Genomic DNA, 56,828 nt, shown 5'->3' on the forward strand with positions numbered 1-56,828 from the left:
CTGCCCCTCGGGCTCGTCCTGCTCGCCGGGCTCGTCTACGCCGTGGGGTGCTCAAGACCGGTTTCCTGGCGTGGGCGACACCCACCGACATCTGCGCGACCGCGGAGCGGTGGACATCCGGTACCCCGGTGGAGCGGATCGAACGGAGCGCGGTCCCGTTGCGCGGGACCTGCCACTGGGTGGACGGGACCACCACGGAACTGGTGCCCGTGCTGGTCAACCCCCTCGTCTGCGTGCTGCTGCTCGCCGCCGCGGCCTGTGCCGGCGCTCTGGTCCGGTCCGCCCGCCGGACGTGCCCGCCCGCTCGTCAGTTGGGGTGGGTGGGGGACCAGGTGAGTTCGCCGGCCGGGATGGACGGCAGGTGTTTGATCAGGGACGATTCCGTGCGCAGGATGCGGAGTTCCTCCGCGAGGCGGGTCGCCGTGTCCGGGGCCTGGAGGAGGCGCTGGCGCGTGGGCACGTCGAGCATCGCCGCCGCCGCGACCAGGTACGAGAGCACCGAGGGTTCCTCCGGCAGCTCCACCGCGCTGGTGACCGTGCGCTCACGGGCCCCCGCCAGCCGCTGCTGGTAGGTGCGGAACGCCCGCAGCACGCCCTCGGCCAGCGCGCCCGCCTCGTCGCCGTCCGCGTCCTGGAGCTCCTCCAGCTCCGCCGTCAGGTACGGGCCCGAGGAGTCCACGGAGACCAGGCGGGCCCGGGTGGTGCCGGTCGCCAGGATCTCGAAGCTGCCGTCCGCCCGCTCCCGCACGCTGGTGGCGTCCGCGACGCAGGCCACCGCGTGGAAGCTCTTGATCGGGTCCGCGCCGAAGCCCGCCGCCGGACCCTTCTCGGGCAGCGAGGTCGGGTCGGGCAGCCCCGGCATCGTCAGCGCCACCTCCCGGCCGTCGCGGATCGCGACGACCGCGAAGCGGCGCGGCTCGTCGTCGGCCGCCTTCAGCAGCTCGCGCATCATGGCGCGGTAGCGCTCCTCGAACACGTTCAACGGGAGCAGCAGCCCCGGGAACAGCACCGTGTTCAGGGGGAAGAGGGGTAGACGAAGGGTGGTCACCGGCACAGACTAGTGCGCCGGCAGCCCGGACCGGCCCGGCTTTCACCGGCGGCGTATTTCGGCCCGGACACGCACCGGCGCCACCCCCGTCACGTGCGTCTCAGCAGCCGGGTCGCGCCGGCCGCGACCGTCGTCGCCAGGATCCAGCCGAGCAGCACCAGCGCGACCGTCGCCCACTGCCACGCCCCCGTCATCAACCAGCGCCCCTCCTGCCCCAGGTCGATCACCGGCAGCAGCAGGTCCAGGGCGTAGAGGAAGGGGTTCCACTCCGGGGCCTCGTCCGCCTTCAGGGGCGGCGGGACGTGCCGCGAGAAGGCCAGGGCGCCGACCGCCCACAGCACCGCCATCCACAGCGCCGCCCGGCCCGGCCGGTACCCGTACGCCACCGTCCCGTCCTGCACCCAGCCCCAGGTGCGGGCCGCGAGCGGCAGGCCCGTGCGCCGGCGCCGCTGCTTGGCCAGCAGCACCTCCCGCGCGTCCCGGTCCTCGCCGTCGGCCCGCAGCACCGCCGCGAGCCGTTCGTACGGCTCCGGCGAGTACTCCGGCGTCGCGTTCGCCAGCCACTCCAGCCGCGCCGCCAGCCCGAACGGGCCGCGCGGGGCCAGCGCCGCGTACGAGAACCCGCCGAGCGCCACCCGCCCCGGGCCCGGCCAGCTCCACGCCCGGTCCACGAGCTTGCCGACGGTCGCCCCCGACAGCACCACCCGCCCCTTGTCCGGCCGCTCCCCGACGAACCGCAGCTCCGCCGTCTGGATCCGGCGCAGCGAGATCTCCTGGTCCGGGCCGAGGGCGAACCGGGCGCCGAAGAAGTCCAGCGCGTCCCCGAACCGCCCGTCGTCCAGCCGCAGCCCGCCCCGGCACTCGAACCGCCGCACCCGACGGTCCGGGCCGCCGCTCGCCGAGCCCGGATCGGTGACGGCGGGGGAGCGGGTCGTGCCGTACGGCGGGGTGATCGTGTCCTCCGGACCCGGACCGTACGAGACGGAGGTCAGGGAGAGGGTGCGGCCCACGGTCAGCGACGGCGCGTTCAGGGCCCGTCGGCCGCGCGGGTGCGAGATCAGCGCGCCGCGCACGCTCATCGACCCGCCGATCGTCGCCCCGCGCAGGCTGACCTCCCCGTAGGCGCGCAGCAGGTCCGCCTGGAGGTCCTGGGCCACGGTCAGACCGTCCGCCGTCAGGGCCCGGCCGCGGGCGTCGCGGCGCAGCCGGGCGTCGGTGAGGAGCAGGTCGGTCCCGATGTGCGCGTCCGTGAGCCGCACGCCCCGCGCCACCCGGCAGCCGGGCAGGTGCAGGTCCCCGCCGGCCTGGAGCCGGGAGGCGTCGAGGCGCACGAGCGCGCAGTGCACCAGCCGCAGGGTGCCGCAGCGGGTCTCGGACAGTTGCAGCTCGCTGTCGAACCGGCACGCCCGCAACTCCACGAACGGTGCCACCGTGCCGCCCGACAGGTCCAGCCGGTTCGTGATCAGTGCCCCGCGCAGCTTGAGCGCGGCGACCCGGCCGGGCACGGGCGGCGGGCCGTGCAGCAGGAGCAGGGCCAACACCTCGGCGCGCACGGTGCGTTCGGGGCCCCAGGCCGCCGGGCCGTGCGGATCGTCGCGGTCCTCGAAGCCGTTGCCGCCGTTGCCGCCGGGGGAGGACGGGGACGGGCGCGGGTCGGCCGAGAGCCCGGATCCGCCGCCGGGACCTTGGCCGTAGTCGCCGACGGCGAGGCGGGCGCGCCGGGCCGTCGCGGCGGTCAGGTCGCAGAGGGACCCGGTCCGGAACGCGTGCCACAGGCGCTGCTCGGGGGCGGTCCAGTGGGCGGGCGGCCGGGTGGGGTCGGAGGGCTCGGCCGGGAGCGCGGGATCGGCGGAGCCCATGGCGCGACCGGACCGCGCACCGGGCGGCCGCCCGGTGGGACGGTCGCCCGCGCGGCCGCGTCCGTCCCGGGCCTCACGGGTGTCCGGCGAGTCCTCCCGGTCGCGGTCCGAGCCGACGCCCCCGTCCGGGCGGGGGCGCGGGGTGGGCACGGGCTCGGTGGAGCCGGTGGGACGGTCGCCCGCGTGGCCGCGTCCGTCCCGGGCCTCACGGGTGTCCGGCGAGTCCTCCCGGTCGCGGTTCGAGCCGACGCCCCACCGCTCCCCGCCCCCGTCCGGGCGGGGGCGCGGGGTGGGCACGGACTCGGCGGAGCCGGTGGGACGGTCGCCCGCGCGGCCGCGTCCGTCTTGGGTGTCGGAGGCGTCCGCGCCGTCGCGGTCCCGGTCCGAGCCGGAGTCCCACCAGCCCCCGCTTTCGTCCGGGCGGGGGCGCGGGGCGGGTACGGGGCCGGGGGCCGTGCGGGGGTCGGGGCGGTCGGCCCGGGCTCGGGGGCGTGGGGTGGACGCGTCGTCGGCGGGTGCGCCTCCGCCGGACCTGCCGACCCGCACGCCCGGCGGCGTGCCGGCCCGACGGTCGGGGCGGGGCAGGGGGCGCGGATCCACGCGTGGATCCGGTCGCTCGCCCCGCGCGCTCCCGCGTCGGTCCACCGGCCCGTCCGCCCGCCCGTGCCCCCGCCCCTGCTCGTCCCCGAACCCGACACCGGCCCCGAAGGCGGTCCCGCCGCCAGGCCCGCGAACGGGCTCGGGTCCACGCGCGGGCACCGCCCGGGTTCCGGGTTCGCCGGGGATGCCGGAGCCGTCACCGGCCCCGGTCCCACCACGGGTTCCGGCGCTGCCGCCGGCGTCGACCGTGCCATCGGGGGCGACCCCGCGACGGGTCCCGGCGCCGCCCGCCGCGGGCCCGCCCTCGGCGTCGGCTCCCGGGTGGGCCCGGGGACCGCCACGGGCTCGGGTCGCCTCGGAGGGTGGCCCGCCGCCGACCCCGGCGCTGCCGCCGGAGCGGGTCCCGGGCCCGCCGGTCGCCGGGCCTGTTCGAGGACCGGTGAGGGGCCCGGCCTCGCCGGGTGAGGCCGCGTCACGGCTGTCACGGCTGTCGCGGCGTCACGGCCGTGACCGGGTCCCGGCCCGTGCCCGGGCGTGCCGGGGGGCCCGGAGCGGGTGGTGGGTTCGGGTACGGCGTCCGTCGTCGGGCGGCCGCGCTCGGTTCCGCCGCCGGCGGGGTCGGCGGCGGATTCCTCCCGAGGGCGGGTCCGGCCGGCGGGCCAGGTTCCCCCGCCGCGCGCCTCCCGGCCCCCGCCGCGCGCCTCCCGGCTCGCGCTGCTGCCCGCGTCCCGGCTCGCGCTGCTGCCCGCGTCCCGGCTCGCGCTGCTGCCCGCGTCCCGGCTCGCGCTGCTGCCCGCGTCCCGGCTCGCGCTGCTGCCCGCGTCCCCGCTCGCGCTGCTGCCCGCGCCCCGGTTCGCGCTGCTGCCCGCCTCCCGGTCGCCGTCGCCGTGTGCGGCGCGCGCCGGAGGTGTGGCGGTCGGGGTCGGGTGGGGTTGGTTCTCGGGTGGTTCCGTGGCGTGTGTGTCGCCGTCGCCCGTGGTCATGCGTGCCCCTCTCCGGCCCCCTGTCCCGACCCCTGTCCGGGACACCGACACCCGAGCATGGGCCATCGCGGACCGTTCAACGGCCTTTCACACGGCCGAAGTCCGAAGTGCGCGCCCGGTCGCGCCGGCGTGCGCGGGGTCGTGGGGGTGGGAGCGCAGGTCGGGCCCGGGGGAGGGGCGCCGGGACCGGGACCGGGGTGCGGGCGGGCGGCCGGCCTGATCGCTCCCGTCCCCACGCCGCCCTCCGCCCCACCCGACGGCCCGGCACGCCCTACCACCGCGACCACGTGAGGGCCGGACAGGGGGCGGGGCCTTGACCGCGCCGTCCGGGGCCCTTGGCCCCCGGCCGGGTTCCGGCCCCTGGCCTCGGCCCCGAGCCGGGCCCCCGGCCTTGGCCCCAAGCCGGGCCCCGGCCTTGGCCCCGAGACGGGGCCTCGGCCTCCGGCTTCCGGGCCGGGCCCCGGCCTCCGGACCCTCGGCTCCCGGCTCCCGGCTCCCGGCACCGGCTCCCGGCCCCGGTGCCGGGAGCCGGTGCCGGGCCCCGCCTTCGCCGCCGCTCAAGGCCCGGCAGGGGCATGTCAGTGTGGGGTGGGTGCTTCCGGGGGTGGGGGGCGTGTGGCGGGTGGGGTGCGTATCAATCGGTGATACGGGCGAACGGTGCTCCGGGCCGGTCTGAGAGAATTGGAGGGTGATCTCTCGTATCGACCTGCGTGGCGCCGCCCTCCCCCAGGGTGCCGCTCTGCGCGATCTGCTGCCCCGTGCCGAGTTCGACGTCGCCGCCGCCCTGGACAAGGTGCGGCCGATCTGTGAGGACGTCCATCATCGGGGCACGGCGGCGTTGATCGAGTACGCGCAGCGGTTCGACGGCGTCACCCTGGAGCGCATCCGCGTTCCCGCCGAGGCCCTGACCAAGGCCCTCGCGGACCTCGACCCCGAGGTCCGCGCCGCGCTGGAGGAGTCGATCCGGCGGGCCCGGCTCGTGCACTCCGCGCAGCGCCGCGCCACCCACACCACCCAGGTCGTGGCCGGTGGCACCGTCACCGAGAAGTGGGTGCCGGTGGAGCGCGTCGGGCTGTACGCGCCCGGCGGGCTGTCCGTCTACCCCTCCTCCGTGATCATGAACGTGGTCCCGGCGCAGGAGGCCGGCGTCGAGTCCATCGCGCTCGCCTCCCCGCCGCAGCTCGCCTTCGACGGCCTGCCGCACCCCACGATCCTGGCCGCGTGCGCCCTGCTCGGCGTGGACGAGGTGTACGCCGCCGGTGGCGCCCAGGCCGTCGCGATGTTCGCGCACGGCACCGAGGAGTGCGCCCCCGCCAACATGGTGACCGGCCCCGGCAACATCTGGGTCGCCGCCGCCAAGCGCTACTTCACCGGCAAGATCGGCATCGACACCGAGGCCGGCCCGACCGAGATCGCGGTCCTCGCGGACTCCACGGCCGACCCGGTGCACGTGGCCGCCGACCTGATCAGCCAGGCCGAGCACGACCCGCTGGCCGCCGCCGTCCTGGTCACCGACTCGGAGGAGCTGGCCGCCGCCGTGGAGCGCGAACTGGTCACCCAGGTCGCCGCGTCCAAGCACGTCGAGGACCGGATCAAGCCCGCCCTCGCCGGCCGGCAGTCCGCGATCGTGCTCGTCGCCGACCTGGAGGACGGCCTGAAGGTGGTCGACGCGTACGGCGCCGAACACCTGGAGATCCAGACCGTCGACGCCTCCGCGTGGGCCGACCGCGTCCGCAACGCCGGCGCGATCTTCGTCGGGCCCTGGGCCCCGGTCTCGCTGGGCGACTACTGCGCCGGCTCGAACCACGTGCTGCCCACCGGCGGCTGCGCCTGCCACTCCTCCGGCCTGTCCGTCCAGTCCTTCCTGCGCGGCATCCACATCGTGGACTACACCCGCGAAGCCCTCGCCGACGTGACCCACCACGTCGTCACCCTCGCCGAGGCCGAGGACCTGCCGGCGCACGGCGCCGCCCTCAAGGCCCGATTCGGATGGAAGGTCCCCGGCAAGTGAGCACCGACCACCGCACCACCGGTCCCGAGCGCGAGATCGGGATCGACGACCTGCCGATCCGCGAGGAACTGCGGGGCAAGTCCCCCTACGGCGCGCCCCAGCTCGACGTGGCCGTCCGCCTGAACACCAACGAGAACCCGCACCCGCTGCCCGAGGCCCTCGTGGCCCGGATCGCCGAACGCGTCGCCGAGGCCGCCCGCGACCTCAACCGCTACCCCGACCGCGACGCCGTCGAACTGCGCACCCGGCTCGCCGAGTACCTCACCCGCACCGGCCGGCACCCCGTCGCGACCGCCAACGTGTGGGCCGCCAACGGGTCCAACGAGGTGCTCCAGCAGCTCCTCCAGACCTTCGGCGGGCCCGGCCGCACCGCGATCGGCTTCGAGCCCTCCTACTCGATGCACGCCCTGATCGCCCGGGGCACCGGCACCGACTGGATCTCCGGGCCCCGCCGCGCCGACTTCACCATCGACGTGGACGCCGCCCGCGCGGCCATCGCCGAACACGCCCCCGACGTCGTGTTCATCACCTCCCCCAACAACCCCACCGGCACCGCCGTCGAGGCCGAGACCGTCCTCGCCCTGTACGAGGCCGCGCAGGCCGCGAAGCCCTCGCTGGTGGTCCTGGACGAGGCATACGTCGAGTTCAGCCACCGGGACTCCCTCCTGCCGCTCCTGGCGGGCCGCCCCCACCTCGTGGTCTCCCGGACCATGTCCAAGGCGTTCGGCGCCGCCGGACTGCGCCTCGGCTACCTCGCGGCCCACCCGGCCGTCGTGGACGCCGTGCAGCTCGTGCGCCTGCCGTACCACCTGTCGGCCGTCACCCAGGCCACCGCGCTCGCGGCCCTGGAGCACACCGACACCCTGCTCGGCTACGTCGAGCAGCTCAAGGCCGAACGCGACCGGCTCGTCACCGAGCTGCGCGCCCTGGGCTGCGAGGTCACCGACTCCGACGCGAACTTCGTGCAGTTCGGCCGGTTCGAGGACTCGCACACGGCCTGGCAGGCCATCCTCGACCGGGGCGTCCTGGTCCGGGACAACGGAGTACCGGGATGGCTGCGGGTCACCGCGGGCACCCCGGCGGAGAACGACGCGTTCCTGGAAGCGGTTCGCGCGATGATCAAGGAGCAGCAGGCATGAGCCGCATCGGACGGGTCGAGCGCACCACCAAGGAGACCTCCGTCGTCGTCGAGATAAACCTCGACGGCACGGGCAAGGTCGACGTCTCCACCGGCGTCGGCTTCTACGACCACATGCTCGACCAGCTCGGCCGCCACGGCCTCTTCGACCTCACCGTCAAGACCGAGGGCGACCTGCACATCGACACCCACCACACCATCGAGGACACCGCCCTCGCCCTCGGCGCCGCCTTCAAGCAGGCCCTCGGCGACAAGGTCGGCATCTACCGGTTCGGGAACTGCACCGTGCCGCTGGACGAGTCCCTCGCCCAGGTCACCGTCGATCTCTCCGGCCGCCCCTACCTCGTGCACACCGAGCCCGAGAACATGGCGCCGATGATCGGCTCCTACGACACCACGATGACCCGGCACATCTTCGAGTCCTTCGTGGCCCAGGCCCAGATCGCCCTGCACATCCACGTCCCCTACGGCCGCAACGCGCACCACATCGTCGAGTGCCAGTTCAAGGCCCTCGCCCGCGCCCTGCGCTACGCCGCCGAACACGACCCGCGCGCCGCCGGCATCCTGCCCTCCACGAAGGGCGCCCTGTAGCCGTGACCGGCCTCTCCACCATCCTCATCGTCGTCGGCCTGTTCCTCCTCGGCGGCGTCTGGTCGTTCAAGAAGCAGGGGATGCCGAAGTCCGTCATCATCCTGCTCGCGGGCAGCTCCGCCCTGTGCCTGGCGGCCGGTGTCCTGCGTCTTCAGGGAGTCTGGGAATGAGCGCGGTGAGCCCCACCAAGAAGGTCGTCGTCTTCGACTACGGCTTCGGCAACGTCCGCTCCGCCGAACGCGCCCTCGCCCGCGTCGGCGCCGACGTCGAGATCACCCGCGACTACGACAAGGCCATGGACGCCGACGGACTCCTCGTCCCCGGCGTCGGCGCCTTCGAAGCCTGCATGAAGGGCCTCAAGGACGCGCGCGGCGACTGGATCGTCGGCCGCCGCCTCTCCGGCGGACGCCCCGTCATGGGCATCTGCGTCGGCATGCAGATCCTCTTCGCGAGCGGCGTCGAACACGGCGTGGAGACCGAGGGCCTCGACGAATGGCCCGGGGTCGTCGAACCCCTCAAGGCACCCGTCGTGCCCCACATGGGCTGGAACACCGTCGATGCCCCCGCCGACAGCCAGGCCTTCGCCGGGCTCGACGCCGACGCCCGCTTCTACTTCGTGCACTCCTACGCGGTGCGGCGCTGGGACCTGGAGGTCACCAACCCCGTCATCCGCGCCCCGAAGGTCACCTGGGCCACGCACGGCGAACCCTTCGTCGCGGCGGTGGAGAACGCGGCCCTGTGGGCCACCCAGTTCCACCCCGAGAAGTCCGGTGACGCCGGCGCCCAGCTCCTCACCAACTGGATCGAGACCCTCTGATGGCGACCCCGACCCCGAACCTCCTCGAACTGCTGCCCGCCGTCGACGTCCGCGACGGCCAGGCCGTCCGGCTCCTGCACGGCGAGTCCGGCAGCGAGACCTCCTACGGCTCCCCCCTCGAAGCGGCCCTGTCCTGGCAGGCCGCGGGCGCCGAATGGCTCCACCTCGTGGACCTCGACGCGGCCTTCGGCACCGGCGACAACCGGGGCGTCATCGGCGAGATCACCGCCGCCATGGACATCAAGGTCGAGCTCTCCGGCGGCATCCGCGACGACGCGACCCTCGCCGCCGCGCTCGCCACCGGCTGCACCCGCGTCAACCTCGGCACCGCGGCCCTGGAGACCCCCGAGTGGGCCGCCAAGGCCATCGCCGAACACGGCGACAAGATCGCCATCGGCCTCGACGTGCGCGGCACCACCCTGCGCGGCCGCGGCTGGACCAGCGAGGGCGGCGACCTGTACGAGACCCTCGCCCGCCTCGACTCCGAGGGCTGCGCCCGCTACGTCGTCACCGACATCGGCAAGGACGGCACCCTCACCGGCCCCAACCTGGAGCTGCTGCGCAACGTCTGCGCCGCCACCGACCGGCCCGTCGTGGCCTCCGGCGGCGTCTCCTCCCTCGACGACCTGCGCGCCCTGGCCGGCCTCGTGCCGCTGGGCGTCGAGGGCGCCATCGTCGGCAAGGCCCTGTACGCGAAGAACTTCACCCTCGGAGAGGCCCTGAAGGCGGTGGCCGGCGCATGAGCGAGGCATCCGACAGTGTGCGGCGGATCTCCTCCGGGGGGCCCTGGGAGGACGTGATCGGGTACTCCCGCGCCGTCGAACTCCCCGGCGGCCTCGTCCTGGTCTCCGGCTGCACCTCCGTCGTCGACGGGGCCATCGCCGCCGGCAGCCCCTACGAGCAGGCCGGCAACGCCTTCGGCGTGGCCCTCAAGGCACTGGCCCAGGTCGGCCTCGGCGCCGACGACGTGGTCCGCACCCGCATGTACCTCACCCACGCCCGCGACGTGGACGAGGTGGGCCGCGCCCACAAGGAACTCTTCGACACCGCCCGCCCCGCCGCCACCATGGTGATCGTGGCCGGGCTCATCGACCCCAGCCTCGTCGTCGAGGTCGAGGTCGAGGCCTACCGCCGCCCCGGCACCGCCGGCGGGACGGAGGCCGCGCGATGACCCTCGCCGTACGCGTGATCCCCTGCCTCGACGTGGACAACGGCCGCGTCGTCAAGGGCGTCAACTTCCGGAACCTGCGCGACGCGGGCGACCCCGTCGAGATGGCCAAGCTGTACGACGCCGAAGGCGCCGACGAGCTGACCTTCCTCGACATCACCGCCTCCAGCGGCAACCGCGAGACCACCTACGACGTGGTGCGCCGCACCGCCGAGCAGGTGTTCATCCCGCTCACCGTCGGCGGCGGCGTGCGCACCGCCGACGACGTGGACAAGCTGCTGCGGGCCGGCGCGGACAAGGTCGGCGTCAACACCGCCGCCATCACCCGCCCCGACCTGATCCGCGAGATCGCCGAACGCTTCGGCCGGCAGGTCCTCGTGCTCTCCGTGGACGCCCGCCGCACCGAGACCGGCACCTTCGAGGTCACCACCCACGGCGGTCGCCAGGGCACCGGGATCGACGCCGTGGAATGGGCCCACCGGGCCGCCGAACTCGGCGCCGGCGAAATCCTGTTGAACTCCATGGACGCCGACGGTACGAAGGACGGCTACGACGTGGAGATGATCGCGGCCGTGCGCGCGCACGTCACGGTCCCGGTCATCGCCTCCGGCGGCGCCGGCCGGCTCGCGGACTTCGCACCGGCCGTCGACGCGGGAGCGGACGCGGTCCTCGCCGCCTCCGTCTTCCACTTCGGGGACCTGCGGATCGGTCAGGTCAAGGACACACTGCGGGCGTCGGGCCACCCGGTCCGGTAGGACACCACCGGGGGTCCCGCCCGGGACGGGGGCGGCGGCATGGCGACCACGACGGACAACGCCGACGAGGACGCGGCCGGCGCGGTCGGTGCCCCCGTCCCACACCCGGCGGCCGGGCCGGCGCCGATTCCGGGGCCGGGGCCGGTTCCGGGGCCGGCCCTCGAACCGGCGCCGGTCGCTCCCGCCGTCGCTCCCGCCGTCGCGGTGTGGCGGGACGGGAACGTGCTGCGCTGGCTCGCCGCGTACGCCGCCTCCCTCGTCGGCGACGCCGTCTGGTTCCTCGCCCTCGGCTGGGCCGCCGCCCAGGTCGCCCGCCCCGCCGAGGTCGGCCTCGTGATGGCCGTCGGCGCCGTGCCCCGCGCCGTGCTCATGCTGGTCGGGGGAGTGGTCGCCGACCGGTACGGGCCGCGCCGCGTGGTCATCGGCTCCGACGCCGCCCGCGCCGTGCTCGTCCTGGCCCTGGCCGGGACCCTGGTCACCGCGCACCCCGGGCTGTGGATCCTCGTCGTCACGGCCCTGCTCTTCGGGGTGGTCGACGCCCTGTTCATGCCGGCCGTCGGCGCCCTCCCGCCCCGGATCGCCCCGCCCGGCGGGCTCGTGCGGGTCCAGGGCATGAGGTCCCTCGTGGACCGGGTCGGGCACACCCTCGGGCCGCCGCTCGCCGGCCTCGCCGTGGGCCTGGGCGGGGTCGGGGCCGCGTTCGGGGTCGCCGGGCTCCTCTTCGCCGGCTCCCTCGCCCTGCTGCTCGCCGTCCGCGTCGCCCCCCTGCCCGCTCCCCTGCCCGCAGACCCGCACCCCTCCCCGCGAAGCCCCCACGAGGCCCCCGCACGGCCCGCCGAGGGCCCCTGGGCGCAGCTCCGCTCCGGCCTGGCCCACCTGCGCCGACACCCCGTGATCGGGCCCCTGACGGTCTCCGGGGCCCTCAGCCAGCTCGGCTGCTCCGCGCCCCTGAGCGTGGGCATGATCCTGCTCGCCGACGAACGCGGCTGGGGCGCCTCCGGGGTCGGCTGGGTCACCGGCGGCTTCGGGATCGGCGCCGCCGCCAGCGCCCTGCTGCTCACCCTCGTGCCCCGGGTGCCGCGCGCCGGCGCCGTGCAGAACCTCACCCTCGTGGTCGGCTCGGCCGCCATCGGCGCCATCGCCCTGGCCCCCGGCCTGCCCGCCGCCGTGGCCCTGGCCTTCCTCGCCGGCCTGGTCTGCGGGATCTGCGGCGGCGTGGCCGTGGCCCTGATCCAGACCAACACCGACCCGGCCTACCTGGGCCGGGTCAGCTCCGTGATGGCCCTCACCGCCGTCGGCGTGGCCCCGCTGAGCTACCCGCTGTACGGGCTGGGCGCGGACGCCTGGGGCAGCACCGTCATGTTCCTGATCGGCGGCGGCCTCAGCATGACGGGCGCCCTCGTCGGCACGGCGGCCCCGGCCGTCCGCCGCGCCGAACTCCGCTTCACCTGACGCCCCACGACGGCCTAGAACCCCAGCGCCGCCGTGGTCAGCTTCGCGATGGCCTCCTTCTCGCCCTCCAGGTCCACCCGGGCGTGGGCCTGCCGGCCGAAGGAGAACAGGGTCAGCTCGCCCGGCTCGCCCGTGACCGTCACCACCGGCGCCCCGCGCCGCGCCACCACCGTCTGGCCGTTCGGTCGCCGCAACACCAGCCCCACCGGGGCCTTGCGGCCGGTCAGCCGCGCCATCCGGTCCAGCCGGCGCCACAGCGCGTCCGCGAACACCGGGTCCGGCTCGCGCGGGGCCCAGTCCGCCTGGGCCCGGCGCACGTCCTCGGCGTGCACGTAGAACTCCACCGCGTTCGCCGCCTCGTCCACCTGCTTCAACGCGTACGGCGACAGCTTCGGCGGACCGGTCCGGATCAGACCGATCAGCTCCTCGTACGGCTTCGCCGCGTACTCCGTCATCGCCTGCTCCAGGCGCCCCTTGAGTACCGGCAGCACCAGCCCCGCCGCCGCGTCCGGCCGGCGCTCGCGGACCACCACGTGCGCGGCCAGGTCCCGGGTCGCCCAGCCCGCGCACAGGGTCGGCGCCTCGGGACCGGCGGCCTCCAACAGATCGGCCAACAGAAGACGTTCGCGTTTCGCATGGGTCGACATGTCCGCCACCCTACGACCCGGTTCGTCTCCCCGCCCCCGTTCGGCAGGCGGACGGCCTTCCCGCGCACGGCCCCGCGCGCGGCACAATGGCCCGCATGAGCAGCGCCGCCCGACGCCCCAATGACCTCGACCCGACCATCGCCGCCCGCCTCAAGCGGTCCGCCGACGGTCTCGTCCCCGCCATCGCCCAGCAGTACGACACCGGTGAGGTGCTCATGCTCGGCTGGATGGACGACGAGGCCCTGCACCGCACCCTCACCACCGGTCGCTGCACCTACTGGTCCCGCAGTCGGAACGAGTACTGGGTCAAGGGCGACACCTCCGGCCACGTCCAGCACGTGAAGTCCGTGGCCCTCGACTGCGACGCCGACACCCTCCTCGTCAAGGTCGACCAGGTCGGCGCCGCCTGCCACACCGGTGCCCGCACCTGCTTCGACGCCGACGTCCTGCCGCTCACGAACGGATAAGGTTCCCCGCCCATGGATCTCGACACCTTCCGCAAGCTCGCGGAGGACCGCCGCGTCATCCCCGTCAGCCGCAAGCTGCTCGCCGACGGCGACACCCCCGTCGCCCTGTACCGCAAGCTGGCCGGCGAGCGCCCCGGCACCTTCCTGCTGGAGTCCGCCGAGAACGGGCGCTCCTGGTCGCGCTACTCCTTCGTCGGCGTCCGCAGTGCCGCCACCCTCACCGCCGAGGACGGGCAGGCCAAGTGGCTGGGCACCCCGCCCGTCGGCGTGCCCGCGGACGGGGATCCGCTGGCGGTGCTCCGGGCCACCGTCGAGGCCCTGCACACCCCCCGCGACCTGGCCGGCGACCTGCCCCCGTTCACCGGCGGCATGGTCGGCTACCTCGGCTACGACATCGTCCGCCGGCTGGAGCGGATCGGCGAGCACGGGCGCGACGACCTGCGGCTGCCCGAGCTGACCATGCTCCTCACCTCGGACCTGGCCGTCCTCGACCACCACGACAACACCGTCCTGCTGATCGCCAACGCCATCAACCACAACGACCTCGACACCGGGGTCGAGGAGTCGTACGCCGACGCCGTGGCCCGGCTGGACGCGATGGAGGCCGACCTGGCCCGCCCCGCGCCCTACGTCCCGGCCCCGCTGCCGCCCTCCGAACTGCCCGAGTACACCGCCCTGTGGGGCGGCGCGCAGTACCAGGCGGCGGTGGAGGACATCAAGGAGCGGATCCGCGCCGGCGAGGCATTCCAGGTGGTGCCCTCGCAGCGGTTCGAGACCCCGTGCGAGGCGAGCGCCCTGGACGTGTACCGGGTGCTGCGGGCCACCAACCCCTCCCCGTACATGTACCTGTTCCGCTTCGGCAACGGCTTCGACGTGGTCGGCTCCAGCCCGGAGGCCCTGGTCAAGGTCGAGGACGGGCGGGCCATGGTCCACCCCATCGCCGGCACCCGGCACCGGGGCGAGACCCCGCAGCGCGACCACGAACTCGCCGAGGAACTGCTCGCCGACCCCAAGGAGCGGGCCGAGCACCTGATGCTCGTGGACCTCGGGCGCAACGACCTCGGACGGGTCTGCGAACCCGGCTCGGTGGAGGTCGTGGACTTCATGTCCATCGAGCGCTACTCGCACGTCATGCACATCGTGTCCACCGTCACCGGGCGGGTCGCGGCCGGCCGCACCGCCTTCGACGTGCTCACCGCCTGCTTCCCCGCCGGCACCCTCTCCGGGGCGCCCAAGCCGCGCGCCATGCAGATCATCGAGGAACTGGAGCCCTCGCGGCGCGGCCTGTACGGCGGCTGCGTCGGCTATCTCGACTTCGCCGGGGACGCCGACACCGCGATCGCGATCCGCACCGCGCTGCTGCGCGACGGCACCGCGTACGTGCAGGCCGGGGCCGGGGTCGTCGCCGACTCGGTGCCCGAGCTGGAGGACGCCGAATGCCGCAACAAGGCCGCCGCGGTGCTCCGCGCGGTCGGAGCGGCGAACCGCCTCCGACGCGGCTGAGGCCATGGGGGACACTGGGGGCGTGAGCGCTTCCATCCCCCGTGCCGAGGACCAGCGGCCGCCCGAGCCGGCCGCGACCACCGAGACCGCCGCCCGCGCGGCCGACGCCCCCGCCACCGACGGGCCCGGGGGCACGGCCGCCGGCCCGGTCCCCACCGACCCGACGGCCCCGGACACCCCTGGCGCCGAGCCGAGCGACCCGGGCGCCGTGGCCGAGCCGGGTGACCCGGCCGACCGGGGCGCCCCGGGCGAGCCCGGCGCCGTGGCGGACCCGGTTACCCCGAGCGCCCCGGCCGACCCGGTCACCCCGGCCGAGCCCGGTACCCCGGGCGACCTCGGCACCGTGGCCGAGCCGGGCGGTCGGGTCGCCGTCGCGCAGCGGGCCGGGCGTCGGTCCGCCGGGCTCGCCCTGCTGCTCGGCGCCCTCGGCGCCACCGTGGTCCTCCTCGCCTCCGGGCGGGTCTGGACCAAGGGCACCGCCGCCGTCGCCGACAGCACCCTCACCGTCACCGCCGACGGCCGCGCCGTCACCGGGGTGCCCGCCGCCCTCGCGATCGTCGCGCTGGCCGCCCTCGTGGCCCTGTTCGCCGTCCGCGGCAAGGCCCGCCCCCTGGTGGCCGCGCTGCTCACCATGTGCGGCCTGGGCGGGGCGAGCGCCGCCGCGTTCGGCGCCGGCGACCGCGAGGCCCTCGACGAGGCCGCCGTCCGCACCACCGCCGAGTCCGGCGCGCAGGCCGCCTCCCTCACCCACACCCCGTGGCCCTGGGTCACCGCCGTCGGCGCCGTGCTGATCCTCCTCGCCGGCGTGATCGCCCTGCGCTCCGGCGCGAACTGGCCCGGCATGGGCGGCCGGTACGAACGCGGCGGCGCCGCCCCGCACCCGCGCGGACGCCGCGCCCCCGACGCCGAGGAACGCCCCGAGGACCTGTGGAAGGCCCTCGACCGGGGCGAGGACCCCACCCGCTGACCGGACGGACCCGGTCGTGCGGGACAATGACCGGCGAACGCACGAGTTTCGTGCTGCGACAGAGCAACGAGGAGCAATCATGGCGGGCAGCAGCCACGGACACACCCCGGCCGCCTGGACCGGTGTCATCATCGCCTTCATCGGTTTCTGCGTCTCCGGCGCCTTCATGGTGCTGGCCAACCCGATCGGCTTCTGGGCGGGCCTCGTGGTCGTCGCGCTCGGCGGCGTCGTCGGCCTGGCCATGCGCGCGGCCGGCATGGGCGGCAAGAAGAACCGGATCAAGGACCTCAGCGAGCTCCTTCCCGCACGCGCCTGACCTCTCGGCGCGAGCCCCCCGACACGCCCGGGACGCGCGGACCCGCCGGTCCGCGCCCCGGCCGCCGGGAGAGCGAGCCCCACAGCACGCGCGAAGGGCGCGGTCCGGGTCGGACCGCGCCCTTGCGCGCACCGGCGGGGGAGAATCGGCCCGTGGACCCCTCCCGCACCCCGCCGACCCCGCCCGCCGGCCCCTGGCACCCGCGCCCGGCCGCCGTCGCCCCCGCCCCGCGCGGGCCCGCGCGCCGGCTGCTGCCGCCCGCGGCCCTGCTCACCGGGATCGTCGCCGCCTTCGGCTACGTGGCCGCCGTCGACCCCAACGAACCCGGCCACTACCCGGCCTGCCCGCTGCTCCGCTACACCGGCCTGTACTGCCCCGGCTGCGGCGGCCTGCGCAGCGCCCACGCCTTCGCCCACGGCGACCTGCCCACGGCTCTCGGAGCCAACGCCCCCGCCGTCCTCGGCTACCTCTTCGTCGCCGGTTTCCTCGCCCTGTGGTTCGCGCGCGCCGCCCGCGGCCGGCCCGTGCCCCGGGTCGTGCTGAGCACCCGCGGGGCCTGGATCCTCGGCGGCTCCCTCGTGCTCTTCTCGATCGTCCGCAACCTCCCCATCGGCGGCTTTCTGGCCCCCTGAGGCCCCGCGCGGGGCGTCCGCCCACTGGGACGGAGCGCACCGGGTGCGAGCGGGCCGGGCCGCTGCGGATACCATTTGAAGGCCGAACGTGAACCAGCCGTGACCGACCCGGAAGGGGGCAGCTCGCGTGAGTGTGCTCGACGAGATCATCGAAGGGGTCCGCGAAGACCTTGCCGAACGGCAGGCCCGCGTGAGCCTCGACGAGCTCAAGGAGCGCGCCGCCAAGGCGCCCGCGGCCCGCGACGGCGTCGCCGCCCTCCGCGGCGACGGCGTGAACGTCATCTGCGAGGTGAAGCGCTCCAGCCCGTCCAAGGGAGCGCTCGCCGCCATCGCCGACCCCGCCGGCCTCGCCGCCGACTACGAGGCCGGTGGCGCCGCCGTCATCTCCGTGCTCACCGAACAGCGCAGGTTCGGCGGTTCCCTCGCCGACCTGGAGGCCGTCCGCGCCCGCGTGGACATCCCCATCCTGCGCAAGGACTTCATCGTCACCGCGTACCAGCTGTGGGAGGCCCGCGCCTACGGCGCCGACCTCGCGCTGCTGATCGTGGCGGCCCTGGAGCAGGAGGCCCTCGTCTCCCTCGTGGAGCGGGCCGAGTCCATCGGGCTCACCCCGCTGGTCGAGGTCCACGACGAGGAGGAGGTGGAACGGGCCGTCGCCGCCGGCGCCCGGATCATCGGCGTCAACGCCCGCAACCTCAAGGACCTCAAGGTCGACCGCGGCACCTTCGAGCGCGTCGCCCCCGAGATCCCGGCGCACATCGTCAAGGTCGCCGAATCCGGCGTCCGCGGACCGCACGACCTGATCGCCTACGCCAACGAGGGCGCCGACGCCGTGCTCGTGGGCGAGTCCCTCGTGACCGGCCGCGACCCGAAGACGGCCGTGGCCGACCTCGTCGCCGCCGGCGCCCACCCGGCCCTGCGCCACGGCCGGGGCTGAACCCCTTGGGTCGCACCCGCCCGCGCGTGCGATGATCCTGCCCTGACCGCCCTCCACGACCGAAACGAACGGACCCGCCCTCAGGCCATGACCGCCGCCCCCGCCACCCGGCGCACCGACGCCGCCGCCCCGCACCGCGCCCACCGCGCGGCGCGGGCGGCGCTGCCGGTCGTGCCCGCCGGCGTCGGGGGCACCGCCCGCGACCCGCACGCCCCGCTCGCGCGGGGCTGCAAGCCGCGCGGCTGCCGGGCCCCGGCCCGGCGGGTCCTGGGCCGGCGGGTCCGCTACGTCATCGGCTCGGAGCCCGGCCAGGTCAACGGCATGCGATGGCGTCGCCCGTCGCACGCCGTCCGACGAGCCCCGCACGCCTGAGCCCGACCCCTCCCCGCACAGGGGACGGGCGGGGCCGCGTGCCACGCTCCTCGGGGGCCGGCACCGGGCCACACCCCCCGGACCGGCCCGCGCGTGCCGACCCCGATCCGCCGCGAGGCGCACCGGGGCCGACGCGACGGCGCAATACGGTGAAACCACCCGTATGCCGTTCCCAGGAGTTTGCGCATGACCAGCGAGTTCTTCATTCCGGACCCCCAGGGCCAGGTCCCCGACGTCGAGGGCTACTTCGGCGAGTTCGGCGGCAAGTTCATCCCCGAGGCCCTCGTGGCCGCCGTGGACGAGGTCGCCGTCGAGTACGAGAAGGCCAAGGCCGACCCGGCGTTCGCCGCCGAACTCGACGAGCTGATGGTCAACTACACCGGCCGCCCCAGCTCCCTGACCGAGGTCCCCCGGTTCGCCGAGCACGCGGGCGGGGCCCGGATCTTCCTCAAGCGCGAGGACCTCAACCACACCGGCTCGCACAAGATCAACAACGTGCTGGGCCAGGCCCTCCTCACCAAGCGGATGGGCAAGACCCGCGTCATCGCCGAGACCGGCGCCGGCCAGCACGGCGTGGCCACCGCCACCGCCTGCGCCCTCTTCGGCCTCGACTGCACCATCTACATGGGCGAGATCGACACCCAGCGCCAGGCCCTCAACGTGGCCCGGATGCGGATGCTGGGCGCCGAGGTCATCGCCGTGAAGTCCGGCTCCCGCACCCTCAAGGACGCCATCAACGAGGCGTTCCGCGACTGGGTCGCCAACGTGGACGACACCCACTACCTCTTCGGCACCGTCGCCGGCCCGCACCCCTTCCCCGCCATGGTCCGCGACTTCCACCGCGTGATCGGCGTCGAGGCCCGCCGGCAGATCCTGGAGCGCACCGGCCGACTGCCCGACGCCGTCGCCGCGTGCGTCGGCGGCGGCTCCAACGCCATCGGCCTCTTCCACGCCTTCATCCCCGACGCCGAGGTCCGCCTCGTCGGCTTCGAACCGGCCGGCCACGGCGTCGAGACCGGCGAGCACGCCGCCACCCTCACCGCCGGCGAACCGGGCATCCTGCACGGCTCCCGCTCCTACGTCCTCCAGGACGAGGAGGGCCAGATCACCGAGCCCTACTCCATCTCCGCCGGCCTCGACTACCCCGGCATCGGCCCCGAGCACTCCTACCTCAAGGACGTGGGCCGCGGCGAGTACCGCGCCGTCACCGACGACGCCGCCATGCAGGCCCTGCGCCTGCTCTCGCGCACCGAGGGCATCATCCCGGCCATCGAATCCGCGCACGCCCTGGCCGGCGCCCTGGAACTGGGCCGCGAACTCGGCCCCGAGGGCCTGATCGTCGTCAACCTCTCCGGTCGCGGCGACAAGGACATGGACACCGCCGCCCGCTACTTCGGGCTGTACGACGCCGCCGAGGCGACCGAGAACGAGGGGGAGAGCAAGTGAGCACCGGCACCCAGACCCACCAGGGCAACCTGAACCTGCTCGGCGAGACCCTCGCCGCCGCCAAGGCCGAGGACCGGGCCGCGCTCATCGCCTACCTCCCGGCCGGGTTCCCCACCGTCGACGGCGGCATCGCGGCCGTCAAGGCGGCCGTCGAGGGCGGCGCCGACGTCATCGAGGTCGGGCTCCCGCACAGCGACCCCGTCCTGGACGGCCCCGTCATCCAGACCGCCGACGACATCGCCCTGCGCGGCGGCGTCAAGATCGCCGACGTGATGCGCACGGTCCGCGAGGCATACGAGGCCACCGGCGCCCCGATCCTCGTCATGACCTACTGGAACCCCATCGACCGCTACGGCGTCGAGCGGTTCACCGCCGAGCTCGCGGCGGCCGGCGGCGCCGGCTGCATCCTGCCCGACCTGCCGGTGCAGGAGTCCGCGCTGTGGCGCGAGCACGCCGCCAAGCACGGCCTCGCGACCGTGTTCGTGGTGGCCCCCTCCAGTCGCGACGAGCGCCTGGCGACCATCACGGCGGCCGGCTCCGGCTTCGTCTACGCCGCCTCCCTGATGGGCGTCACCGGCACCCGCGAATCGGTCGGCACCCAGGCCAAGGGCCTGGTGGAACGCACCCGCGCCACCACCGACCTGCCGGTCTGCGTGGGCCTGGGCGTCTCCAACGAGGAGCAGGCCCGCGAGGTCGCCGGCTTCGCCGACGGCGTCATCGTCGGCACCGCCTTCGTGCGCCGCATCCTCGACGCCCCCGACCTGGAGTCCGGCCTCGCCGGCGTCCGCACCCTGGCCGGGGAACTCGCCCGGGGCGTCCGCCGGGGCTGAGCGCCGGCCGGCGGACACCCGGACACCCGGACACCCGGGGGCCGAACCGGTGAATCGGTTCGGCGACCGGACGGGAGAACGGGCCCGAACGGGGGTTGTGTAGCCCGATCGGGTGGAAAGCGGGGCGGGGAGGCACGCGAGTGCCTCCCCGCTTCGTTTGGCGGAACGTGAGCGACAACGACAGCGACAAGACCGCCGGCGCCCCCCAGGGGCCGAAGGGTGGGGCGACCCGGTCCGCCCGCGAACGGCTCCTCGTGGAGCGCGAGAAGGACAAGGCCCGCGACAAGCGTCGGCGCACCCTGGTGATCGCGGGGGCCGTCGTGGGCGTCCTCGGCCTCGCCGCCGTCGTCGGCGTCGTCGCGGCCAAGGCCGGCAAGAGCGGCGACAGCGCCAAGGCCGGCCCGCTGATCGCCCCCTCCGGCGCCGCCGGCAAGGACGCCCTCGCCATCCGCATCGGCCCCGAGAACGCCAAGTCCACCCTCACCGTGTGGGAGGACTTCCGCTGCCCCGCCTGCAAGGCGTTCGAGGACCAGTACCGCGACACCATCCACGAGCTCACCGCCAAGGGCGCCCTCAAGGTCGAGTACCACCTCGTCACCCTCATCGACGGCAACATGGGCGGCAGCGGCTCCCTGAAGTCCGCGAACGCGGCGGCCTGCGCCCAGGACGCCGGCAAGTTCGCCGCCTACCACGACACCCTCTTCGTGAACCAGCCGCAGGAGATCGACGACGCCTACGGCAAGAACCCCAAGCTGATCGAACTCGCCGGGAAGGTCGACGGGCTCGACGGGGAGACCTTCCGGGCCTGCGTGGACAAGGGCACGCACAACGCGTGGGTGGGCAAGTCCTACGACGCGTTCAAGGCCGGCAAGTTCCGGGGCACGCCCACCGTGCAACTCGACGGCAAGGACATCTTCGCCGACCAGGCCAACCCGCTCACCCCCGACAAGCTCAAGGCGAAGGTCGAGGCCGCCGCGAAGGGCTGAGGCCGCCCCGCGAGATGTGGATTTGGTTTCGGCTTGCCGGGTGGGTTGCCTCCCGACCCGCCCGGCAAGGTAGCGTCGTACCCGCCATGGAACTCGCTTACATTCCCAGTCCGTCGACCGGAGTGGTCGAACTCGGACCGATCCCGCTGCGCGGCTACGCGTTCTGCATCATCATCGGCGTGTTCGTCGCCGTCTGGCTCGGCAACAAGCGCTGGATCGCGCGTGGTGGCAAGCCGGGCACCGTCGCGGACATCGCCGTCTGGGCCGTGCCCTTCGGCCTCGTCGGCGGGCGCCTCTACCACGTCGTCACCGACTACCAGCTCTACTTCGGCGAGGGCCGGAACTGGGTCGACGCCTTCAAGATCTGGGAGGGCGGCCTCGGCATCTGGGGCGCGATCGCCCTCGGCGCCGTCGGCGCGTGGATCGGCTGCCGGCGCCGGGGCATCCCGCTGCCGGCCTGGGCCGACGCCCTCGCCCCCGGCATCGCCCTGGCCCAGGCATGCGGCCGCTGGGGCAACTGGTTCAACCAGGAGCTCTACGGCCGGCCCACCGACCTGCCGTGGGCCCTGAAGATCTCCGAGGGCCCGGGCCGCGTCGCCGGCACCTACCACCCGACGTTCCTGTACGAGTCGCTGTGGTGCGTCGGCGTCGCCCTGCTCGTGATCTGGGCCGACCGCCGCTTCCGCCTCGGGCACGGACGGGCCTTCGCCCTGTACGTGGCCGCGTACTGCGCGGGCCGCGGCTGGATCGAGTACATGCGCGTGGACGAGGCGCACCACATCCTGGGCCTGCGCCTGAACGTGTGGACCGCGATCATCGTGTTCGTGCTCGCGGTGGTCTACCTCGTGCTCTCGGCGAAGCTGCGGCCGGGCCGCGAGGAGGTCGTGGAGCCCGAACGCCCGGGCACCGGCGGGGCCGCCGCGACGGACCCGAAGAAGACCGCCGACGCGAAGGCGACCGGCGCCGGCGCCGTGAAGCCGGCCGAGGCCGGGAAGACCGACAAGACCGACAAGGTCGACACGGCCAAGGGCGGCGGCGCGACCGCGACCCTCGTGAAGCCCAAGACGGAGCCGAAGGCCGAGGCCGAGCCGAAGACGGCGCCCAAGGCCGACCTGACGAAGAGCGGCCCCGCCGACGCGAAGCCGGCGGAGAAGGACACGTCCGAGGCGAAGGACGAGAACAAGGACTGACCACACCCGGCCCACCGGCCGGCACGACACGCGAGGGGCCCCACCACCGGCGGGGCCCCTCGCGCCATGTGATCACCGGCGTGTCCGGCGAGCGCCGCGAGCGCCGGCTCGGCCGGGAGTCCTCGGCCGGGCCACTGCCGCTCCTCACCGGGCGGGAACAGAATGTCTCCGTGAACGACGGATCGGACTGGCCGACGGACAAGCTGACCGCGCTCCGACTGGGGAGGAGGCTGGTCGTGGAAGTCCCGGCATCGCGACCGGATCGCCGCGCGTTCGTGGACATCCGTCCCGCACGGAGCGAGCCGGACGGCCGGGCCCGTGACGAGGGATGGGTTCGCGGCGACGCGGAACGGAGCTTTCGGCTGGAGCATTGGGAGTACGACCCCGAGCACATCGACGGCTTCGACTACGACATCGGCGCGGCTCTCATCAGGTCCGCCGACGCCCCGGACGAGTCCGAGCTGAGCACCGTGCTCCGCGCATGGGGCATCCGGCCCGGCCTCTTCGTCCACCCCTGGGAAAGCGACGATCCCCGGTAGGCGGAGATCGACGTCCATCGCACTCCTTCGGCCGGGGTGTCGCGACGACCACTGGAACCTGAGACCGGTGGGGTCCCTCGGGTGTTTCGGCCGGTGTTCGGGTCAGTCCGTCGTGAGCAGGGCGTTCACCTCCGACGCGTTCGGCATCGAGGGTTGTGCGCCCGGGCGGGTCACGGCCAGTGCCGCCGCCGTCGCGGCCCGGGTCAGTGCCGCCGGGGTCGGGGTTCCGGCCGCCAGGCCCGCCGCCAGGGTCCCGACGAAGGTGTCGCCGGCGGCCGTGGTGTCCACGGCGCGCACGCGCGGCGCGGGTACCCGCACCGGCTCCAGGCCCCGCCGTCGCCACAGCGATCCGGCCGCGCCCAGGGTCACCACCACCTCCGGCACCAGCTCCAGCAGGGCGGCGGCCGCCTCGTACGGGTCCGTGCGCCCGGTCAGCGCGGCGGCCTCGTGCTCGTTCGGGACCAGCAGGTCGGTGACGGCGAACAGCTCGGCGGGCGGCGTGCCCGGCACCGGGGCGGGGGTGAGGACGGTGCGCACCCCGGCCGCGCGGGCGGCGCGGGCGGCCGCCAGGACGAGCGGGAGCGGCACCTCCAGCTGGAGCAGCAGGGTGTCGGCGGCGGTGATCCGGGCGGTGTCGGCGGGGGTGAGGGCGGTCAGCTCGGCCTGTACGCCGGGTACGACGACGATCGCGTTGTGGCCGGCGTCGTCGACGGTGACGTGGGCGGTGCCGGTGGTGCCCGGCAGGGTGCGCAGCCCGGTCAGGTCGATGCCGTCGGCGAGCAGGGCGGCGCGCAGGAACGCGCCGTGCGGATCGTCGCCGACGGCGCCGGTGAAGGAGACCCGGGCGCCGGCGCGGGCGGCGGCCACGGCCTGGTTCGCGCCCTTGCCGCCGGGGGCCGTCGTGAAGGAGGCGCCGGTGACGGTCTCGCCGAGGGCGGGGGCTCGGGCGGTGCGGACGACGAGGTCGACGTTGGCGCTGCCGAGCACCGCGACGTGGGGGAGGGGCATCGGTCCATGGTGCCTCCCGAGGGGCAAAACCGCAGGTAAGTACGGCCTTCCTTGCCGGCGGAGCCGGGATTTCACGCGTACGTTCGACACGTGCCGCAGGGGTTCGCAGTCCTGGGGCGGGGTCTGGAGAAGACCCCTTTTTCGGCGTGCCCGCGTGCGGGCGGAGGTCTTTCTTCAGGGGAGGAAAACATGTCGGTCATCAACATCGAGGCGCCGCTTCACGAGGCCCACCGGGACAACCACACCCACCGCGACGTGAACGGCGGCTGGCTGCGGCCGGCGGTGTTCGGGGCGATGGACGGGCTGGTGTCCAACCTGGCGCTGATGACCGGTGTGGCCGGCGGCGCGGTCGCGCCGCAGACGATCGTGATCACGGGCCTGGCCGGCCTGGCGGCGGGCGCGTTCTCGATGGCGGCCGGCGAGTACACCTCGGTGGCCTCGCAGCGCGAGCTGGTCCAGGCCGAGCTGGACGTGGAGCGGCAGCAGCTGCGCAAGCACCCCGTGGACGAGATGGAGGAGCTCGCCGAGCTGTACGTCTCGCGCGGGGTGGAGCCGGCGCTGGCGCGCGAGGTCGCGATGCAGCTGTCGAAGGACCCGGAGCAGGCGCTGGAGATCCACGCGCGGGAGGAGCTGGGCATCGACCCGGACGACCTGCCGTCGCCGATGGTGGCCGCCGTGTCCTCGTTCGGTTCGTTCGCGCTGGGCGCCGTGCTGCCGCTGCTGCCGTACCTGCTGGGGGCGAGCGCGCTGTGGCCGGCGGTGCTGGTGGCGTTGGTCGGACTGTTCCTGTGCGGGGCGGTCGTGGCCCGGGTCACGGCCCGGTCGTGGTGGTACAGCGGGCTGCGCCAGCTCCTCCTGGGTGGCGCGGCGGCGGGTGTGACGTACATCCTGGGTACCTGGATCGGCACCGCCGTCGGTTGAGCGCCCAAGGAATGAGACACTATGCGGAGCACCACATAATCAGTTCGTTACTCATCGGTTTCGCTCGCGTGTCCGCCGGGCAAGAGTCGGCGGGAGCCGGCACGTGCGTCGGGCAAGGAAGCCCGCCCGAACCGGGATCGAGTCGGGACCAAAGGTCTCTCGATCCGCCGCGAACGTCCCTGTTCCCGCAGGTGTGGTGTCCGCATGATGGAACGACCTATCCGGTTCCCGGGGCCGCCGTCATCATGTAACCTGCACGAAATTTCGCAGAGGGCCAACGTCGTCCCTCGGCACTTCACATGCCACGACGACGACGGGAGAGCCGATGCGTTCCGCATCCACGCACTCCGCGACCTCCACCGCTTGGTCGCCCCTGGACGGACGCCCCTCTCCTCAGGGGCTCTACGACCCGCGCAACGAGAAGGACGCCTGTGGCGTCGGTTTCGTCGCGAACCTCACCGGCGAGGTCACGCACACGCTGGTCGAGCAGGCCCTCACGGTGCTGCGGAACATGGAGCACCGCGGTGCCACCGGCTCCGAGCCCGACTCCGGCGACGGCGCCGGCATCCTTTGTCAGGTCCCCGACGCATTCCTGCGCGAGGTCGCCGGCTTCGAGCTGCCGGCCGCCGGCCGCTACGCCGTCGGCATCGCCTTCCTCTCCGCGGACGAGACCGAGCGCGCCGACGCCGTCACCCGCATCGAGACCATCGCCGCCGAAGAGGGCCTGACCGTCCTCGGCTGGCGCGGCGTCCCCGTCACCCCGGACCTCCTCGGCAACGGCGCCCGCGCCACCATGCCCGAGTTCCGCCAGGTGTTCGTGGCCGACGCCCCCGCCGCCGGCGCCGAACCGGCCGAGGGCATCGCCCTGGACCGCAAGGCGTTCGCGCTGCGCAAGCGCGCCGAACGCGAGGCCGCGACCTACTTCCCGTCGCTCTCCGCCCGCACCATCGTCTACAAGGGCATGCTGACCACCGGCCAGCTGGAGCCCTTCTTCCCCGACCTCTCCGACCGCCGCTTCGCCTCGGCGCTCGCCCTGGTCCACTCCCGGTTCTCCACCAACACCTTCCCGAGCTGGCCGCTGGCGCACCCCTACCGGTTCGTCGCCCACAACGGCGAGATCAACACGGTCAAGGGAAACCGGAACTGGATGAAGGCCCGCGAGGCGCAGCTCGCCACCGAGGTCTTCGGCCCCGAGAACCTGGACCGGATCTTCCCGATCTGCACCCCGGACGCCTCCGACTCGGCCTCCTTCGACGAGGTCCTGGAGCTGCTCCACCTCGGCGGCCGGTCGTTGCCGCACAGCGTGCTGATGATGATCCCGGAGGCGTGGGAGAACCACACCTCCATGGACCCGGCCCGCCGCGCGTTCTACCAGTACCACGCCACGATGATGGAGCCCTGGGACGGCCCCGCCTGCGTGACCTTCACCGACGGCGTCCAGGTCGGCGCGGTCCTCGACCGCAACGGCCTGCGCCCCGGCCGCTACTGGGTCACCGACGAGGGCCTCGTCGTGCTCTCCTCCGAGGTCGGCGTCCTCGACATCGAGCCCTCCCGGATCGTCCGCAAGGGCCGGCTCCAGCCGGGCCGCATGTTCCTCGTGGACACCGCCGAGCACCGCATCGTCGAGGACGACGAGATCAAGGCCGGCCTCGCCGCCCAGGCCCCCTATGCGGAATGGCTGGAGGCCGGCGAGATCGAGCTGGAGGACCTCCCCGAGCGCGAGCACATCGTGCACACCCACGCCTCGGTCACCCGCCGCCAGCAGACCTTCGGCTACACCGAGGAAGAGCTCCGCGTCCTCGTCGCCCCGATGGCCCGCACCGCCGGCGAGCCCATCGGCTCCATGGGCACCGACTCGCCCATCGCCGCGCTCTCCGAGCGGCCCCGGCTGCTCTTCGACTACTTCACGCAGCTCTTCGCGCAGGTCACCAACCCGCCGCTGGACGCGATCCGCGAGGAGCTCGTCACCTCGCTGCGCTCCTCCCTGGGCCCGCAGGCCAACCTGCTCGACCCGACCGCCGCGTCCTGCCGCAGCGTCACCCTGCCCTTCCCGGTGATCGACAACGACGAGCTCGCCAAGCTCATCCACATCAACGCCGACGGCGACATGCCCGGCATGAAGGCCGCCACCCTCTCGGGCCTGTACCGGGTCTCGGGCGGCGCCGACGCGCTGGCCGCCCGCATCGACGAGATCTGCGCCGAGGCCGACGCCGCCATCGACAACGGGGCCCGCCTCGTCGTCCTGTCGGACCGGCACTCCGACGCCGAGCACGCGCCGATCCCCTCGCTGCTGCTCACCTCCGCCGTGCACCACCACCTGATCCGCACCCAGCAGCGCACCCAGGTCGGCCTGCTCATCGAGGCCGGCGACGTGCGCGAGGTCCACCACGTGGCCCTCCTGGTCGGCTACGGCGCCGCCGCCGTCAACCCCTACCTGGCGATGGAATCCGTCGAGGACCTGGTCCGCGCCGGCACCTTCATCGAGGGCATCGAGCCCGAGCAGGCCATCCGCAACCTCATCTACGCCCTCGGCAAGGGCGTCCTGAAGGTCATGTCCAAGATGGGCATCTCCACCGTCGCCTCCTACCGCGGCGCGCAGGTCTTCGAGGCCGTCGGCCTGAACGACGAGTTCGTCGGCCGCTACTTCAACGGCACCGCCACCAAGATCGGCGGCGCCGGCCTGGACGTCGTCGCCAAGGAGGTCGCCGCCCGACACGCCAAGGCGTACCCGGCCTCCGGCATCGCCCCCGCGCACCGCGCGCTGGAGATCGGCGGCGAGTACCAGTGGCGCCGCGAAGGCGAACCGCACCTGTTCGACCCGGACACGGTCTTCCGCCTCCAGCACGCCACCCGCAACCGCCGGTACGACATCTTCAAGAAGTACACGGAGCGGGTGAACGAGCAGTCCGAGCGCCTGATGACGCTGCGCGGCCTGTTCGGCTTCACCTCCGACCGCCCCTCGATCCCGCTGGACGAGGTCGAGCCGATCTCCGAGATCGTCAAGCGGTTCTCCACCGGCGCCATGTCCTACGGCTCCATCTCCCGCGAGGCCCACGAGACCCTCGCCATCGCCATGAACCAGCTGGGCGGCAAGTCCAACACCGGTGAGGGCGGCGAGGACCCGGACCGCCTGTACGACCCGGCGCGCCGCTCCAGCATCAAGCAGGTCGCCTCCGGCCGCTTCGGCGTCACCAGCGAGTACCTCGTCAACGCCGACGACATCCAGATCAAGATGGCCCAGGGCGCCAAGCCCGGCGAGGGCGGCCAGCTGCCCGGCCACAAGGTCTACCCGTGGGTCGCCAAGACCCGGCACTCCACCCCCGGCGTCGGCCTGATCTCCCCGCCGCCGCACCACGACATCTACTCGATCGAGGACCTCGCCCAGCTCATCCACGACCTGAAGAACGCCAACCCGGCCGCCCGCATCCACGTGAAGCTGGTCTCCGAGGTCGGCGTGGGCACCGTCGCGGCGGGCGTCTCCAAGGCGCACGCGGACGTGGTCCTCATCTCCGGTCACGACGGCGGCACCGGCGCCTCCCCGCTCACCTCGCTCAAGCACGCGGGCGGCCCCTGGGAACTCGGCCTCGCCGAGACCCAGCAGACCCTGCTCCTCAACGGCCTGCGCGACCGCATCGTCGTCCAGACCGACGGCCAGCTCAAGACCGGCCGCGACGTGGTCATCGCCGCCCTCCTCGGCGCCGAGGAATTCGGCTTCGCGACCGCCCCGCTCGTGGTCTCCGGCTGCGTCATGATGCGCGTCTGCCACCTCGACACCTGCCCCGTCGGCATCGCCACCCAGAACCCGGTCCTGCGCGACCGCTTCTCCGGCAAGCCCGAATTCGTCGTCAACTTCTTCGAGTTCATCGCCGAAGAGGTCCGCGAGATCCTCGCCGAACTCGGCTTCCGCACCATCGAGGAGGCCGTGGGCCACGCGGAGCTGCTGGACACCAGCCGCGCCGTCACCCACTGGAAGGCGCAGGGCCTGGACCTGGAACCCCTGTTCCACGTGCCCGAGCTGCCCGAGGGCGCCGTCCGCCACGCCCTGATCGAGCAGGACCACGGCCTGGAGAAGGCGCTCGACAACGAGCTGATCAAGCTCGCCGCCGACGCCCTGAACGCCGAGTCCGCCGAGGCCGCCCACCCGGTGCGCGCCCAGGTCGCGATCCGCAACATCAACCGCACCGTCGGCACCATGCTCGGCCACGAGGTCACCAAGCGTTTCGGCGGCGCGGGCCTGCCCGACAACACCGTCGACCTGACCTTCACCGGTTCCGCCGGCCAGTCCTTCGGCGCCTTCCTCCCCAAGGGCATCACGCTCCGCCTGGAGGGCGACGCCAACGACTACGTCGGCAAGGGCCTCTCCGGCGGCCGCATCGTGGTCCGCCCCGACCGGGGCGCCGACCACCTCGCCGAGTACTCCACCATCGCCGGCAACACCATCGGCTACGGCGCCACGGGCGGCGAACTGTTCCTGCGCGGCCGCACCGGCGAACGCTTCTGCGTCCGCAACTCCGGCGCCCTGGTCGTCTCGGAGGGTGTGGGCGACCACGGCTGCGAGTACATGACCGGCGGCACGGCCGTCGTCCTCGGCGAGACCGGACGCAACTTCGCGGCCGGCATGTCGGGCGGCGTCGCCTACGTCGTGGACCTGGCCCGCGACAACGTCAACGTCGGCAACCTGGGGGCGGTCGAGACCCCGAGCGCCGAGGACCTGCTGTGGCTGCACGACGTGGTGCGCCGCCACGAGGAGGAGACCGGATCCACCGTCGCCGCGAAGCTGCTGGCCGACTGGGACACCGCCTCCACCCGCTTCAGCAAGATCATCCCGACCACGTACAAGGCAGTGCTCGCCGCCAAGGACGCCGCTGAGCTGGCCGGACTCTCCGAGTCCGAGACCACCGAGAAGATGATGGAGGCGGCGACCCATGGCTGACCCGAAGGGCTTCCTCACCACCCCCCGGCAGACGGCCTGCTCCCGCCCCGTGGCGGAGCGGCTCAAGGACTGGAACGAGGTCTACGTTCCCGGCTCCCTGCTGCCGATCGTCTCCGAGCAGGCCGGCCGCTGCATGGACTGCGGCATCCCGTTCTGCCACAACGGCTGCCCGCTGGGGAACCTCATCCCCGAGTGGAACGACTTCGCGTACCGCGAGGACTGGTCGGCGGCCTCGGAGCGGCTGCACGCCACGAACAACTTCCCGGAGTTCACCGGGCGGCTGTGCCCGGCCCCGTGCGAGTCGGCGTGCGTGCTCGGCATCAACCAGCCGGCCGTCACCATCAAGAACGTCGAGGTCTCGATCATCGACAAGGCGTGGGACAACGGGGACGTCACCCCGCAGCCCCCGGACCGCCTGTCGGGCAAGACCGTCGCCGTCATCGGCTCCGGCCCCGCCGGCCTCGCCGCCGCCCAGCAGCTCACCCGGGCCGGCCACACGGTCGCCGTGTTCGAGCGCGCCGACCGCGTCGGCGGCCTGCTCCGCTACGGCATCCCCGAGTTCAAGATGGAGAAGGTGCACATCAACCGCCGCATCGAGCAGATGCGCGCGGAGGGCACCAAGTTCCGCACCGGCGTCGAGATCGGCCGCGACATCCCCGCCGACGGCCTGCGCCGCCGCTACGACGCCGTCGTCATCGCCGCCGGCGCCACCGTCTCCCGCGACCTGCCCGTCCCGGGCCGCGAACTCGGCGGCATCCACTTCGCCATGGAGTACCTGCCGCTCGCCAACAAGGTGCAGGAGGGCGACTTCATGACGCCCCCCATCACCGCCGAGGGCAAGCACGTCGTCGTCATCGGCGGCGGCGACACCGGCGCCGACTGCGTGGGCACCGCCCACCGCCAGGGCGCCGCCTCCGTCACCCAGCTGGAGATCATGCCCAAGCCGGGCGAGGACCGCCCCGCCGGGCAGCCCTGGCCCACGTTCCCCATGCTGTACAAGATCACCTCCGCGCACGAGGAGGGCGGCGAGCGGGTCTACTCCGTCTCCACCACCCACTTCGAGGGCGACGAGGACGGCAACGTGCAGGCCCTCCACCTCGTCGAGGTCGACTTCGTGGACGGCAAGCTCACGCCCCGCCCGGGCACCGAGCGCCGCATCCCCGCCCAGCTCGTCACCCTGGCCATGGGCTTCACCGGCACCGACCAGGCCAACGGCCTCGTCGAGCAGTTCGGCCTGGAGCTCGACGAGCGGGGCAACGTCGCCCGCGACGCCTCCTACGCCACCAACGTCGACGGCGTGTTCGTGGCCGGCGACGCCGGTCGCGGCCAGTCCCTCATCGTGTGGGCGATCGCCGAGGGCCGCTCGGCCGCCCGCGGCGTGGACCGCTACCTCACCGGCGGCTCCACCCTCCCGTACCCGGTCAAGCCCACGGACCGCTCGCTGACCGTCTGACCCCGACACCCGGCGAACCGCCGCCCACCCCCTCGCGGGGCACGGGCGGCGGCGACCCGGACCCCTCATCGGTCCGCACAACGGCGTGCGGCACTCTGACACGGCACCCGCTGTCCCCGACCAGGGAGCGGGTGCTGTGGCATGTTCGGGGTACGGATCACGCGAGCGCGCGGCGAGCACCGGACGAGGACGAGGACGAGGGAGAGGGACCAGGATGACGACGGACGTGGTGGTCGCGCAGACGACGGTGGACGGCGAACCGTCGGCCCGGGAACTGGCGCGCGGCGCGGTGGAGGCCCGCCTCGCGGCGTGCGCGCACGTGGACGGCCCGCTCACGGCCGTCTACCGCTGGGAAGGCCGCACGGCCACGGACACCGAATGGCGGATCTCCTTCAAGACCACCCGCGCCCGCCTCCCGGAACTCACCCGCTGGCTCCACGAGGAACACCCCTACGACCTCCCCCAATGGCTGGTCCTCCCCACCGCGGCCGCCTCCGACGGCTACGCGACCTGGGTCGCGTCGGAGGTCGGCGACTTCGGCGACCTGACGGACGCGACGGACGGGACGGACCCGACGGACCCGACGGGGGCCGGGGACTGAACCCGACGGTGGGGCCGGACGTTTGGGGGGGGGCGACGTCCGGGGGCCGCCGGCCCGACCGTCGCGGGCCCGAGGCAGGATGCGGCCATGAGCACTCCGACCACGCCGAGCACTCCGACCACTCCGCCCACGCCGAGCACTCCGCCCACTCCGACCACTCTGCGCACCGAGACCCCGGACCCGGCCGAACTCCTCGCCCTCCGCGAGATCTTCGGCACCCGAACCGACGCCGCCCCGCCCGCGGGTTGGGAGGCGGTGCGGGCCTTCGAGGCGGAACACGAGGTGACGCTGCCCGAGCCGTACCGCACCTTCACGGCCGAGATCTGCGGCGGCCTGCCCGCCGGCCCCCCGCACTACGGGCTGCTGCCGTTGGACGAGGAACCGTCCGACTGGGGCGCGGGGCGGGCGCGACGGGTGCTGTCGGCGCCCTTCCCGCTCACCGACCAGTGGATCTGGGAGGAGGACGGGCCCGAGGACGGCGAGACGACGGCGGAGTTCGAGGCACGCACCGACGAGGTCTGCGACCGCGGCTCCCTGCTGCTCGGCACGGACGGCTGCGGCATGTACTGGCACCTCGTCCTCACCGGCCCCCGGCGCGGCCACGTCTGGATGATCGACGAGTTCGGCGCGATCCCCTTCGGCGCCCCCGCCGGCGAAACCCTCATGCCGGGCACCCCCGGCTTCACCGGCTGGGCCGCGCACTGGGCCCGAGGCGAAGACTGGTTCGAGGACAACTGACCCCCGCCGCGCCCCGCGCCCCGGGGGACCGTCACGCGGAAGCCCGACACCGCCGACACCGACACGGCGGCCACGCCCCGGACACGGGCGGCGGGCCCTCGCCCGGCCTCCGGTCCCGGGTGACGACGAGCGCGGGCCCCCAGGTCCGCCCGCCGTCACGGGACACCCGCAGGGTGAGCACGGGCCCGCCGCCCCCGGCGCTCACCGGTGCCCCTCCGGATGCCGACGCAACAACACATCGCAATCGGTGACCCGACTGAGGTCCCCGCCGGCACGCGCCCGGACCCGCTCCTCGGCGAGTGCCGCACACCGGGCACAGCCGGGCACGGGCGTGGGCGGGACGGGTGGGAACAGGGCGGACACGGGGTCTGCGGGCGCGGCTTCGTACCGCGTGGGGCCGGTCATGTGGCCATGGTGTTGTCGGTCACCAGGACGGAGGCACCTCCCACGTTTCCCACTTGGGGACGTCCTCGGGTGTGTAGAACGTCCCTGACTCACAGGAGGGGATCGCCGTGTCGAATGAGCGGTTGCGAGAGGCGATGGCACGCGGGGGCTGGACACACGCGGCCTTGGGGGAACGGGTGGAGGTGGATCCCAAATCGGTCGAGCGCTGGGTCAATCTGGGGCGAACCCCAAGACAGCGCACAGCGGTCAGGGCGGCCGAGGCGTTGGGCGAGGACGTCCACGTGCTGTGGCCCGAGATCCGGCAACCCCGGGCCGCGAGAGCGATCAGCCCGGAACTCGTGACCCTGTACGAACAGCGGGCGGACGTTCCGATGTCGATGTTCGTCGATGTCATTGCGTCCGCCAAGGAGCGGATCGACCTCCTCGCCTACGCGGCCGTCTTCCTGCACGAGGCGTACCCGCGCCTGAACGAGTTGCTGGCCGAGAAGGCCCGCGACGGTTGCCGGGTGCGCATCGCGGTGGGCGACCCCGACAGTGAGAGCGTGCACCGCAGAGGCGAGGAAGAGCGGTTCGGGCACGGGATCCAGGCACGGTGCAGGCTTGCTCTGATGCACTACGAGCCCCTGCGCGCGATCGACGGCGTCGAACTCCGCACGCATGGAACGACCCTCTACAACAGCATTTTTCGGGGAGGCGACCGGATGTTGGTCAACGCGCACGTCTGGGGAACGAATGCGTACCGGGCCCCGGTGTGGCACTTGAGGAAGGTCACGTCGGACGGACTGTTCTCCACCTACGAGACGAGTTTCGACGCGGTGTGGGACGCCGCGCACCCCTGGGAGGAATGAGATGGGCCGGACCGAGTACTGGGACGATCCCGCCGCGCCCGAGCCGAACAGCATGGTCGTCGCGGCCTCCGCCGTGGTGGCGGACGCGGAGGGGCGGGTGTTGATGCAGCGGCGTGCCGACAGCGGGCTGTGGGCGCTGCCCGGCGGGGGCATGGAGATGGGGGAGTCGTTGCCCGGGGCCGCCGTGCGGGAGGTGCGTGAGGAGACCGGGTTGGAGGTGGAGATCACCGGCCTGGTCGGCACCTACACCGACCCCCGGCACGTGATCGCGTACGACGACGGCGAGGTGCGCCGGCAGTTCAACGTGTGCTTCACCGCGCGGGTGGTCGGAGGGGAGTTGGCGATCTCCGACGAGAGCACGGACCTGCGGTTCGTGGCCCCGGAAGACCTGCCCGCGCTGCCCCTGCACCACACCCAGCGCCTGCGCCTCGAACACTTCCTCGCGGGCCGTTCCGCGCCCTGGTTGGGGTGAGGGGCGCCCGTCCGCCGGGTCAGGCGGGTGGGACGGGGGTTTCGTGGTGGAGGGTGTTGCGGGAGGCGGGCATCAGCATCACGTCGACCTGGATCGGGCGGCCGTGCGCGTCGTGGGTAGTGCGGGTGACGCGGAGCAGGGGGTCCGGGGGGTCGGTGGGGAGGGCGAGGAGTTCGCGTTCGGCGGGGGTGGGCAGGCGGGCCGTGATCTCCTCCGTGATCCGCGCCCCGACGTGCCCGAGGCGGGCCAGGAGGGTGACCGCCCCGCCCGTGATCTTCGCGGTGCCGGCGAGCGCGGTGTCGCGGGCGATCGCGGTCGGGTAGTGGGTGTCGGTGAGTTCGGTGGGGACCCCGTCGAGTTCGATGATCCGGCGACGGACCACCACCGGCTCCCCGACCGGCACGTCGAGGCGGGTCGCGATCTCCTCGTCCGCCGGCACCTCGCCCGCGAAGAGGATCCGTTGGCCGCCGACCCGGCCCCGGGCGCGGGTCTCCTCCGTCCAGGCGTCCGGCCGCCCGTCGGGGCGCGGGGCGAGGTAGGGGGCGGAGTCGTGGGCGAAGGGGGTGTCCGGCATGGGGTTCATTGTGGCCCGGGCCGGGCGCCGTTGGGCCGGGTGGGGGATGGGTGGGGTGGGGGTGGGCCGGGTGGGTGGTGGGGGGCGGGGTGGGTGTGGGGGCGGGGGGTAGGTTGCGGGGGCTTCGGGTGGGTGCGCGCGCGGAGTATTGACGCCGAGTCCAATAAGGGTCAGGCTGCCCGCATCGCATCCGTCCCCACCGGGAGGTTTGTCATGAGCGACGAGCAACTGGGCGCACTGGCGAAGGAGTTGGGGGGTGCGGTGCCGCCCGGCGGGTTCCGGGAGTTGACCGACGCCGAGCTCGCGCGGCTCGCCGACGCCCTGCGCCGCGACCGCGAGCAGCGCGCCGAGGGCCTGACCGAGGCCGCCGAGAAGGCCCTCGCGCTCGTCCCCGCCCTCGCCCGGGGCCCCGTCCGCAAGATCCTGTTCCGGTGAAGGGGACCCCCGTGACCGCCGTGACCCCCGCGACCGCCTCCGATGCGCTGCGCACCCGCGCCGAGATCGACAAGATTGCCCGCGTGCTCGGCGAGGCCCCCGCCGACCTCGCCTTCCTCGGCCGGTTGCCGGCCGCCGACCTCGCCGCATTCCGCGAGCGGGCGCTCGCCGCGCGGCACGACTCCGGGCCCGAACTGCTCGACCGGATCGCCGCCGCCACCCGCCTCGTGCCGGCCGCCGTGGCCGCCGCGATCAGCGAGAAGGCGCTCGGGCCGCGGCTGGCCGCCGCCGTCGCGGGCCGGCTGGACCCGGCGCGCGCGGCGGAGATCATCTCCCGGCTGCCGGCCGCGTTCACCGCCGAGTCCTGCGCGCACCTGGACCCGCGCCGGATCGCGGACATCGTGGCCCGGCTGGACGAGGACCTGCTGGTGGACGTGGCCGTCACGGTCGCCGCACGCGCCGACCACGTGACCATGGGCCGGTTCGTCGGCCGGCTGCCCGCGCCCGCCCTGGCCCGGATCCTCGACCGGATCGACGACGCCTCCCTGCTGTCCGCCGGCCACTACGTGGACCGGCTCGACGCGCTCACCCCCGTGGTCGCCTCGCTCGACGACGCCCGGTTGACCCGGGTCGTGCGCACGGCCGCCGTCGAACCCGCGTTGTGGCCGGCGGCGTTGTCCGTCGCCGAACTCGTGGACACCGCCGGCCGGACCCGCATCGCGACCCTCGCGGCCCGGCTCGACCCGGCCGAACTGGACGCGGTCGTGCGGGTCACGGACGCGGAGGGCCTGTGGGGGGCGCTGCTGCCGCTCGTGGCGCTGCTGCCGCCGGCCGAACGCGCGGTGGTCGCCGAACTCCCGGCCCTGCGGGACGCGGCGGTGCTGGGACGGGTGGTGCGCACGGTGCTCGGGCTCGGTCTGTGGGCGGAGTTCCTGCCGCTCGCCGACGCGCTGCCAGAGGAGGCGCGACGCGCGCTGGCCGGTCAGGTCGGCGCCCTGGAGGAGGCCGAACTGGACGCCCTGGCGCGGGAGGTGGCGGCGCGCGACCTGTGGGAGCAGGTGCTGCCGCTGGTCGCGCTCATGGACGACGCGGCGCAGACCCGGATCCTGGCCCTGCCGGCCTTCGCCGAGCACACCCCCTGAGCCACGCCGCCCCCGCGCCGCCGACTCGTCGAACGGGGTCCGGACGCCCGGCAGGGCCTCCGGCTCGGTGAGGATCGCCGCGTGCCGTCCCGTACGGACTTGCCGCCGAGGGTGAACTCATCGAGGACGTGGTACCGGTCGTCCCGGACCCGGGTGCGGACCACGGGGTCGTCCCGGCGGCCCGTCCGGCGACGCAGTGCGGGCTCCACCCCCCCGTTTCGTGCCATCGGGCCGCGAGCGCGTGGTTCCGAGAGCTCCTCCACCGAGTGGCGGTCCGGGAGCGCGTGGCGCGAGAGCGCCGAGACCAACGCGGACGAACCGGATTCCACCGCCTCGCGCGGCGTCGGCAGTTCGTTCGGCGGACACGGGGCCGGGTCCGCGCCGTGCTCCGGCAGCACCTCCGTGATGTCCCCGGTGTGCATGCGGACCGCCGGGGAGAACGCGGCCTCCCGGACGCCGGAACGGTGGTCGTCGTCCTCGCGCAGCAGGCGCCGGGTCAGGGTGAGGTCGCGCGCCCGGACCCCCGAGACCAAGGCGGGCCCCCGGCTCGTGTCGTCGTTCGAGCCCGCGTCCGTGTCCGTGCCTGCGCCTGCGCCTGCGTCCGTGCCCGCGTCCGTGCCCGCGTTCATGTCCATGGCCGTACCCCTGTTCCCCGTGATCTTTCGCGGACCGGGGCAGCGAGTTCGTCAGGTTTGTTTAGTGGGCGCTACGGAAGTCGTGCTAGCTTCCTTTCTTAAGTGATCGCTAAAGAAATGAGAGGGTGTCATGACCGAGAAGTTCGCGCTGGTCACCGGGGGCAGTCGGGGGATCGGGCGGGCCGTCGCCGAACGCCTGGGGCGGGACGGATACCGCGTGGCCCTCACCTACGCCCGCGACAAGGACGCCGCCGAGGCCGTCGTGGACACCATCGGCCGCGACCGCGCCTTCGCCCTGCACGCGCCCCTCGGCACCCACGGCGACGCCGCCGCCCTCTGGGCCCGCTACGACGCACACCCGCGCACGGACGGCCACGTCGACGTGCTCGTCAACAACGCCGGCATCGGCCTGCCCGTCCCCCTCGACGCGCTCACCGAGACCGCCTTCGACGAGGTCTTCGCCGTCAACGTGCGGGCCCCGTTCTTCGTGGTCAAGGAGGCCCTGGGCCGGCTCCGCGACGGCGGCCGGATCGTCAACGTCTCCAGCGGCGCCGCCCGCCTCGCGATGCCGAACGCCCTCGCCTACGGTGCCACCAAGGCCGCCCTCGACAACCTCACCCTCAACCTCGCCAAATCCCTCGGCCCGCGCGGCATCACGGTGAACTCCGTCGCCCCCGGCATCGTCGACACCGACGTGAACGCCGACTGGCTGCGCGGGAACCCCGAGGCGGAGGCGGCGGCCGCCGGGCTCGCGGCGCTCGGGCGGGTCGGACGCGTCGAGGACATCGCCGACGTCGTCGCCTTCCTCGCCTCCGACGACGCCCGCTGGATCACCGGCCGCGTCCTGGACGCCACGGGCGGCGCCGGACTGTAGCCCCGGCCGGTCCGGGGCGGGACGCGGGACGCGGGACCCGGTGCACGGTGCACGGTCGTGACCCACGGGGGTGGTCACGTGCGTCGCGCCCGGCCCTCCGTCCCGGTTGACCGGTGGCGGCGGGGTGTCGGCGTCAGGGGGTGAGCGGGTGTCGTGCCGGGGGCGTTGTGAACGTGTCGTGCCCGCCCGGGGTCCTCACGCCGTGCGGCCTCGTGGAGACCGTGACCGGCCCGTCGACGGCCCGTCGGCCCGTGGGTCGTGAGGAGCGCGCACGCGACGAATGCCCCCGCGGCGAACGCCGACTCCGGCCGAAGCGCCGCGTCGCACGGAAGACCGCGGCTTCGTCGATCGGGGACCACCGGCCGCCCGCCGCGTCCTCGAAGCGGGCGCACCCGCACCACCCCGGGCCGCGGCCCGTCGGCCCCCCACCCCGTACCCTCCCGTACCCCGATCCCGGCGACGCGCGACCTCCCCGTCCCCGACCGGTGTGCCGCGCGGGGGAGCCCGTCGCGGGTGGAGGGGCACACGAACGGGTTGTCCGGGCGCCTGCGCGCGGGGTGCGGGCCGGCCGCCGGGGCCCGTGCGGGTGCGGCCGGACGGGCCAACCGGCACACCGGCGGGCGGCCGGCGAACCGGCCCGGCCCTGATAGGACTTCGGGGCATGCCGACCCGACCGCCCGGCCCGCGCCGCCGGCCCCGCCACCCCCTCCGCCCGTCCCGACTCCTCGCCTCCGCCTGCGGGGCCGTGCTCCTCCTCACCGGCGGCGCCGCCTGGGCCGGCCCCACCGCCGTGCCCCGCGCACCCGCCGACGGCCGCGAGGTCGACTACCTCGGCACCACCGTCACCGTCCCCGCCGACTGGCGCGTCGTCGACTTCGCCCGCGACCCGCACGCCTGCCTGCGCCTGGACCGGCCCACCCTCTACCTCGGCACCCCCGGCGACCAGGCCGACTGCCCGGCCCGAGGAGCCGCCGACCGGGCCGACACCCTGCACCTCGAACCCGCCGCCGAGGCCGCGCCCCGCGTGGACCTGCCCACCCTGGACCGGCTCGCCGAACTCACCGAGGACGGCGACGGCCCGGTGGCCGCCGCCCTGCGCGCCGCCCGCGAGGCCCGCCGCACCCTGCCCGGCGGGCGACTGCTGGCCACGGTCTCCTACGCCGAGACCCCCGACACCGTGCGCCGCATCCTGGAACGCGCCGTCACCGACCTCGACGCCGACGCCGGCGCCCCCGGCCTCGCCCGCACCGCGACCGCCACCCCCGCCGCCCACCCGGCGACCCCACGCACCGCCGGCCGTCCGACCGGTCGTCCCGAACCCCTCGACGTCGAGGGCTTCGACGCGTGCACCGCCCCCACCCAGGACACCATGGACGCCTGGCGCGCCCACAGCCCCTTCCGGGCCGTCGGCGTGTACATCGGCGGCCGGGCCCGCGCCTGCGCCCAACCCCGACTGACCGCCGACTGGATCGAACGGCAACGCGCGGCCGGCTGGCACCCGATGCCGATCTGGGTGGGCCCGCAACCCTGGGCCAACCGCGCCACCGCCCTGGCCGGCGAGCCCGCGGCCGCCGCCCGGCAGGGCTTGGAGGCCGCCGACGGCGCCGCCGCCGCGGCCCGCGCCCTCGGACTGGCCCCCGGCAGCGTCCTGTACCTCGACGTCGAGCACTACCAGGACCGTGCCGCCTGGGACGCGCCCGTGCTCGCCTACACCGCCGCCTGGACCGAGCGCCTGCACGAACTCGGCTGGGCCTCCGGGGTCTACGCCGCCGCGAACTCCGGGGTCCGGGCCCTGGCCGGGCACCACGAACGCGAGCGGGCGGGCACCCCCGACGTGCTGTGGTCGGCGGCGTGGAACGGCCGGGCGGAGACCGGCGACACGGCGATGGGCCTGCCCGCCGGCACCCCGCTGTGGTCCGGGGCGAGTCGGGTCCACCAGTACCGGGGCGACCACGCCGCGACCTTCGGCGGGGCCCGCCTGACCATCGACCGCAACCGGGTCCTCGTCGCCCCCGACGGAGGCCCGGGCGAGGGGCCGGGTGGGGGCCCGGGCGGCGATCCCGGCGGCGGCCCCGGCGACCCAGGGTCCCCCGTCCCGACCCTCCCGCTGGACCTGCCCGGTCCCACCGGTTACCCCTTCGGCCTCACCTGAGCGCGAGCCGGGTGTGGGGTCGGGGACCGGGGTGCCAGTCGAGGAGGTCGGCGGGCAGGCGGGTCGGGCTGAGGCCGGTCATCGCCTTGCACGCGTGGTTGAAATGGGCCTGGTCGCCGTAACCGGCGAGCAGGGCCGCCCGGGCCAGCGAGTGCCCCGTCCGCCAGGCCCGCAGGGCCGTGCCGAACCGCAGGGTACGGGCGATGGCGGCGGGGCTGCGCCCGACGTGGACGCGGAACAGGCGCTCCAGGTGCCGGACGCTCCACCCCACCTCCGCCGCCAGCTCGCGGACCGGACGCCGGCCCCGGGTGCGGTGCAACTCGTGCCACACCCGCACCACCTCCGGCGAGATCCGCGGACCCCGCTCCACCAGGGGCAGCAGGGCCGCGTCCAGCAGCCGGGCCTGCTCCTCGGGCCCGGCCGCCGCCCCGAGCCGTTCCACCAGCTCGCGCGAGCGGGCCGGCAACAGGTCCACCGGGTCGAGCCAGGGCACGTCCCACAGGTGCATCGGCACGCCGAACAACGCGTACGCCCCGATCGGCCCGAGCCGCAGGGTGATGCCCCGGATCCGGCCCTCGTGCCGGCCGATGAGGGCCCCGGTCAGCGGGAGCGCGGCGCGGGAGGGGGCGCTGACACCGGGGCGGGCGTTCGTGGCCGATTCCGTGCGCACGGCGCCGCCGAACCCGAAACTCAACGCGGCCGTCGTGGTCGGCGCGATCCACTGGGTTCGCGGTGTACGCGCCGTGTACGCGAATGCCGAATAGGTGTCCACCAGGCCGTGCAGCGCGGGGTGCGGAAAGAAATCCCGTTTCATGCCGCGGGCCTGAATTCGAGGGTTGTCGGAGGGGGGAACGGGGAGGGTGCGCGCCATGGTCGGATCTTCTCCCGGGTGTTCTGCGGCGGTTGACGCCTGCTCAGAGGGGATTCGAGCGCTTTCGTGACCCGGCGCGGGCTCGTACTCGGGGCCGAGATCGAGGCGAGATCGAAGCGAGAACGAAGCGGGATCGAAGCCGAGATCGAAGCCGAGATCGAAGCCGCGCCGAGGTCGGGACCGATGCTGCCCCGGCCGCGCGGCGATCACCAACGCGAACTCTCGCCAGAATTCCCCGGCCGTGACGGAAAAACGATCTCAGGCGCTCGGAATTGCGCCCTCCGGAACGTGTCGCGATTCGACAATACGGAGATCGGCGGGTTCGGCACGCTGGGGCACCGATCCGCCGGAACTCCCGGCGAAAGAGCCCAGGAGAACGTCATGCGCAGGATTCTCGGCCGACTGGCCGCCGTCGCCTTCGCCCTCGCACTCACCGGCGGCGCCACCGGAGCCGCCCAGGCCCAGCCGGACGCCGGGCAGGCCGCGCCGACCGCCGTGGCCGCCGGTGCGCCGCAGGCCAAGGACGCGCTCGTCGGGCCCTTCGACATGAGCAAGGGAGAGTCGGCCGCCCTCGGCTGGGACAACTGTCTGCACGGCCAGGCGTGCCTGTTCCAGAACGCCAACGGCGGCGGCTGGATGTGGGTCGTCCCCGCCTGCAACGTCAACTACAACCTGAACGACTACGGGATCAACAACAAGACCAGTTCCGTGTGGAACCGCGCCGGCAGCACCCTGTACGCCTACGACGGCAACGGGACCGGCCTGCTCGCGACCTACGCCAAATTCGGGCCGACCATCAACGTGCCCTCCGCCCACAACGACAAGATCAGCTCCGTGTGGGCGCCCTGCGGCGGCTGATCCCCGGGCCCACCGACGGGGCCCGTCCCGGCCCGGGGGGACCGGGACGGGCCCTCGCCCGACGTCACTCCTCGCGGGTGGTCGGGTCCGCGTCCGTGCGGCGCAGGACCCGGACGCGCGGGGCGCCGGGCGTCCACAGGCGGACGACCAGGTCGTCCCCGTCGACCGCCGTGTGCACCACCTCGCCCAGTTCGACGCGGAACAGGTGCCCCTCCCCGGGCGGGGTCCCCGTCTCCTCCGCCCACCGGTGCAGCTCGGGCGGGTCGACGAGCTCCACCGCCCGACCCGAGATCCGCACGTCTCCCTCCGGCATCCGGTCGTCGGCCCCGGGGTTCGCGAACAGCGAGAACCGACCGTCACGCACCAGGTCGGCCGCCTTGCGGCTGCCCGTCATCATGCCCAGCCACAGCTCCCCGCCCCGGAACTCCACCGTCTGCCCGCTCAGCCGCGGCGACCCGTCCCGGCGCAGGGTGCCCAGCACGTGGTGGGGGTGGTGCGAGAACCGCTTCTCGACCCGCTCGGCGAACTCCGGCGCGGCCGTCCGGAACGCGTCCCAATGATTCGTCGTCATCCGGTCATCATCGCCGGCGCCGCCCCGAACCGCCCGACGTCGAGCCGAAACCGGCCGGGGCGTGTCCGGCGGCGGGGCGGCGTGTGTGGTGGCGGGGCGTGTGCGGTGGTCAGGCGTGTGCGGTTGTCAGGGCGAGTCCGGGCCCGGGCCCAGCCCCAGCAGGGTCGCCAGCCGGTCACGGTGGTGCTCCGGGGAGCCGAACAGGATCGCGTCCCCGTGCGCCCGCTTGAAGTGGTGGTGCGCCGCGGCCTCCCAGGTGATGCCGATCCCGCCGTGCAACTGCACCGTCTCGCCCGCCACGAACGTCGCCGCCCGCGCGCAGGCCGACCGGGCCGCCGCCGCCGGGCCCGGCGCCGCGTCCGAGGCCGCCGCCGCCAGCATCGAGGCCCGCGCCGTCTCCACCGCCGTCCACATGTCCGCCAACCGGTGCTTGACCGCCTGGAACGAGCCGATGGGCCGCCCGAACTGCACCCGGTCCAGGGCGTGCGCCACCGTGAACTCCACCGCCCGTTCGGCCGCGCCCACCTGCTCGGCCGCCAGCGCCACGCACGCCAGGTCCCGGACCCGCCCCAGCACCCGCGCCCCCTCCGCCGTCCCCGGGCCGGTGACGCGTCGGGCCGGCACCCCGGCCAGCTCGAACTCCGCCAGCGGACGGGTGGTGTCGAGGGTGGCACGGACCCGGAACCCGGTGGGCGGGGCCGCGGTCTCGAACAGGGCGAGCGGGCCGTCCGGGTCCCCGACCCGCGCGAACACCAGCACCACCTCCGGCACCGGCACCCGGCCCGCCGCGTCCACCGGCCCCACCGGCACCCAGCCCTTCACCCCCGTCAACCGCCACCCCGGCCCGTCGTGGCCGTCGGCGCCGTGGCCCTCGGCCGTCGGCACGGCCACCGTGCGGCACGCCTCCGGCGCCCACGGGTCCCGGGACCGGTCCCCGGCCTCCGCCCACGCCAGCGCCGCCGAGGTACGCCCCTCCGCCAGTCCCGGCAGCAACCGCGCCGCCGCCTCCGCCCCCGCCGGGCCCCCGTCCGCCGCCGACACCAGCGCCCCCGTGGCCACCACCGCCGAGCCCAGGAACGGCACCGGGGACAGCACGCGGCCCAGCTCCACGCCCACCGCCGCCGTCTCCACCGGCCCCTGCCCCAAGCCCCCGTACTCCTCCGGCACCGCCAGCCCCGCCACCCCCACCCGTTCCACCAACGGCCCCCAGGCCGCGCCGCCCTCCCGACGGGTCAGCACGGAGCGCACCGCGCGGGCCAGCTCGGCCGTCTCGGGCGCGGGCGCCAGGGTGCCGATCGCCGGGTCGAAACCCACCGACAGGGGGGTGGGCACGGGGGAGGGCGCGGGGGCGAGGGTCTGCGGGGGCGTCATGTGCGGTCGCCTTTCGTGGGGCGGGGGGAGCCGGGGCCGGGGAGAGGGGGGCGGGGAGACGGGGGTGCGGGTGCGGGTGCGAGGGACGCGGGCGCGCCTGGTCAGGGGGTGGTCGGGGTGGCTGCGCGGGCGGCCCGCCGCAGGGGGTCCTTGAGGACCTTGCCGCCCGCGTTGCGCGGCAGCTCCGGCAGTCGCGCGAACCGGCGCGGCACCTTGAAGTTCGCCAGCCGCTCCCGACTCCACGCCGTCAACTCGGCCTCGGAAAGCTCCCGTTCAGTGACCAGGAAGGCCACGCCCACCTCGCCGAGCCGGTCGTCTGGGGCGCCGACTACCGCCGCGTCCAGCACCGCCGGATGCGTCAGCAGCACCTGCTCCACCTCGGCCGGGTAGGCGTTGAACCCGCCCACCACGTACATGTCCTTGAGCCGGTCGGTGATGGTCAGGTAGCCGCGTTCGTCGAGGGTGCCCACGTCGCCGGTGCGCAGCCAGCCGTCGGGCAGCACCGCCTCCGCCGTGGCCGCCGGATCGTCGAGGTATCCGGGGGTGACGTGGTAGCCGCGCACCTGGACCTCGCCGGGTTCTCCCGGCGGCAGGCTCCGGCCGCTCGGGTCGGCGATCCGGACCTCGGTGTCGGGCAGGGGCAGGCCCACGGTGTGGGCGAGGGTGTGGGCGTCGGCGTCCACCGGGTTGACGGTGACCACCCCGCCGGACTCGGTGAGCCCGTACGCCGTGAACACGTCCGGCACGCCGAGCCCGGTGCGGATCTCCGCGACCAGCGCGGTCGGTATCGACGCGGCGCCGGTGCCGGCCAGCCGCAGCGAGGACAGGTCGTGGCGGGCCAGGTCGGGGTGGCGCAGCAGGCCGTGGAAGAGGGTGGGCGGGCCCATCAGCACCGAGATCCGCTCCCGCGCGATCCGGGCCGGTGCCCGCCGCGGGTCCCAGACCGCCTCGGGCAGCATCGTCGCCCCGCGCAGCAGGCAGGCCAGCACCCCGGCCTTCCAACCGAAGGCGTGGAAGAAGGGGTTGACGAGGAGGTAGCGGTCGCCGGCGCGCAGAGTGACGCGTTCGGCCCAGGCCGTGTACAGGCGGACGGCCTGCCCGTGCAGGGCGGTGACCCCCTTGGAGCGGCCGGTGGTGCCGGAGGTGTAGAGCACGTCGGACACGTCCTCGGGGCGCACGGCGTCGCGCCGGGCGCGGAGTTCGGCGCGCGGCACGCGGGCGCCGGCCGCGAGGTGCTCGTGCCAGGAGCGCCAGCGGCCTGGCTCCCCGCGCAGCACGACCACGGCCCCGGGGCCCGCCGCGCCGAGCGTGCCGAGGTCCTCGCCGGAGTCGGCGAGCGCGTCGGGGTAGTCGGTGCCGAGGAAGCCGCGTTCGGTGAACAGCAGGCGGGCGCCGCTGCGTCGGATCACGTCGGCGGCCTCGGCGGGCCGGTAGCGGGTGTTGACGGGGACGAGGACGGCGCCGACGGAGAGGGCGCCGAGCGCGGCGGTGATCCACTGCCGGCTGTTGGGGGCCCACAGGGCGACCCGGTCCCCGGGGGCGAGGCCGGCGGCGAGGACGGCGCGGGCGGACCGGGCCACCTCCTCGGCGAGCCGGGCGAAGCTCCAGCGGACCTCGCCGTCGACCAACGCCTCGCGGGGGCCGTGGAGTTCGGCCGCGTGCTCGACGAGCCGGGCCAGGGTGGGCGGCGGGGGAGCGGTGGGGGCGGGGGAAGCGGGGGGCACGTGCTGCTGCGGGCGGGTCACGGGGACTCCCTACTTGACGAGCGAGCGTGGCCGGTATCCAATCACAGGTGTTTCGGTTAGGCATATACCTAGTAGGTACATCGCTGGCGGTGTTCCGCGCCGCCCGCCCCGAGGGAACGTGTCGGAGGTCCCCCGTGCCGAGCACCACCACCCCCCAGAACCGCAATCCCGAGGGCCGGAGTCCCGAGGGCCGGAGTCCCGAGGGGCGTGGCCCCGCGAGTCGCGGCCCCGAGAGTCGGGGTCGCCATTGGGTCCGTACCCCAGCCCACTCCCCGACCCCGCCGCCGGTCGCCGACGCGGACATGCGCGCCGCCCTCGCCGGGTTCGCCACCGGCGTCGCCGTGGTCACCGCCCGCGCGACGGACGACGGCCGCCCCGTCGGCATGGCCGTGCAGTCCTTCTCCTCGGTCTCCCTGGACCCGCCGCTGGTCTGCTTCTGTCCGGCCCGCACCTCGTCCACCTGGCCGCTGATCCGCGCGGCCGGCGCCTTCGCCGTCAACATCCTCGCCGCCGACCAGCGCGAACTGTGCCGGGGCTTCGCCGTCACCGGCGGGGACAAGTTCGCGGGGGTGGACTGGACGCCCGCCGGCAACGGGGCCCCGCTGCTCACGGGCGCGCTCGCCACCGTCGAGTGCGAACTCGCCGAGGTGATCGAGGGCGGGGACCACCTGATCGCGCTGGGTCGGGTCACGGCCCTGCGCGCCCACCGCGAGACCGACCCGCTGCTGTACTTCCGTCGCTCCTACGGCCGACTGGCGGCGGCCTGAGGGGGCGGGGTCGGCGGGGTTCCGCGGGGGCCTGAGGCGGTCGGGGGCTGTGGTCGTTGGGGCCTGACGGGGTCCGCCCGGTGGTGCCGGCGTCCGGTGCCGGTCGGGCTCAGGCGCCGGTCCTGCGGTTCGGTCCCGTCGTGTCCGTGCCGCCGCCGCGTGCCGTGAGCTCCTCGATGTCGGCCACCATGGCCTCCGCCAGGTCCCGTTCGGCCCGGTAGTAGCGCTCCGCCCACTTGAGGGTCAGGGTCGGGTACGCCCAGGCCGCCTCGACCTCGGCCCCCGCCACGTCCGCCTCCGCCCGTCGGCGCATCCCCTCGGCGAACTCGCGGTGCCGGTCGAGCACGTCCCGCATCTGCTCGGGCTCCAGCAGGTGCCCCAGCCACAGGCGCAGCATCGGCCCGTGCTTGAGCACCGGCGGGTCCACGGGGGTGTCGCGGGCCCATGCGCGCACGGCGTCCAGGCCCTCCTCGGTGATCCGGTACACCCGCTTGTCGCGGGTCCCGGTCTCCTGGGCGACCAGCCGGGAGTCCGCGTAACCGGCCTTCTCCAGGCGCTTGAGCTCGCTGTAGATCTGGCTGAAGGACGGGCTCCAGTAGAAGAACCGCAGTGACCAGTCCGACCACTTCTTGAGGTCGTAGCCGGACAGCTCCTCGCCGAAGGAGAGCAGCCCGAGGACGGCCCAGCCGGTGGCGGGCAGGGCGGGCTTCTTCGTCTCGTCAGTCACGCAGCGCAGTCTACGGCCGCCCGTCGGGTCGACCCCGCGCCCGACCCTTCCCCCGTCGCGATATGACTGCTAGAAGTATTCCTAATCGAAATACCGAGCTGGAGGCATCCGTGAAGTTCTCGATGATCTTCGAGGCCCAGTTGGTGGACCCCACCCCCGAACGGGAACGCCAGACCATCCGCGACTGCGTCGAACAGGCCGTCTACGCCGAGGAGATGGGCTTCGACCGGATCTGGGCCGTCGAACACCACTCCCTCACCCAGTACGCGCACATGAGCGCCTCCGAGATCTTCCTCACCTGGGTCGCCGCCCGCACCGAACGCATCCGCATCGGACACGGCGTGGTCACCATGCCGTTCAACTACCAGCACCCCGTGCGCGTCGCCGAACGCGCCGCCATGCTCGACGTGCTCTCCGGCGGCCGCGTCGACATCGGCGCCGGCCGGGGCGCCACCCGGCAGGAGATGTCCATGTTCGGGGTGCGGCCCGAGGACACCTACCCGCAGATGGAGGAGGCCCTGCGGATCTTCGCCTCCGCCTGGCGGGAGGAGGAGTTCGAGTGGCACGGCACCCTCGACATCGGCCCCGGCGCGATCCTGCCCCGCCCCGTGCAGGACCCCCACCCGCCCCTGTTCATGGCCTGCTCCAAGCACGACACCCTCAAGCTCGCCGCCGAACTCGGCATCGGCGCCCTCGTCATGGGCTTCGCCGGCGCCGACGACGTGCGCGCCATGCGGAAGGTCTACGACGAGGCCATCGCCGGCCGCACCGGCGAACGCCTCGTCTCCACCGAGGTCAACGACCACCTCTCCGCCCTGTGCCCCACCATCGTCCTCGACGACGCCGAACGCGCCCTGCGCCTGGGCACCCGCGGCCAGCGCTTCTTCGCCGAGTCCATCGCCCACTGGTACGGCAACGGGCCCGAACCCACCGGCTGGTCCGAGGACGAGGACGCCGCGAGCCACGTCGCCGCCCTGGAGAAGGGCCGCGACGAACTCGTCGCCCGGCTCCACGAGGCCGCCATCCCCGCCCGCCCTGTCGACACCGGCACCTACAACGCCGCCCACGCCTACGGCAGCGCCGCCGACGCCATCGCCTACGTGGAACAACTCCGCGAGATCGGCGTCGACGAGGTGATGTGCCTCATCCAGATGGGCACCGTCCCCCAAGAGGCGTGCATGGAGACCATCCGCCACTGGGGCGAGACCGTCATCCCGCACTTCCGCGCCCTGGAGGGCTGAGACGTGGTCGACCTCGACGGCAGGACACTGATCGTGACGGGCGCCGGCCGCGGCCAGGGCGCCGCCGAGGCCCGACTGGCCGTCGCGGCCGGGGCGCGCGTCGTCCTCACCGACGTGCGGGAGGAGGAGGGCCGGGCGGTGGCCGCCGAACTCGGCAAGGCCGCCCGCTTCGTCCCCCACGACGTGACCGACCCCGCCGGCTGGGACCGGGTCGTGCGCGAGGCCCGCGAAGCCTTCGGCGGGGTGCACGCGCTCGTCAACAACGCGGCGCTGTGGCGGGTCGCGCACGTGGAGGAGCAGGACCCGGAGGTCTTCGAGACCCTGCTGCGAGTCAACCTCCTCGGCCCCTTCCACGGCATCCGCGCCGTGGCCCCGGCCCTGCGGGAGGCCGGTGGCGGGTCGATCGTCAACATCTCCTCCACCGCCGGACTCGTCGGCATCGCCGGCCACGCCGCCTACGGCTCCACCAAGTTCGGACTGCGCGGCCTGACCCGCTCGGCCGCGATCGACCTCGGCCAGGACCGCATCCGCGTCAACTCCGTACACCCGGGAGCGGTGGACACCCCGATGGTCGCGGGCGTGCTGGAACACCGCGACTGGTCCCACCTCCCACTGGGCCGCGTCGGCCGCCCGGAGGAGGTCGCCGAACTGGTCCTCTTCCTCTGCTCGGAAGCCGCCGCCTACATCACGGGCGCCGAATTCCCGGTGGACGGCGGCATGACGACCCGCTGAGGGGGGTGCGGGCGGGCGGGGCGCCGGACGGGGTGCGGGCGGGGCGGCGGGTGCGGGACGGCGTGTGGCGGGGGCGGCGGGTACGGGACGTCGTGTGCGGCGGCGTGCGCGGGGCGCCGGACGGTGAGCGGGCGGGGTGGCGGGTACGGGACGGCGAGCGCGGCGGGTCCCGGTGCGGGACGGCGAGCGCGGCGGCGCGTACGGGGCGCCGGACGGTGAGCGGGCGGGTCACGGTGCGGGATGTCGTGCGCGGCGGCGGGCACAGGGCGCCGGACGGTGAGCGGTGGGTCCCGGGTGCGGGACGTCGTGCGTCGTGCGGGGCGGCGGGTGTCGTACGGCGGGGGTGGGGCGCCGGACGGTGAGCGGCGGGCCCCGGGCGCCCAGTGTCGGGCGGCAGAGGGTGGGTGCCGGGGTGCCAGATGCGGGCGGCGTGCGGCGGACACGGGATGCGGGACGGCGAGCGTCGCGCGCCAGGCGGCGGGCGCGGGCTGCGGGGTGCCGGATCGCGAGCGCCGTGCGGCGAAGGCGGGTGCCGGGTGCCGGACGGTGAGCGCCGGGTGACGGGTGCCGGGGTGCCGGGGTGCCGGCCGGTGGGCGCTGGGTGACGGGTGCCAAGGTGTCAGCCGGGGGGCCGCGACCCGCGAGCTGCGACCTGCGGGCGGTGGGGCCGGTGGACATTGGGGCCGGGGTGTCGGACGAGCGGATGCCGGGTGACGACCGGTGGACGTCGCGTGCCGGGCGGCGGGCGGACCGGCCCCGAGGCCGCGCCCGGGTGCGGGCACGAGCACGGACACGGGCAGGCGGGCAGGCGGGCCGGTGGTAGGGCGGCTTGGCGGACGGCGGACGGCGGACGGCGGACGGCGGGGTGCGGGTGGAGCGTGGTGCGGTGGTGGAGCTGCTGCGGCGGGCGCCGTCGGCCGGGTGCGGGCCGTGGGTGGCTTGGTGGGTGGCTGGTGTGGTGTCGGGTCGTTCCCGTCAGCCCGATCGTCTCGCGTCGTCGGGGACGGCTTCAAGGGCGCTCCCTTCGGTCGCGTCGCTGCGCGATGGCGCTGCGCGCCACCCTTGACCCCGCCCCCGCCGACGCAAGCCAACCGCTCTGCCGGCACCGCCCCCAATCCGGAAAGAAACGTGCCGGGCGGCAGGACCGGCCCCGGCGAAGGCCGCCCCCTGCCTGCGGCCCGCCCCGTGGAAACGCACCAGGCCCGGCCGCGCCCAAGACGCCCATGCGTCAGACGGCTGGGGCATGTGGTGGCGCACCAGGCCCGGCCATGCCCGGGACGCCCACGCGCCAGACGGCCGCTCGACGTGGCGACACACCGTGCCAGTCGCAGCCGAGCCCGCCAGGTGTCAGAAGGCTGCCCCGTGTGGGCACACCAGCCCGGCCTCAGCCGGGCCCGCCAAGTGTCAGACGGCCGGGAGATGTGGCGACACACCGGACGGGACCCGGCGAGACCGCCAGGTGTCAGGCGGCCGGGGTTTTCGGGGTGGTACGACGGGCCCGCACGCGCCCTGGGTCGCCTGGTGGGTGCGGCGGGTGGCGGGGCGCACGGTCGCAGTTCATGGAGCAGACCACCCCAGCCGCCCCCGGACCTGACGCCTGCCGTGGACCAACTCCCGCCCCGAGCGAACCGGCGAACGGCCACGGCCCCAGGCCCCGGCTCCCCTCCGCCGCCCCTGGGAAAAGCTTTTGACTTGCCCGCCGCCGGCAGGCGGCCACCCCAACCCCACACAACCGCACCCCGCGAGACAACCCGCCCTCATCTCCGGGTACGCGCCCCACCCGCCCAACAAATAGGCGACGATGCTCCCAGGCGCCCACCCCGCGACACCCTCACCCACCAAGGCCCGCAATGCCCCAAACGCCCGATTCCCCAATCCTTGCTCAAAACCCCACCCCGCCGCCACAAACCCGCAGGTAAAAGACTCTGCTCCCCGCGCACGCGGGGATGGACCCGCCGGGGTCACGGACGTCGCGCTTGGCGAGGTCTGCTCCCCGCGCACGCGGGGATGGGCCCGGACAACGGGAAGGGCTCAGCCCGATCGAAGCCTGCTCCCTGCGCACGCGGGGATGGCTCGCCTGGGCCAAGGGGGGAGGCGGTGTCGTTGCGGGCGGCGGCGGAAATCGGGGGCGGCGTGGGGGGTGGGGTGGTTAGGGTGTTGGGATGAGTGGGGCTGTTGTCGACGTCGTTGTGCCCGCTGTCACCACCACGTTGTGGCGGCCTGTCGGGCCCGAGGAGCTTGAGTTGGTGCGGGCTTCCGGGTGGGCGGCCTGGCCGCCTCGGTTGGCTGAGCAGCCGATTTTCTATCCCGTGTTGAACGAGGACTACGCGATCCGCATCGCCCGCGACTGGAACGTGCCGCACAGCGGGATCGGGCACGTGACCCGGTTCGAGGTCGACACCGCGTTTCTCGCCCGGTACCCCGTGCGGCAGGTCGGTGGTGCCGGCATTCTCGAACTGTGGGTGCCGGCGGAGGAGTTGGACGAGTTCAACGCCCATATTCGGGGGTCGATCGAGCTCGTGCACACCTTCACCCCCACCCGCACCTGACCCCCGGGCTTCGTGACGTCGTCGGTTCCGCGAAGCGGCCGGCCGGCGTCCCGATCCCGCGCGACCATGCCCCCATGACCATCGACGCCTCCGGCCGCGCCCGCGCCCGGTCCTTCGACGCCGCCGCCGCGCTCTACGCCGCCCACCGGCCGTCCTACCCGCCCGCCCTCCTCGACGCCGTCGAGGAGCTCGCCGGTCGGCCGCTCGCCGACAGCCTCGCCGTCGACGTGGGCGCGGGCACCGGGCTGGCCACCGCCCTGTTGTACGAGCGCGGCGCGCGGGTCCTCGCCGTGGAACCCGGTGACGGCATGGCCGAGCAGTTCCGCCGGGACCTGCCGCACCTGCCCGTCGTGCGGGGCGTCGGCGAGCACCTGCCGCTCGCCGACCGCAGCGTCGACCTCGTCACCTACGCCCAGGCTTTCCACTGGACCGATCCGGCCCGATCCGTGCCCGAGGCCCGTCGGGTGTTGCGGCCCGGCGGGGCCCTCGCCCTGTGGTGGAACGACTGGGACACCGACACGGACTGGCTCGCCGCGCAGGACCGGCGGATCCGCGGGTTCTTCGACGCGATCGGGGTGTCCCTGCGCGACGTGCCCGTCGATCCGCCGTTCGTCGCCCGGCGGGTCACGTGGTCGCGCCGGTTGACCCTCGACGCGCACCTCGCCAATCACGCCAGCCACTCCGCGTTCCTGCTGCTCGGCGCGGCCGGCACCCACGAGTTCCTGGCCCGTGAACGGGACCGGTTGGCCGCCCTGTTCCCCGAGGGGGTGGTGGAGGAACGGTACGTGACCAGTTTGTTCGTCGCCCGGCCTTGAGGCCGCCCCTGAGCGCTGTTCGTCGTGTCAGCCGGCGCCGTGGGTCACCACCAGTTCCCGGCAACGGGCCGGGGTGCCCCACGCGTCGCGCAGGGGGCGGGCCCGGCGCAGCCACAGCGAGAGGTCCAGCTCCTCGGTGTAGCCCACCGCGCCGTGCACCCGCAGCGCCGTGCCCGCCGCCGCGTACGCCGCCTCCCCGGCCGCCAGCTTCGCCGCCGCCACCGGACCCACCGCCGCGCCCTCCGGGCCGGGCCCTTCGAGGGTCGCCGCCGCCGCCCACAGCAGCGGACGGGCGAACTCCAGGCCCAGCAGGGTGTCCGCCAGCCGGTGCTTGACCGCCTGGAACGAGCCGATCGGCACCCCGAACTGGGCGCGCTGCCCCGCGTATTGCACCGTCCGCGTCAACAGGGCCCCGCCCACCCCCAGCACCTGCGCCGCGGTGAGCAGTCGCGCCCAGGACTCGGCCGCGCGGGCCGCCGCGAGCACCCGTTCCCCGCTCGCCAGGAGCTCCCCGGCGGTGTCCCCGGCGGGCAGGCCGAGCCGGCGGGAGGGGTCCAGGGAGGGGACGGTCGGGGTGTCGGGCCCGCCCGCCAGCACGCGGAGCTCCCCGGCGGGGGTGACGGTGAACACGTGGTCCACCCGGTCGGCGTCCACCGCGTAGGGGCCGGAGCCCGGCAGGCGCAGGGTGGCGGTGGTGTCCCCGGACAGCAGGCCGGGCAGGAAGCGCTTGGTCGTCCGGTCCTCGCCCAGCGCCGACAGCAGCGCCGCGGTCGCCGCCGTCTCCACCAGGGGGCCCGGCGCCCCGGCCCGGCCCACCTCCACGAAGCCCACCGCCGCGACCACGGCGAGGGAGCCGAGCCCGCCTGCGTCCCCGGCCGCGCCCTCCTCCGGCGCGGCCAGCGCGAACAGTCCGGTCTCCGCGAGGCCCCGCCACACCGCCCGCCCCGGCCCCGGGTCCCCGGCCGCCCAGGCCCGGGCCACCGCCGGGACCTCCGCCGCCGCCAGCCGCGCGGCCACGCTGCGGCCGAAGTCCCGCTGCTCCTCCGTCAACAGAAAACGCATCAGCGCCGGCCCTTCGGAAGGCCGAGCAGCCGCTCGGCGACGATGTCCCGCTGGATCTCGTTGGTGCCCGCGTAGATCGGCCCGGCCAGGGAGAACACCCACGGCTCGGCCCATTCGCCGTCCGCGCGTTCCGCGTCCGGCCCCAGCAGGTCCAGGGCCGTCTCGTGCAGGGAGATGTCGAACTCGCTCCAGAACAGCTTGTTCAGGCTGGACTCGGCGCCGATGGTCTCCCCGGCCGCGAACCGCGCCGCGTTCCCCCACGTGAACAGGGCGTACGCGCGGGCCCCGACCAGCGCGTCCGCGACCCGGTCCCGGGTCGCGGTGTCCGCCGGGTCGCCCCGCTCCGCCCACAGGGCCGCCAGCCGGTCGGCCGCCGCCAGGAACCGGCCCGGGGCCCGCAGGGTCAGGCCGCGCTCGTTGCCGGTGGTGGACATCGCGATCCGCCAGCCCTGCCCCACCTCCCCGATCACGTCCGCGTCCGGCACGAACACCCCGTCCAGGAACAGCTCCGCGAACGCCGGCTTGCCGTCCAGCCGGCCGATCGGCCGCACCGTCACCCCCGGCGCCCGCAGGTCGAACATCAGGTACGTCAGCCCCCGGTGCGGCCGGTCCGCCGCCGGGTCCGTGCGGAAGATCCCGAACGCGCGGTCCGCGAACGCCGCCCGCGAGGACCAGGTCTTCTGCCCCGACAGCGACCACCCGCGCTCGACGCGCTCCGCCCGCGAGGTCAGCGAGGCCAGGTCCGAGCCCGCGTTCGGCTCCGACCACGCCTGCGCCCAGATCGTCTCCCCGCTCGCCATCGCCGGCAGGATCCGGGCCCGCTGCTCGGCCGTGCCGTGCTCGAACAGGGTCGGCGCGAGCAGGTTCACGCCGTTCTGCGAGACCCGGCCCGGCGCCCCGGCCGCCCAGTACTCCTCCTCGAACACCAGCCAGTGCTCCAGGTCCACCCCGCGCCCGCCGAACTCCGCCGGCCAGGACACCGCCGACCAGCGGCCCGCCGCCAACTCCGCCTCCCACGCGCGGTGCGCGGCGAAGCCCTCGGCGGTCTCCAGGGAGGGCAGCGGACGGGACGGCACGTGCGCGCGCAGCCAGGCCCGGGCCTCGGCCCGGAACTCCTCGACCGCCGCCGTGTGGGTCAACTCCATCGGGCACCCGCCTCCCGGGTCTCGGCGCCGGCGTCGGGCCCCTCGCCCGGCCGCTCGGCGCGCGCCTTCATCGCCGCCACGTCCACCCCGGCGAGGGAGTCGGCGGCGGTCTCCGCGTTGTGCGCGTGCGCCAGGTGGTGCAGGCCGAACACCGAGTCCATGCCCGTGTGCAGCCCCTGGAGGTCCTCGGCCTGGTTCACGGCCCGTTTCGTCAACGCCAGCCCGAAGGCCGGCATCTCGGCGATCCGCAGGGCCAGGCGTTCGGTCTCCGCGTCCAGGTCCGCCTCCGGCACCACCCGGTTGACCATGCCCACGGCCTCCGCCCGCGCCGCCGACATGCGGTCCCCGGTGTACAGGAACTCCTTCGCGATCCGCGGCGGCATCACCCACGGGTGCGCGAAGTACTCCACCCCCGGGATCCCCATCCGCAGCACCGGATCCGCGAAGAACGCCCCCTCCGAGGCCACGATCAGATCGCACACCCACGCCAGCATCAGCCCGCCCGCCACGCAGGCCCCGCGCACCGAGGCGATCACCGGCTTGGGCAGCTCCCGCCACCGCCGGCACATCCCCAGGTACACCTCCGACTCGCGCGCGAACCGGGCCTCCGCGCCCGGCCGGTCGCTGTGGTCCCACCACAGGCCGGCGCGCCGGTCGAAGGGGAGGTGGGCATCGCGCCCGGGGGTCCCGATGTCGTGCCCGGCCGAGAAGTGCGGGCCCGCGCCGCTCAGCACGACCACCTTCACCTCCGGGTCGGCGGAGGCCCGGTAGAAGGCGTCGTCCAGGGCGTAGGTCATCGCGCCGTTCTGCGCGTTGCGGTAGCGCGGCCGGTTCATGACGACGTGCGCGATCGGGCCGCGCCGTTCGTAGCGGACCACCGGTTCGGCCGTCTCGGCGGAGGTCGTCTCGGCGGAGGCCGGGTCGAGGTCGGCGGGGGAGGGGGCAGGGGACATGCGGAACATCCTTCCCTAACAAGTGTTTGGTAGGTTAACGTACGGCCATGAGCAGCGTCGAGGAGTTCCGCACCGAGGTCCGCGACTGGCTGCGGACCCACCTGGTCGGCGAATGGGCCGCCCTCAAGGGCCGCGGCGGTCCCGGCCGGGAACACGAGTGCTTCCCCGAACGCCTCGCCTGGGAACGGCACATGGCCGCGCACCGCTGGACCTGCGTCGGCTGGCCCGTCGAACACGGCGGACGCGGCGCCACCATCGAGCAGCAGATCGCCTTCCACGAGGAGTACGCCCTCGCCGACGCCCCCGCCCGCGTCAACCACATCGGCGAACAGCTCCTGGGCCCCACCCTCATCGACCACGGCACCCCCGAGCAGCGCGCCCGCTTCCTGGAACCGATCCGCGCCGTCACCGAACTCTGGTGCCAGGGCTACAGCGAACCCGAGGCCGGCTCCGACCTCGCCGCCGTCCGCACCCGCGCCGCCCTCGACCCCGACACCGGCCAATGGGTGCTGCACGGGCAGAAGACCTGGACCTCACTGGCCCACGTGGCCGACTGGTGCTTCGTCCTCGCCCGCACCGAACCCCTCGGCCCCGACGCCCCCCGCCACCGCGGCCTGTCCTACCTCCTGGTCCCCATGGACCAGCCCGGCGTCGAGGTCCGCCCCATCGTGCAGCTCACCGGCGGCGGCGAGTTCAACGAGGTCTTCCTCGACGGCGCCCACGCCGACGCCGCCCACGTGGTCGGCGCCCCCGGCGACGGCTGGCGGATCGCCCTGGCCACCCTCGGGTACGAACGCGGCGTCTCCACCCTCGGCCAACAGGTCGGCTTCCGCCGCGAATGGCAGGCCCTCGTCGAGACCGCCCGCGCCAACGGCGCCCTCGCCGACCCCGCCGTCCGCGACCGCCTCACCACCGCCTGGATCGACCTCGAAGCCATGCGCGCCGGCGCCCTGCGCCCCGACGCCCACCCCTCCGC

General features: G+C 74.6%; 52 protein-coding genes (1 of these 52 running past the window's edge). 39 read left to right on the plus strand and 13 right to left on the minus strand.

All coding sequences use genetic code 11. The features are described from left to right. Positions 1–307 precede the first annotated feature (307 nt). Together ACN20G_RS20345 and ACN20G_RS20350 are read right to left on the minus strand one after the other, a co-directional pair. Positions 308–1,048 (minus strand): LON peptidase substrate-binding domain-containing protein, encoded by a 741-nt coding sequence (locus tag ACN20G_RS20345; RefSeq protein WP_424214227.1) that lies wholly within the window; start codon positions 1,046–1,048, stop codon positions 308–310. An 89-nt stretch (positions 1,049–1,137) separates the two neighbouring features. After that, positions 1,138–2,907: an oxidoreductase gene (locus ACN20G_RS20350; protein ID WP_424215604.1), complete on the minus strand. Its 1,770-nt coding sequence runs from the start codon at positions 2,905–2,907 to the stop codon at positions 1,138–1,140. A 2,271-nt stretch (positions 2,908–5,178) separates the two neighbouring features. Here ACN20G_RS20350 and hisD point away from each other — a divergent pair. The 9 genes from hisD to ACN20G_RS20395 are packed head-to-tail and all read left to right on the plus strand — an operon-like array spanning position 5,179 to position 12,422. Continuing rightward, positions 5,179–6,501 (plus strand): histidinol dehydrogenase, encoded by a 1,323-nt coding sequence (gene hisD, locus ACN20G_RS20355; protein WP_424214228.1) that lies wholly within the window; start codon positions 5,179–5,181, stop codon positions 6,499–6,501. Continuing rightward, complete coding sequence (locus tag ACN20G_RS20360) at positions 6,498–7,640, plus strand: histidinol-phosphate transaminase (RefSeq protein ID WP_424214229.1); 1,143 nt, start codon at positions 6,498–6,500, stop codon at positions 7,638–7,640. The genes hisD and ACN20G_RS20360 overlap by 4 nt, the downstream gene beginning before the upstream one ends. Next, positions 7,637–8,230, plus strand: a complete 594-nt coding sequence (gene hisB, locus ACN20G_RS20365) for an imidazoleglycerol-phosphate dehydratase HisB (protein WP_424214230.1) — start codon at positions 7,637–7,639, stop codon at positions 8,228–8,230. The genes ACN20G_RS20360 and hisB overlap by 4 nt, the downstream gene beginning before the upstream one ends. 2 nt (positions 8,231–8,232) lie before the next feature. Further along, the gene (locus tag ACN20G_RS20370; protein ID WP_424214231.1) at positions 8,233–8,400 is read left to right on the plus strand and encodes a hypothetical protein; all 168 of its coding nucleotides are present in this window, start codon (positions 8,233–8,235) and stop codon (positions 8,398–8,400) included. Next, positions 8,397–9,047, plus strand: coding sequence for an imidazole glycerol phosphate synthase subunit HisH (hisH, locus tag ACN20G_RS20375; protein ID WP_424214232.1), 651 nt, complete (start codon positions 8,397–8,399; stop codon positions 9,045–9,047). Before ACN20G_RS20370 ends, hisH begins: the two co-directional genes overlap by 4 nt. Continuing rightward, positions 9,047–9,790 carry a bifunctional 1-(5-phosphoribosyl)-5-((5-phosphoribosylamino)methylideneamino)imidazole-4-carboxamide isomerase/phosphoribosylanthranilate isomerase PriA gene (gene priA / locus ACN20G_RS20380; RefSeq protein WP_424214233.1) on the plus strand — a complete coding sequence of 248 codons (744 nt, stop codon included), beginning with the start codon at positions 9,047–9,049 and terminating at the stop codon, positions 9,788–9,790. Before hisH ends, priA begins: the two co-directional genes overlap by 1 nt. Further along, positions 9,787–10,218, plus strand: a complete 432-nt coding sequence (locus ACN20G_RS20385) for a RidA family protein (protein WP_424214234.1) — start codon at positions 9,787–9,789, stop codon at positions 10,216–10,218. Before priA ends, ACN20G_RS20385 begins: the two co-directional genes overlap by 4 nt. Then, complete coding sequence (hisF, locus tag ACN20G_RS20390; protein ID WP_424214235.1) at positions 10,215–10,970, plus strand: imidazole glycerol phosphate synthase subunit HisF; 756 nt, start codon at positions 10,215–10,217, stop codon at positions 10,968–10,970. Before ACN20G_RS20385 ends, hisF begins: the two co-directional genes overlap by 4 nt. 39 nt (positions 10,971–11,009) lie before the next feature. Next, entirely contained in the window at positions 11,010–12,422 is a 1,413-nt protein-coding gene (locus tag ACN20G_RS20395; protein ID WP_424214236.1) for an MFS transporter, read from the plus strand. Between the two features lie 14 nt (positions 12,423–12,436). Here the strand turns inward: ACN20G_RS20395 and ACN20G_RS20400 are convergent, their stop codons facing one another. After that, complete coding sequence (locus ACN20G_RS20400; RefSeq protein WP_424214237.1) at positions 12,437–13,069, minus strand: TIGR03085 family metal-binding protein; 633 nt, start codon at positions 13,067–13,069, stop codon at positions 12,437–12,439. Between the two features lie 86 nt (positions 13,070–13,155). Here ACN20G_RS20400 and hisI point away from each other — a divergent pair, with 86 nt between their 5' ends. The 12 genes from hisI (at position 13,156) to ACN20G_RS20460 (ending at position 23,254) form a co-directional block, all read left to right on the plus strand. Continuing rightward, positions 13,156–13,536 carry a phosphoribosyl-AMP cyclohydrolase gene (hisI, locus tag ACN20G_RS20405; protein WP_424214238.1) on the plus strand — a complete coding sequence of 127 codons (381 nt, stop codon included), beginning with the start codon at positions 13,156–13,158 and terminating at the stop codon, positions 13,534–13,536. 12 nt (positions 13,537–13,548) lie between these two features. Beyond that, entirely contained in the window at positions 13,549–15,039 is a 1,491-nt protein-coding gene (locus ACN20G_RS20410) for an anthranilate synthase component I (protein ID WP_424214239.1), read from the plus strand. Positions 15,040–15,382: 343 nt separating this feature from the next. Continuing rightward, positions 15,383–16,006, plus strand: a complete 624-nt coding sequence (locus tag ACN20G_RS20415) for a TIGR02234 family membrane protein (RefSeq protein ID WP_424215605.1) — start codon at positions 15,383–15,385, stop codon at positions 16,004–16,006. Between the two features lie 79 nt (positions 16,007–16,085). Further along, positions 16,086–16,322, plus strand: a complete 237-nt coding sequence (locus ACN20G_RS20420; protein WP_424214240.1) for an HGxxPAAW family protein — start codon at positions 16,086–16,088, stop codon at positions 16,320–16,322. A 152-nt stretch (positions 16,323–16,474) separates the two neighbouring features. After that, positions 16,475–16,954 carry a DUF2752 domain-containing protein gene (locus ACN20G_RS20425; protein WP_424214241.1) on the plus strand — a complete coding sequence of 160 codons (480 nt, stop codon included), beginning with the start codon at positions 16,475–16,477 and terminating at the stop codon, positions 16,952–16,954. A gap of 127 nt (positions 16,955–17,081) precedes the next feature. Beyond that, the gene (gene trpC / locus ACN20G_RS20430; RefSeq protein WP_424214242.1) at positions 17,082–17,891 is read left to right on the plus strand and encodes an indole-3-glycerol phosphate synthase TrpC; all 810 of its coding nucleotides are present in this window, start codon (positions 17,082–17,084) and stop codon (positions 17,889–17,891) included. 162 nt (positions 17,892–18,053) lie between these two features. After that, the gene (trpM, locus tag ACN20G_RS20435) at positions 18,054–18,263 is read left to right on the plus strand and encodes a tryptophan biosynthesis modulator TrpM (protein WP_424215606.1); all 210 of its coding nucleotides are present in this window, start codon (positions 18,054–18,056) and stop codon (positions 18,261–18,263) included. A gap of 186 nt (positions 18,264–18,449) precedes the next feature. Beyond that, positions 18,450–19,709 carry a tryptophan synthase subunit beta gene (gene trpB / locus ACN20G_RS20440; protein WP_424214243.1) on the plus strand — a complete coding sequence of 420 codons (1,260 nt, stop codon included), beginning with the start codon at positions 18,450–18,452 and terminating at the stop codon, positions 19,707–19,709. Then, positions 19,706–20,539 (plus strand): tryptophan synthase subunit alpha, encoded by an 834-nt coding sequence (gene trpA / locus ACN20G_RS20445; RefSeq protein WP_424214244.1) that lies wholly within the window; start codon positions 19,706–19,708, stop codon positions 20,537–20,539. The genes trpB and trpA overlap by 4 nt, the downstream gene beginning before the upstream one ends. Before the next feature lie 167 nt (positions 20,540–20,706). Continuing rightward, entirely contained in the window at positions 20,707–21,525 is an 819-nt protein-coding gene (locus tag ACN20G_RS20450) for a DsbA family protein (protein WP_424214245.1), read from the plus strand. A gap of 86 nt (positions 21,526–21,611) precedes the next feature. Continuing rightward, positions 21,612–22,715 (plus strand): prolipoprotein diacylglyceryl transferase, encoded by a 1,104-nt coding sequence (gene lgt, locus ACN20G_RS20455; RefSeq protein ID WP_424214246.1) that lies wholly within the window; start codon positions 21,612–21,614, stop codon positions 22,713–22,715. Positions 22,716–22,885: 170 nt separating this feature from the next. Next, a complete protein-coding gene (locus ACN20G_RS20460; RefSeq protein ID WP_424214247.1) occupies positions 22,886–23,254 on the plus strand; it encodes a hypothetical protein in 369 nt (122 codons plus the stop codon). Between the two features lie 102 nt (positions 23,255–23,356). On the opposite strand, the gene ACN20G_RS20465 is transcribed toward ACN20G_RS20460, so the two are convergent. Next, the gene (locus ACN20G_RS20465; RefSeq protein ID WP_424214248.1) at positions 23,357–24,262 is read right to left on the minus strand and encodes a PfkB family carbohydrate kinase; all 906 of its coding nucleotides are present in this window, start codon (positions 24,260–24,262) and stop codon (positions 23,357–23,359) included. A gap of 189 nt (positions 24,263–24,451) precedes the next feature. Here ACN20G_RS20465 and ACN20G_RS20470 point away from each other — a divergent pair, with 189 nt between their 5' ends. The 7 genes from ACN20G_RS20470 (at position 24,452) to ACN20G_RS20500 (ending at position 34,633) form a co-directional block, all read left to right on the plus strand. Then, the gene (locus ACN20G_RS20470; protein ID WP_424214249.1) at positions 24,452–25,183 is read left to right on the plus strand and encodes a VIT1/CCC1 transporter family protein; all 732 of its coding nucleotides are present in this window, start codon (positions 24,452–24,454) and stop codon (positions 25,181–25,183) included. Between the two features lie 325 nt (positions 25,184–25,508). Beyond that, complete coding sequence (gene gltB, locus ACN20G_RS20475) at positions 25,509–30,116, plus strand: glutamate synthase large subunit (RefSeq protein ID WP_424214250.1); 4,608 nt, start codon at positions 25,509–25,511, stop codon at positions 30,114–30,116. Next, positions 30,109–31,569: a glutamate synthase subunit beta gene (locus tag ACN20G_RS20480; RefSeq protein WP_424214251.1), complete on the plus strand. Its 1,461-nt coding sequence runs from the start codon at positions 30,109–30,111 to the stop codon at positions 31,567–31,569. The genes gltB and ACN20G_RS20480 overlap by 8 nt, the downstream gene beginning before the upstream one ends. 214 nt (positions 31,570–31,783) lie before the next feature. Continuing rightward, positions 31,784–32,170, plus strand: coding sequence for a divalent-cation tolerance protein CutA (cutA, locus tag ACN20G_RS20485; protein WP_424214252.1), 387 nt, complete (start codon positions 31,784–31,786; stop codon positions 32,168–32,170). Between the two features lie 87 nt (positions 32,171–32,257). Further along, entirely contained in the window at positions 32,258–32,908 is a 651-nt protein-coding gene (locus tag ACN20G_RS20490; protein ID WP_424214253.1) for an SMI1/KNR4 family protein, read from the plus strand. 512 nt (positions 32,909–33,420) lie between these two features. After that, positions 33,421–34,161 (plus strand): helix-turn-helix domain-containing protein, encoded by a 741-nt coding sequence (locus ACN20G_RS20495; protein ID WP_424214254.1) that lies wholly within the window; start codon positions 33,421–33,423, stop codon positions 34,159–34,161. Position 34,162: 1 nt separating this feature from the next. After that, complete coding sequence (locus tag ACN20G_RS20500; RefSeq protein ID WP_424214255.1) at positions 34,163–34,633, plus strand: NUDIX domain-containing protein; 471 nt, start codon at positions 34,163–34,165, stop codon at positions 34,631–34,633. A gap of 19 nt (positions 34,634–34,652) precedes the next feature. On the opposite strand, the gene ACN20G_RS20505 is transcribed toward ACN20G_RS20500, so the two are convergent. Beyond that, entirely contained in the window at positions 34,653–35,207 is a 555-nt protein-coding gene (locus ACN20G_RS20505) for a GntR family transcriptional regulator (RefSeq protein ID WP_424214256.1), read from the minus strand. Between the two features lie 213 nt (positions 35,208–35,420). Between ACN20G_RS20505 and ACN20G_RS20510 the strand changes: the two genes are divergently transcribed. From ACN20G_RS20510 to ACN20G_RS20525, 4 genes are all read left to right on the plus strand, one after another. Next, positions 35,421–35,642, plus strand: coding sequence for a hypothetical protein (locus ACN20G_RS20510; RefSeq protein WP_424214257.1), 222 nt, complete (start codon positions 35,421–35,423; stop codon positions 35,640–35,642). An 11-nt stretch (positions 35,643–35,653) separates the two neighbouring features. Beyond that, positions 35,654–36,784 carry a hypothetical protein gene (locus ACN20G_RS20515; protein ID WP_424214258.1) on the plus strand — a complete coding sequence of 377 codons (1,131 nt, stop codon included), beginning with the start codon at positions 35,654–35,656 and terminating at the stop codon, positions 36,782–36,784. Positions 36,785–37,549: 765 nt separating this feature from the next. Then, the gene (locus ACN20G_RS20520) at positions 37,550–38,293 is read left to right on the plus strand and encodes an SDR family oxidoreductase (RefSeq protein WP_424214259.1); all 744 of its coding nucleotides are present in this window, start codon (positions 37,550–37,552) and stop codon (positions 38,291–38,293) included. Between the two features lie 661 nt (positions 38,294–38,954). After that, a complete protein-coding gene (locus tag ACN20G_RS20525) occupies positions 38,955–40,445 on the plus strand; it encodes a glycoside hydrolase domain-containing protein (protein WP_424214260.1) in 1,491 nt (496 codons plus the stop codon). Here the strand turns inward: ACN20G_RS20525 and ACN20G_RS20530 are convergent. Then, positions 40,438–41,259, minus strand: a complete 822-nt coding sequence (locus tag ACN20G_RS20530) for a helix-turn-helix domain-containing protein (protein WP_424214261.1) — start codon at positions 41,257–41,259, stop codon at positions 40,438–40,440. The two genes, ACN20G_RS20525 and ACN20G_RS20530, sit on opposite strands and share 8 nt — an antisense overlap. 438 nt (positions 41,260–41,697) lie before the next feature. Here ACN20G_RS20530 and ACN20G_RS20535 point away from each other — a divergent pair, with 438 nt between their 5' ends. Continuing rightward, a complete protein-coding gene (locus ACN20G_RS20535) occupies positions 41,698–42,174 on the plus strand; it encodes a peptidase inhibitor family I36 protein (RefSeq protein WP_424214262.1) in 477 nt (158 codons plus the stop codon). A 64-nt stretch (positions 42,175–42,238) separates the two neighbouring features. Here ACN20G_RS20535 and ACN20G_RS20540 read toward each other — a convergent pair whose 3' ends face one another. From ACN20G_RS20540 to ACN20G_RS20550, 3 genes are all read right to left on the minus strand, one after another. Beyond that, on the minus strand, positions 42,239–42,745 hold the full coding sequence (locus tag ACN20G_RS20540) for a pyridoxamine 5'-phosphate oxidase family protein (protein ID WP_424214263.1): 507 nt from the start codon (positions 42,743–42,745) through the stop codon (positions 42,239–42,241). Between the two features lie 126 nt (positions 42,746–42,871). After that, complete coding sequence (locus tag ACN20G_RS20545; protein ID WP_424214264.1) at positions 42,872–44,116, minus strand: acyl-CoA dehydrogenase family protein; 1,245 nt, start codon at positions 44,114–44,116, stop codon at positions 42,872–42,874. 101 nt (positions 44,117–44,217) lie between these two features. Next, positions 44,218–45,861, minus strand: a complete 1,644-nt coding sequence (locus ACN20G_RS20550) for a FadD3 family acyl-CoA ligase (protein WP_424214265.1) — start codon at positions 45,859–45,861, stop codon at positions 44,218–44,220. Positions 45,862–46,163: 302 nt separating this feature from the next. On the opposite strand from ACN20G_RS20550, the gene ACN20G_RS20555 reads away from it, so the two are divergent. Continuing rightward, the gene (locus tag ACN20G_RS20555) at positions 46,164–46,628 is read left to right on the plus strand and encodes a flavin reductase family protein (protein WP_424214266.1); all 465 of its coding nucleotides are present in this window, start codon (positions 46,164–46,166) and stop codon (positions 46,626–46,628) included. 109 nt (positions 46,629–46,737) lie between these two features. Here ACN20G_RS20555 and ACN20G_RS20560 read toward each other — a convergent pair whose 3' ends face one another. After that, the gene (locus ACN20G_RS20560) at positions 46,738–47,364 is read right to left on the minus strand and encodes a PadR family transcriptional regulator (protein ID WP_424215607.1); all 627 of its coding nucleotides are present in this window, start codon (positions 47,362–47,364) and stop codon (positions 46,738–46,740) included. A 101-nt stretch (positions 47,365–47,465) separates the two neighbouring features. On the opposite strand from ACN20G_RS20560, the gene ACN20G_RS20565 reads away from it, so the two are divergent. The 4 genes from ACN20G_RS20565 to ACN20G_RS20580 all read left to right on the plus strand — a co-directional run bounded on the left by ACN20G_RS20565 (position 47,466) and on the right by ACN20G_RS20580 (position 52,692). After that, entirely contained in the window at positions 47,466–48,596 is a 1,131-nt protein-coding gene (locus ACN20G_RS20565; RefSeq protein WP_424215608.1) for an LLM class flavin-dependent oxidoreductase, read from the plus strand. A 3-nt stretch (positions 48,597–48,599) separates the two neighbouring features. After that, on the plus strand, positions 48,600–49,328 hold the full coding sequence (locus tag ACN20G_RS20570; protein WP_424214267.1) for an SDR family NAD(P)-dependent oxidoreductase: 729 nt from the start codon (positions 48,600–48,602) through the stop codon (positions 49,326–49,328). Positions 49,329–51,490: 2,162 nt separating this feature from the next. Continuing rightward, positions 51,491–51,877 (plus strand): ADP-ribosylation/crystallin J1, encoded by a 387-nt coding sequence (locus ACN20G_RS20575; protein ID WP_424214268.1) that lies wholly within the window; start codon positions 51,491–51,493, stop codon positions 51,875–51,877. Positions 51,878–51,951: 74 nt separating this feature from the next. Next, positions 51,952–52,692, plus strand: coding sequence for a class I SAM-dependent methyltransferase (locus ACN20G_RS20580; protein ID WP_424214269.1), 741 nt, complete (start codon positions 51,952–51,954; stop codon positions 52,690–52,692). A 27-nt stretch (positions 52,693–52,719) separates the two neighbouring features. Here the strand turns inward: ACN20G_RS20580 and ACN20G_RS20585 are convergent, their stop codons facing one another. The 3 genes from ACN20G_RS20585 to ACN20G_RS20595 are packed head-to-tail and all read right to left on the minus strand — an operon-like array spanning position 52,720 to position 55,852. After that, entirely contained in the window at positions 52,720–53,754 is a 1,035-nt protein-coding gene (locus tag ACN20G_RS20585; RefSeq protein ID WP_424214270.1) for an acyl-CoA dehydrogenase family protein, read from the minus strand. After that, on the minus strand, positions 53,754–54,899 hold the full coding sequence (locus tag ACN20G_RS20590; protein ID WP_424214271.1) for an acyl-CoA dehydrogenase family protein: 1,146 nt from the start codon (positions 54,897–54,899) through the stop codon (positions 53,754–53,756). The genes ACN20G_RS20585 and ACN20G_RS20590 overlap by 1 nt, the downstream gene beginning before the upstream one ends. Continuing rightward, positions 54,890–55,852, minus strand: a complete 963-nt coding sequence (locus ACN20G_RS20595; protein ID WP_424214272.1) for an enoyl-CoA hydratase — start codon at positions 55,850–55,852, stop codon at positions 54,890–54,892. Before ACN20G_RS20595 ends, ACN20G_RS20590 begins: the two co-directional genes overlap by 10 nt. A gap of 47 nt (positions 55,853–55,899) precedes the next feature. Here ACN20G_RS20595 and ACN20G_RS20600 point away from each other — a divergent pair, with 47 nt between their 5' ends. After that, a protein-coding gene (locus ACN20G_RS20600) for an acyl-CoA dehydrogenase family protein (protein WP_424214273.1) crosses the window boundary here: on the plus strand, positions 55,900–56,828 show its 5' portion. The gene runs 295 nt beyond the window's last position; the window shows 929 of its 1,224 coding nt (coding positions 1–929); it begins with the start codon at positions 55,900–55,902; its stop codon lies beyond the right edge, outside the window.

This window comes from Streptomyces dryopteridis (assembly GCF_049606955.1).
GTDB lineage: Bacteria > Actinomycetota > Actinomycetes > Streptomycetales > Streptomycetaceae > Streptomyces.

What these genes read in the sequence shown, in the direction of transcription:
- hisI (WP_424214238.1), top strand. Translation starts at nt 13,156, where the DNA reads ATGGCCCGCATGAGCAGCGCCGCCCGACGCCCCAATGACCTCGACCCG.
- cutA (WP_424214252.1), top strand. Translation starts at nt 31,784, where the DNA reads ATGACGACGGACGTGGTGGTCGCGCAGACGACGGTGGACGGCGAACCG.
- hisF (WP_424214235.1), top strand. Translation starts at nt 10,215, where the DNA reads ATGACCCTCGCCGTACGCGTGATCCCCTGCCTCGACGTGGACAACGGC.
- gltB (WP_424214250.1), top strand. Translation starts at nt 25,509, where the DNA reads ATGCGTTCCGCATCCACGCACTCCGCGACCTCCACCGCTTGGTCGCCC.
- ACN20G_RS20530 (WP_424214261.1), bottom strand. Translation starts at nt 41,259, where the DNA reads ATGAAACGGGATTTCTTTCCGCACCCCGCGCTGCACGGCCTGGTGGAC.
- priA (WP_424214233.1), top strand. Translation starts at nt 9,047, where the DNA reads ATGGCGACCCCGACCCCGAACCTCCTCGAACTGCTGCCCGCCGTCGAC.
- ACN20G_RS20520 (WP_424214259.1), top strand. Translation starts at nt 37,550, where the DNA reads ATGACCGAGAAGTTCGCGCTGGTCACCGGGGGCAGTCGGGGGATCGGG.
- ACN20G_RS20400 (WP_424214237.1), bottom strand. Translation starts at nt 13,069, where the DNA reads ATGTCGACCCATGCGAAACGCGAACGTCTTCTGTTGGCCGATCTGTTG.
- ACN20G_RS20555 (WP_424214266.1), top strand. Translation starts at nt 46,164, where the DNA reads ATGCGCGCCGCCCTCGCCGGGTTCGCCACCGGCGTCGCCGTGGTCACC.
- ACN20G_RS20525 (WP_424214260.1), top strand. Translation starts at nt 38,955, where the DNA reads ATGCCGACCCGACCGCCCGGCCCGCGCCGCCGGCCCCGCCACCCCCTC.
- ACN20G_RS20395 (WP_424214236.1), top strand. Translation starts at nt 11,010, where the DNA reads ATGGCGACCACGACGGACAACGCCGACGAGGACGCGGCCGGCGCGGTC.
- ACN20G_RS20575 (WP_424214268.1), top strand. Translation starts at nt 51,491, where the DNA reads ATGAGTGGGGCTGTTGTCGACGTCGTTGTGCCCGCTGTCACCACCACG.
- ACN20G_RS20470 (WP_424214249.1), top strand. Translation starts at nt 24,452, where the DNA reads ATGTCGGTCATCAACATCGAGGCGCCGCTTCACGAGGCCCACCGGGAC.
- ACN20G_RS20505 (WP_424214256.1), bottom strand. Translation starts at nt 35,207, where the DNA reads ATGCCGGACACCCCCTTCGCCCACGACTCCGCCCCCTACCTCGCCCCG.
- ACN20G_RS20500 (WP_424214255.1), top strand. Translation starts at nt 34,163, where the DNA reads ATGGGCCGGACCGAGTACTGGGACGATCCCGCCGCGCCCGAGCCGAAC.
- hisB (WP_424214230.1), top strand. Translation starts at nt 7,637, where the DNA reads ATGAGCCGCATCGGACGGGTCGAGCGCACCACCAAGGAGACCTCCGTC.
- ACN20G_RS20410 (WP_424214239.1), top strand. Translation starts at nt 13,549, where the DNA reads ATGGATCTCGACACCTTCCGCAAGCTCGCGGAGGACCGCCGCGTCATC.
- trpB (WP_424214243.1), top strand. Translation starts at nt 18,450, where the DNA reads ATGACCAGCGAGTTCTTCATTCCGGACCCCCAGGGCCAGGTCCCCGAC.
- ACN20G_RS20540 (WP_424214263.1), bottom strand. Translation starts at nt 42,745, where the DNA reads ATGACGACGAATCATTGGGACGCGTTCCGGACGGCCGCGCCGGAGTTC.
- ACN20G_RS20545 (WP_424214264.1), bottom strand. Translation starts at nt 44,116, where the DNA reads ATGACGCCCCCGCAGACCCTCGCCCCCGCGCCCTCCCCCGTGCCCACC.
- hisH (WP_424214232.1), top strand. Translation starts at nt 8,397, where the DNA reads ATGAGCGCGGTGAGCCCCACCAAGAAGGTCGTCGTCTTCGACTACGGC.
- ACN20G_RS20580 (WP_424214269.1), top strand. Translation starts at nt 51,952, where the DNA reads ATGACCATCGACGCCTCCGGCCGCGCCCGCGCCCGGTCCTTCGACGCC.
- ACN20G_RS20385 (WP_424214234.1), top strand. Translation starts at nt 9,787, where the DNA reads ATGAGCGAGGCATCCGACAGTGTGCGGCGGATCTCCTCCGGGGGGCCC.
- ACN20G_RS20585 (WP_424214270.1), bottom strand. Translation starts at nt 53,754, where the DNA reads ATGCGTTTTCTGTTGACGGAGGAGCAGCGGGACTTCGGCCGCAGCGTG.
- ACN20G_RS20490 (WP_424214253.1), top strand. Translation starts at nt 32,258, where the DNA reads ATGAGCACTCCGACCACGCCGAGCACTCCGACCACTCCGCCCACGCCG.
- ACN20G_RS20350 (WP_424215604.1), bottom strand. Translation starts at nt 2,907, where the DNA reads ATGGGCTCCGCCGATCCCGCGCTCCCGGCCGAGCCCTCCGACCCCACC.
- ACN20G_RS20595 (WP_424214272.1), bottom strand. Translation starts at nt 55,852, where the DNA reads ATGTCCCCTGCCCCCTCCCCCGCCGACCTCGACCCGGCCTCCGCCGAG.
- ACN20G_RS20510 (WP_424214257.1), top strand. Translation starts at nt 35,421, where the DNA reads ATGAGCGACGAGCAACTGGGCGCACTGGCGAAGGAGTTGGGGGGTGCG.
- lgt (WP_424214246.1), top strand. Translation starts at nt 21,612, where the DNA reads ATGGAACTCGCTTACATTCCCAGTCCGTCGACCGGAGTGGTCGAACTC.
- ACN20G_RS20465 (WP_424214248.1), bottom strand. Translation starts at nt 24,262, where the DNA reads ATGCCCCTCCCCCACGTCGCGGTGCTCGGCAGCGCCAACGTCGACCTC.
- ACN20G_RS20480 (WP_424214251.1), top strand. Translation starts at nt 30,109, where the DNA reads ATGGCTGACCCGAAGGGCTTCCTCACCACCCCCCGGCAGACGGCCTGC.
- ACN20G_RS20535 (WP_424214262.1), top strand. Translation starts at nt 41,698, where the DNA reads ATGCGCAGGATTCTCGGCCGACTGGCCGCCGTCGCCTTCGCCCTCGCA.
- ACN20G_RS20420 (WP_424214240.1), top strand. Translation starts at nt 16,086, where the DNA reads ATGGCGGGCAGCAGCCACGGACACACCCCGGCCGCCTGGACCGGTGTC.
- ACN20G_RS20590 (WP_424214271.1), bottom strand. Translation starts at nt 54,899, where the DNA reads ATGGAGTTGACCCACACGGCGGCGGTCGAGGAGTTCCGGGCCGAGGCC.